Below are 57,671 nucleotides of genomic sequence, written 5' to 3' on the forward strand. Positions count from 1 at the left end.
CCCCCCCCCCCCCCCCCCCCCCCCCCCCCCCCCCCCCCCCCCCCCCCCCCCCCCCCCCCCCCCCCCCCCCCACGGCGCGTCCGTCGACGGGCCGTCACGTTGCCGCACCGCGGGTGCCGTGACCCGTTCCCGGACCCGGTGTGGTGCGGGACGCGGTCCGCGCGGCGTGATGTGTGTACAGTCGGCTCGCCCCTGCGCCGGACAAACGTTCGGGGGCGTGAACCCCGGCGACCCATGAGGTGGAGCGATGACGAGTACGCGCAGCGGATCAGAGGGATCCGGGGTGTCGACCGCGCCCGAAGCGGCGTCGGACGAGGCGAAGCAGCGGATGAGACGCCGCCTCGAAAGACTGATCGGCATCGCCGCCACCGAAGGCAACTCCCTCGTCGTCCTGCGCAACGGGGACGAGATCTTCGCCGCGATGCTCGCCGCCATCGGCGCCGCCGAGCACACCATCGACATGATGACGTTCGTGTACTGGCGCGGGGAGATAGCCGAACGCTTCGCCGAGGCCCTCGCGGACCGAGCCCGTCAAGGTGTCCGGGTGCGCCTGCTGCTGGACGGATTCGGCAGCCGACTCATCGAACAGGACCTGCTGAACCTGATGGAGGAAGCCGGGGCCGAGGTGACCTGGTTCCGCAAGCCGCTCCACCTCTCTCCCCTCAAGCAGAACCACCGCTGCCACCGCAAGGTGCTGGTGGTCGACGAGGACACGGCCTTCACCGGCGGCGTCGGCATCGCCGAGGAATGGTGCGGCAACGCACGCAACGCGGACGAGTGGCGCGACACCCACGTCCAGGTGCGCGGCCCGGCCGTGGACGGCATCGCCGCCGCCTTCGCCCAGAACTGGGCCGAGTGCCACGACACGCTCTTCGACGACCGGGACCGCTTCACCGAGCACACGCCGCGGGGCGGGGCGGTCGTACAGGTGGTCCGCGGCTCGGCCAGCTTCGGCTGGCAGGACATGCAGACGCTGATGCGCGTGGCCATCGAGTCCGCCCAGCACCGCTTCCGACTCGCCACCGCCTACTTCGCCCCCGACGCCTACTTCATCGAGCTCCTGTGCGCCGCGGCCCGCCGGGGGGTCGAGGTGGAGATCCTGCTCCCGGGCCCCCACACGGACAAGCGCGTCTGCCAGCTGGCCGGTCAGCACTTCTACGCCGACCTCCTCGCCGCCGGCGTGAAGATCTTCCAGTACCAGCCGACGATGATGCACGCCAAGGTCATCACCGTCGACCGGATCGCCGCGCTGACCGGCTCCACCAACTTCAACCGCCGTTCGCTCGACCACGACGAAGAGGTCATGCTCGCCGTCCTGGACGAGGACTTCACGGCCACCCTCGACGGTCACTTCGACGAGGACCTACAGGTCAGCGAGCGAATCGACGAGGCTCGCTGGAGCCACCGCACCACCGCCCAGCGGCTGCGCGAACTGGCCGTCACCCCCATCCGCCGGTTCCTGTGACGCGCGGGAACCGTGAGGGTCGCGGACGGCGCGTGGACCGGGGGAGCGGCCTCAGGTCGTGAGGGCCGCGCGTAGCCCCGCCAGCGTGAGGAGGGCGGCCGGGGAGCGCAGGTCCGGTCGGATGGCCAGCCCGAGGCAGGCCCGAGTCTCCGCGTCCGTGATGGCGACCGGGCGCATGCCCTCGGCGGTTCCCGAGGACGGGCTGAGGACGGCGACCCCGGCCCCTCGGCGGGCGAGTCCGAGCAGCGTCTGCGGGGAACTGGCCTCGATGTCCACGCGCGGTTCGATTCCCACCCGCAGGCACGACCGCTCGTACGCCTCCCGGATGCCCGTACCGTGCGGCAGGCAGAGCACCTTCTCCTCCTGCACGTCGGCGAGCCGGACCGGGATCCGGGCGAGCGGGTGCCCCTCGGGCACCACCACGGCGATCGGCTCGTCGACGATGACGTCGACGTCCAGTTCGGGCTCGGCCCGCCCGGCGAACGCGACGAGGGCCAGGTCGAGCGAACGCGCGAGCACCCGGGAGCGCAGGGCGCGCGAATCGCCCTCGTGCAAGCTCAGGACGATGCCGGGGTGGGCGCTCCCGAGTTCGGCCACAGCATCCAGGAAGCCGGGGATCGAGCAGCCGGTGATCATGCCCAGGCGGACCCGTCCCCGAACGGCCTGTGCGAATTCGGCCGCCGTGTGCTCGATGCTGTCGAGCGTCGCCAGCGCCTCCCGCGCGAGCGGCAGCACCGCTTCGCCGGCGGCCGTGAGCCGCACCCTGCGTCCCGAGCGCTCCAGGAGCCGCTGCCCCAGCTCCCGTTCGAGTTTGCCGACTTGGGTGCTGATGCCCGACTGGCTGACGTGCAGCCGTGCCGCCGCGGCTGTGAACGTGCCCTCGTCCACCACCGCCGCGAGGTACCGGAGCTGATGGATTTCCATAACCGGTGATGATACTTGACATCCGAATCATCCATTGGACGGATGGAAGTGCCTCCGGGAGCATGGACGCATGACGACTCCGACGCAGATTTCCGAGACGTACTTCTCCGCCTGGCAGCAGGGTGACTTCGACACCCTGCGCGGGCTCCTGGCCGACGACGTCGATTTCGTCGGCACGCTCGGCCGCGCCTCCGGCGTCGAGGACTGCCTCGCAGGCCTGCGCGGTCTGGGCCGGATCCTGGAGCGGATCGAGGTGCACGCCCGGGTGGCGAACGACACCGACGTCATCACCTGGTTCGACCTGCACACCGTCGGGGCGCCGCCCACCCCGACGGCCAACTGGAGCCACGTGGAGAACGGGAGGATCACCAGGATCCGGGTCACCTTCGACCCGCGGGAGATCCTCGCGACGTCCGAACGGTGACCGACGCCGGGCCCGTTCCAACCGGACGGCCGGCTCACCGCGCGTGGTGAGCGGGCGCCGGACGTACCCGCGCCGCCGCTGAACGGGCCGGGGGTCCTACGGGCCGGGGGTCCTACGATCCGGGGGTCCTACGGTCGGGGCGGAGGGGTCATGGCCCAACGGATGGCCCTCGTCAGGGCGCGGCCGCCGGGGCGGACGCAGAGCCGCTCGGCGCGGGGTGCGTAGGGCAGGCCGAGGGGGAGGCGGGCCCACGGGGGCAGGAGGGAGACCGCGTTCACGGCGAGGAGGGCGTACGGCGGTTTGGCGGGCCAGGGCAGCGGGGGCTCGCGCAGGATGAAGCGCGCCGCCTCCCGGGCCTCCGGGGTGACCCGCAGCTCCGACCGGTACGCCGTCAGCCGCGCGGCAAGCTCCGCCCGATCGCACGGGGGGTCGGGGACTCCGAGCGCGCGGGCGACGCGCGCCGAGTCGGCGAGGTAGCCGTCGCAGCCCGCCGCGTCCAACGGGTGGGCGCCGAAGTACTGGTGGGCTCGGAGGAAGCTGTCCACCTCCGCCACGTGCACCCACCCGAGAAGGTGCGGGTCGCCGGCGTGGTACGGCTCGCCGGAGGAGGTCGTCCCACGGATGCCCTCGTGCACGGCCCGCACCCGGTTCACGGCCTCCTGGGCGTCGTCGGCGGTCCCGTAGGTGGTGACGGCGAGGAAGGTGCTGGTGCGCTGGAGCCGTCCCCAGGGATCGCCGCGGAAGCCCGAGTGGGCGGCTACGGCGGCCATCGCGAGCGGGTGCAGCGATTGGAGGAGCAGTGCGCTCAGGCCGCCGATGAACATCGAGGCGTCGCCGTGGACGGTGCGAATGGGTCGCTCGGGCCCGAACCAGCGGGGGCCGGGGGTGCCGTGGATGCGGGCGCGGTTGGCCGGGCCGGAGGGGCCGGCGACCTTGCCGAACAGCCCCGCGCCGATCCGCTCCCGCAGGTTGCGGGCCGGGGGCGCGGACGCGTTCATGTCCCCATATTGCATCCGCGCCCCTCGCCGGGGCCACGCCGGTGGTCCCCGACCTGACGACCCGCCGCCGAACGGATCGGGCCAGGCGGCGACTACCTCACCGCAACACTCGCGAAAATCTATCCTGGCCGCAGTAGACATTCGCTTTCAGTGCGGCTACTATTTCTCTCGTAGCCGAGATCAAGAGGCCCGGCGGGGACGAACCGCCGGGCAGTGGTACCCGTTCGACAGGTGATCGGTTCAGAGGGAAGGACGGAGGGATTGGGCGCCATCGGGATCGCCCGGGTGAGCAGTGCGGGACCCGGGTACCGCAGGACATCGATAGGCAGGTGATCTCCGGTCTCGCGTTCGCGATCCCCGCACGCCCGGCAGTGTTCAGCCCGGGCCGGCGGAAACAGAGGGTCGGCACAGCTTCAAGGCCGACCGATGGTGTAGCAGTTCCTTCGGGGCCTTGGTGCCGGTACGGCACCAAGGCCCCTCGACGCGCTCCAAGAAGAGGTGCCAATGACAGCAGACGATTCCTACGACCGTCTCGACGACGACGATTACCCCGCCTACACCATGGGCCGGGCCGCCGAGATGCTCGACACCACCCAGGGCTTCCTCCGCGCCATCGGCGAAGCCCGCCTCATCACCCCGCTCCGCTCCACGGGCGGTCATCGGCGCTACTCCCGCTACCAACTGCGCATCGCCGCCCGCGCCCGCGAGCTCGTCGACCAGGGCACGCCCATCGAGGCCGCCTGCCGCATCGTCATCCTCGAAGACCAACTCCAGGAAGCCCAGCGGCTGAACGTCGAATACCGCCGCGCCGCCCGCTGAGCGCGGCGGCGCCGGGACGACCGGCGGTCCCGACGGGCCCACTGTCCGGGCCGCGGTGGGGTGGTCATGGCGCAGGGCGTCGGCGCGCCGGCACCACGCTCGCGTGTTGTCGGTCCCGCTGGTCCTGCTGGTCCTGCCGGTCCCACTGGTTCCGCCGGCCCCGTCGAGAGCGCCAGGCCATGAGCCCGTGGACCGGCACGGCCACGAAAGCGGCTACCGCCACGAGGCGGATCACCTGCCAGGTGATCGTGACGTCCGAGCCCAGCGAGGGAGCCTCCGTTTCCAACCGAACCGAGGTTTCGTAGAAGGCGGTCAACGGGATGAGCAAACGGAATGGGATTCCGGCGATACCGGGCGTTCGCGCGATGTTTCCGAACAGTCCGACCGGGGCCCCGAGAATGAAGGCCGCGGCTCCCCACGCAAGTATTTGGGAAATCGGATTCTCTCCCGAACCGGAATCCCCGGGCACGCCGGCGACGGCAGCCGGGAACACGAATTTGAAAACGTAGTACACGACCACGGCCATCGCCAGCGACGATGAGGCCAGCACGGTCGCCTCGATTCTGGAGCGGCGCGAAAATCCCACCAGGAAGGCGAAGCAGGCCCATGCCCACCCGCTGGAGAAGACGAGGGTGGCGGCCTGGCACACCGGATTGTCGAATTTCGCCGTGAGCGGACCGAGCACCCCCAGGGCCGTTCCGGCGGCGAAAACAATCGTCATGGACCTGGCGCGGGCGCGTGAAAAATGCACGATCGATTCATTCCGATCCTGTGGTGGATGAACGAAGGACATATGTTACTCGCGGCAAGCGGTCCGGGCCGGAGCGGTCCGGTCGGTACGGCCGGCCCGCACCGGTCTTTTGCGTGGTCGAGAGGGACGGATATGTGGAATGGTCCATTCAGTCCGCGAATCGGTCGGTGAGGGGGTCGCCCGGGAGCGCGGCCCGGTGGTATGCGAGGGGTATGGAGGCCGTGGGAATCGATTCAGGGGCCGATGCGATCACGAGCGTGCGCGGCATACGGGTGGGCCATGCGCAACCGGCCGGTGGCGGCGCGCTGTCGGAAACCACCGTGGTGTTGGCGCCGCGCGGCGGTGCTGTGGCCGTCCCGGCCCGACGCGGCGCTCGGGCGTGCGGCCGTGGAAGCGGCGGCCGGCACGGCAGTGGGCGCTCCGGTGACGGAGGGGTCGGTCGGCGCCGGTCGTCGTCAACACGCCGGCGAGCGACTGACGGCGCGGCGGAACCCCGACGCGGGCGTTGCCCGGCCCGCCCGATGCGTGCCCCGGGGCCACCCGCCCCGTCGGTGCTACTCCTCGCGCCTGGCGATCAGTCGGTACGCGTTCGTCAGCCCCAGCCGGCCCGCCAACGGCCCCGCGGCCAGCCGGTCGAGGGTGGTGGCGGCCAGCAGCAGCGGCACTCCGGCGAGGAGCACCGCGGTACGCAGCGACCGGCGCCAGACCCCGGGCGGCGAGGACAGCCACGGCAGGTCCTCGCGCGGGGCGACCGCGTCCAGCGCCACCCACGCGGCTGCCACCAGGTCGACCGGGTCGTGCGGCTCGACGTGTTCCTCGGCCAGGACCGTGAAGCCGGTCTCCGTCAGCCGCCTGCGCAGGTTGGCCACCGGCGCGAGGTGCAGGTGCTGCGGCTGGAGCCAGGGCAGCCACCAGCGGCCCAGCAGCCGGGCGAACCGGCTCTCGGGATCCGGTACGTCGATCACCAGCAGCCCGCCCGGACGCAACACCGTGCGGGCGGCCTCCAGTTCGCGCTGGGGGGTGTCGCAGTGCTCCAGGTAGTGGAACATGCTCACCACGTCGTACGAGCCGGGCAGCCGGGCCGCCAACTCGGGGAACGACCCGCGGCGTCCCAGGCGCACCCGCCCGGCCCGCTCCGCGAGTTCCGCGCCGTCGGAGCGGTCGAGACCGTCGAAGGTCACCGCGGGCAGCTCGCCGCGGGCGCTCTCGCAGAAGTGGCCGTGGCCGGTGCCGACGTCCAACCACTCGGCGGGTCCCGCGAGGTGAGGTCGGACGGACCGGGCCCGGGACCGGTAGGAAGCGGCGCGCCCGCCGAACACCCCGCCGAGCCGCTCCTCGCCGAGGCCGTCGTAGAAGTCGCGGTAGTAGAAGGCGAGCCCCCGGTCGTTCAGCCGCGGGTTCTGGAAGAGGTGCCCGCAGTCGTGGCAGCGGTCGAGGGCGAAGTCGCCCGGCTTGTGCTGGAACAGGTCGGTGGTGCGCAGGTGTCCGCCGAGCCGGGCCGAGCCGCACCAGGGGCACCGGTGGGCGCGCGGCGCGAAGAACACCTCGGTGCCTTCGGCCAGTTCCTTGCGGTAGGCGGCGCGCAGCGCGGCCACCCGGAGGGTACGGGCCTTGCGGGATGCGGAGCTCATGTCTCGTCCTTCCGGCCATCGGCAAGTCGTTCCAGGTGACGGGCGGCGGCCGGGGCGCCGCCGGCGTCTCGGAAGGCGCGCGCGACCCTTCGGGCCGCCGCGCGGGGGCCCGGGTCCCGCAGGACGGTGTCGACGGCCGCTCCGATGGTGTCGGCCCCGGCCCGCGCGAAGCGGATCCGTACGCCCGCCCCGGCATCGGCCACCTGCCCGGCGATCACCGGCTGGTCGTCGCGGATGGGCGCGACCACCAGGGGGACGCCGTGCCACAGGGCCTCGCACACGGTGTTGTGACCCGCGTGGCAGACGACGGCGCCGGCGCGGGCGAGCAACTCCAACTGGGGGACCACGGGCACGGCGATGACGTCCCGGTCCGCGGGACCGGATCCCGAACCCGCCCCCGCCCCCGCCCCGAGCGTGCCCTCCGGGTCGACGACGACGGCCTGCACCCGGTCGGCCCGGGCCCGCAACGCCAGGGCCGCGCGATCCAGGAAGCGGGCCCCCGCGTCGGTGTTGGCGGTTCCCAGGGTGACCAGGACCAACGAGCGCCCCGGGTCGAGCCGCTCCCAGGGGAAGGGGGCGGAGGGGCGGGCCGTCAGGGACGGGCCGACCCAGCGCACCCGGTCGCCGCCCCGCACGGTCGGACCCGCCAGCTCCGGCGTGCTGAAGGCGAGGACGAGGTGCGGGGAGAAGCGCGGGTCGCCGCTCCCCGCCGGATCGCCGATCCGGGCGCGCAGACCGCGCAGCAGGGCGTCGTTCCAGGCGGCGACCCGGGGCATGGCCGCCAGGGCGTCCGTGAACTCGGCGGAGGTCGTCGCCGAGGTGGCCCACGGCAGCCGCAGGTCCTCGGCGACGAGGGCGCCCGCCAAAGCCTGTTGGTCGGCGACGACCACGTCCGGTCGGAAGGCGTCGACCGCCTGCCGCACGCCGGGTGCCATCGCCTCGGCGAGCGGTACGAGGAAACGCTCCCACAGGAACCGCAACGCCTCGGGCCCACGGATCTCCGCGGGCCGGGCGACGGCCGGCTCCCCTTCCGGGCCCCGATCCGCACCGGGCGGCGGGCAGGGATGGACGATCGCGTCCGGTCCCGCGAGACGGCGTACGAGAGCGGGCTCGCCCGCCCACGCCACCCGGTGGCCCCGGGAGACGAGCGCGGCGGCGACCCCCACGGCCGGGTTGATGTGACCGACCAGCGGGGGCACCACGAACAGGAAGCGGCTCACCGGGCGCGCCCCCGGGGGCCCACGGTCGGCCGGGAATGCCTGCCGACCCAGTCCAGGACGAGATCGCGCACCCGGCCGGGCGCCTCGACCAGGACCGAATGCCGGTGGCCGGGCAGCAACTCGGTCGCGCAGTGCGGGAGCAGCGACCGCATGCGTGGTGCCTGGGCGGCCAGGTCGGAGTCCCCGCCGTAGACGGCGAGGACCGGGCAGTGGATCGCGCGGATGTCTTCGTCGCCCAGTACCGCGCTCGCCGGGATGTCCCGGGCGAGGGTGGTGTCGCGCACGAGCCGTCCGGCGGACTTCGCCAGCCGGGCGGTGTGGCCGCCGTGGTGGGTGGCGATCCAGTCGAGGGCCGCGTCCTCGTTCACGTGCATCTCGTGGCGGACCCGCTCCAGCAGCCCGGCGAGCTTGACCGCCCAGGCCGCGGTGGCCGGCTCCGACTCGATGACCACCATGCCGGCGACCCGCTCCGGCCGGCGCAGTGCCAGGCCGAACGCGACCGTACCGCCGTACGAGTTGCCCACCAGGTGCACCGGCGTCCGTACGTCGAGCCGGTCCAGCAGGGCGTCCAGGTCGTCGACGAACGCCCCGAGCGTGTATCCCCGTTGCGGGCGACCGCTGCGGCCGTGGCCCCGGTGGTCGTACATGATCACGTCCAGACCCGCCGCCGCGAAGGCCGGGGCCACGGTGAAGTAGTAGCTGGCCAGGCTGTCGGTGAGCAGGCCGTGGAGCAGTACGACGGTGGCGGCCGCCTCCGCGGCCTCGCCCGTGGCGCCGGGCCGGGCGGGTAGGCGCTGGACGTGCAGCCGGACGTCACCGGTGTCGACGATGGCCATGGCTCAGTCCCGTCCCGCGGCCTTCAGGCACAGGCAGACGTACTCGACGAGCCGGCCCACGCTGAGTTCGATGATCTCCTCCAGCTCCATGGAGGCCACGAACTCGGCGAAGTTGACCAGCCGGCCGTAGCGGTCCTCCAGGAGGCCCGCGAGCGTGACCAGGTCGATGCTCTCCAGTTCGAGGTCGCGGCCGAACCTGGTCTCCATCCCGATCTCGGTGTCGTCGAGACCGTATTCCCCGAGGACCTGTTCGATCATGGCCGTCAGATCGGCGAGGACCGACGTCCCGTCGGCGCGCACGGGGTCGGCGTGCACGGAGTCCGTGCGCACGGAGTCGGCGGGCGCGGCGCCGCCGGGCCGGGTGGTGGTCACGTCTGGTTCCCTTCGTTGCGGATGGTGCCCGCTTCGGGCCGGTCCGGGTCCGGGCCGGTGGTCCAGGCCACGACGTACGCGCGCGGCGGCAGTCCGGGTGGGTTCGCGACCCGCTCGCAACTCACCCGGTACGTGCGGGTGGCCGCGGTCGGTCCGGCGGGTGTGTCCGGCGGGCGCACGGTCACGGTCAGCCGGTCCGCCCGCGCGGCCGTCACCTCGAAGTCGCGGGGCCGGCCGCCCAGGCCGGTGCCCTCCGCCTTGGCGACGGCCTCCTTCGCGGCCCAGAAGCGGGTGAACCACACCGCCGGTGATTCCCCGTCGGTGTCCGGCAGGGCGGCGAGCAGGACCCGTTCGGCCGGCGAGAGCGCGGTGGCGACGGTCGCCCCGGCGGGCTCGGAGATCTCCTCGATGTCGATGCCGGGACCGCCCCGGCCGCCACGATCGCCCGAGCCGTTCGCGTCACTCCGGACGCCGGTGCCGGTGCCGCCGTCCGCTCGCGCCGGGCGGTGCCGGGCGATGGCGACACCGGCCTCGGCGCGGTGCGCGATCGACACCTCCAGCGGCGGCAGCTCCCGGCCGTGGCGCCCGGTGACGTACGGCCGGCCCGACTCCTCGTTGCGGACGAGGAGCTCGGCCGGGTAGACGGGCCCCTCACCGCCCTCCCAGAGCAGGTGCCGCACCGCGTCCTTGGCCGCGATCCGGCCCAGCAGCCACTGCCGACGGCCCCGTGGCGGCCGTTCGGCGTACGCCGAACGCTCCGGGCCGCCCAGCGCGTTGCGCATGATCAGCTCCCGCGAGGCGAGGTCGGGCCAGCGCTCGTACACCAGCGACCAGCCGCCGGGGCGGGCTGCGGAGAGCGTGTTGAGGTCCGGGAACCGCTCGACGGGCCGGGTGGTGGGGTCGTTGTCGAAGCGGCGGTCCTGCCAGCCGGAGAGCCGCGCCCACACCCGGCCGGAGACGGTGAGGACCGCGTCCGCCTCCAACACCGCGTCCGTGAGGGACACGATCCGGATCACGCACTCCACGGGGGTGCCGGGGTCCGGATGCGGGCCGAAGAAGCGCATGTGCCGCATCCGGACCGGGAAGACCACGGTGCGGTCGGTGTGCGTCGCCATGATCCAGTACCCGAGTACCTGTCCCACGTTGTCCAGCAGGGCACCGGGCGCCGGCGGGGTGGTCAACGTGGCGCGCACGTGCCGGTCGCCGATCGCGGACAGCCGGGTCATGCCCCGGTACGCCGGGCCGTGGAACATCCACCGCTCGCGATAGACCTGCTCGGCGGTGTGCGCGGGCACCCGCTCGGAGCCGGGGTCGGGAGGCTCCGGGACGGGGGGCGCCTGGGGGTACCGGTCGGCCAGCTCCACCACGGCGCGGGCGTCCGGGCCGAACGACACCGCGACCCGGTCCGACCCCTGCCGCGTCACGGTGACGGGCACGTCCACGGGTTCGGCGGCCGTGAGCCACCGGTCGAAGCACGCCTCGTGCACCGCGACGGCCACGCGGCCCGGTGCGGAGCGCTCGGCCGCCGCCATCAGGTGCGCCACGATGGTGGTCGCGGGCACCACGGGCCACCGGTCGGCGACGTCGGGCCAGCCGGCGCGCTGCGGGAAGAAGCAGTGGTCGAGCAGGTACGGCATCCGATCCACGCCGACCCGTACGCTCTCGTGCCGAACGGCGGCGGAACCGTCGGGGCCCGGTGGGTCCGGCGGCCCGGCTGCCCCCGCGTGCCGCGGTGAGGGCCGGGTGGAACGGGCGGCTTCCGGTATCGGCGGGGCCGGACGGTGCCGCGTGCCGGCCGGGCGCGCCGTGCCCGCCGCGGCGATCAGCGTCGCGGCCGTCCGCGCGGTCTCGCGGAGCAGGGCCGTCAGTTCGGCCGCCACCGGTGAGGCGGGCGCTGCCGACGCGAGGGCGGCGGCCGGATCGCGGGACAGCGCGGCCACGAGCGCGGGATCCGGCGGCAGGTCCACCAGCGCGCCGCCCAGGTCGAGGCGCACGCCCCGCCGGACCGCTGCCGCGACGGGAGGGGAAGCGGGCGTGGTGGATTCGGTCGGGGCGGCCGCGTACGGGGCCGCCCCGGGGGCGGGCGACGGGCCCGGTTCGGGCGACGGGCCCGGCGCGCGGGCGGGCCCGGCATCGTCCAGTACCCGGGGGTCGGTCCGCGCCCCGGCGGTCCACAGGGCGGTCGCCACCCGACGGAGCTGCGCCAGGCCGCTGCGGTGCGGGGAGTTGGCGGCGACGACCAGGTGGTCGCGTCCGGCCAGGGTGTCACCGACGAGCGAGCCGAGCTGCCCCGGACCCGCCTGGACGAAGGCCCGGAAGCCGGCCCCGTACAGCGCCTCGGTCAGGGCGCGGAAGCGGACCGGTTCGAGGAGGTGGCGGACGAACAGGGCACGGACGGCGGCCTCCTCGGAGGGGAAGGGAGCTGCCGTGGTCCCCGACCAGACGGGGACGTGCGGGGCCCGCAGCCGCATCCGTTCGGCGGCCTCCTTGAAGGGCCCCAGGCAGGGTTCGAACATCGGGGTGTGGAAGCCGGACCGGAACGGCAGGACGCGCACGAGTACGCCCTCGGCGCGCAACCCGGTCGCGAACGCTTCCACGGCCTCCGGCGGCCCGCACACCATCGACTGGTTCGGGGCGTTGTCGTGGGAGAGGACGACGGACGGGTGCCCGCCACCGACCAGGACCCGGGCCACCCGGTCCGCGTGGGCGCCCACGGCGGCGTACGCGAGGTCGGCGGCCCGTACCGCCTCCGGGTCGAGGGCCGCCATGAAGGCGTCCACGGCCGCCTCCTCGTACACCCCGCCGACGGCCATCGCGGTCCATTCGCCGACGCTGTGACCGGCGACCGCGTCGGGGACGACGCCGATGCGGCGCAGGGCCGTGTCGAGCAGCCTCCCGACGGCGACGACAGCGAGCCCGTGCCGGCCGAGCCCGTTGCGAACCGGTCCGTGAGGGGCGGTCCCGGGCTCCGCCGCCCGGCCGTCGTCGTACGGCGCGCAGAGAGCCGGCCGGGGCAGCCCGAAGCGGTCGGCGATGTCGTCGACCCGGGGTGCGAACTCCCCTTCCAGGCCGGGGAAGAGGAACGCCGTCCGGCCCCCCGCCGCGCCGCCGAGGAGCGGACGCGGGCTGAAGAACACGTCGTTGCGTCCCTGCCACGCCTCGCCCTTGGCGACCACGCGACGGGCCAGCGCGAGCCGCTTGGGCGTGGGACCGACGATGCCCAGCCGTACGGGCCCGCCGGAGCCCGCGGTCGTCTCCGGATCGGGGGCGTCGAGCAGGACGCCCAGCGCCCCGACCGTCGCCGCGCCCAGGAGCAGCACGCGTTCGCCCTCCCTGACCACCGCCCGGCGGGCGGTCGGGGCGGCGGCGGGCGCCGCCGCGGGGGAGCGGCGGGCGGAGGCGGTGGGGGCCTGTTCGAGGACGACGTGCGCGTTGATCCCCCCGAAGCCGAACGCGTTCACGGCGGCGCGGCGCGGCCGCCCCGACGCGCTCTCCCAGGGAGCCGCCTCGGCCAGCGGGCGGAAGCGGGTGCCGGCCAGCGCCGGGTGCGGGTCCTCACAGTGCAGGGTGGGCAACAGCGTGCCGTGGTGGACGGCGAGGGCGGCCTTGACCAGGCCCGCGACCCCGGCCGCCGGCATGGCGTGCCCGATCATCGACTTCACCGACCCGATCACCGGCCGGTCCGGCGGGTCCGCGGGCTCGGCCCGCGACGACAGAGCCGGCCCGAACACGTCCCGGAGCGTGGCCAGTTCGGCGGCGTCACCGGCCGGAGTGGCCGTACCGTGCGCCTCCAGCAGCCCGAGGGAGCCCGGCTCGGCGGGATCGAGTCCCGCGGCCCGCCACGCCGCGCGCACCGCCCGGCTCTGCCCGGCCGGGTCGGGGTTGACCAACCCGGAGGCGCGACCGTCGCTGCTGACACCGGTGCCCCGGATCACGGCGTACACGCGGTCACCGTCGCGCTCGGCGTCGGCGAGGCGCTTGAGGACCACCACGCCGGTCCCCTCACCGATGAGGATGCCGTCGGCACCCCGATGGAAGGGCCGGATGCGCTCGCTGGGGGAGAGCGCGCGCAACTGCGAGAAGACGCTCCACAACGTGATGTCGTGGCAGTGGTGCACGCCCCCGGCCAGCATCACGTCGCACCGCCCGGAGGCGAGCGCGGACACCGCCTGGTCCACGGCGAGCAGCGACGAGGCGCACGCGGCGTCGACGGTGTAGGCCGGGCCCCGCAGGTCCAGCCGGTTCGCGACCCGGGACGCGGCCAGGTTGGGCACCAGGCCGATGGCGTCCTCCGGCCGGTCGGGACCGAGCCGGTCGGTGAACGCGGCCCGCACCCGCTCCAGTTGCTCCGCGTCCAGACCGGGCACGAGATCGCCGAGCGTCCGTACGAGCTGGCGCGCCGTCCGGACCCGCTGGTCGAGCCGGACCAGCCCCGGCGTGAGGTAGCCTCCGCGCCCGAGCACGATCCCGACCTTGTCGCGGTCGGGCAGCCGCTCGACGCCGCCGGCGTCCGCGAGGGCGCTCGCCGCGACGTGCAGGGCGATCAGCTGGTCCGGCTCGGTGCCGGGCACCGAGTGCGGCATGATCCCGAACCGGGTGACGTCGACCTCCGCGACGGCGTCGACGAAGCCGCCCCGACGGCAGTACACCCGGTCGGCCGCGGCCGGTTCCGAGGCACTGCCCGGGTGGTAGTAGTCGCGGTCCCAGCGACCCGCGGGCACCTCGCCGATCACGTCGACGCCGGCGGTGAGGTTGTGCCAGTACGTCGCCAGGTCGGGTGCGCCGGGCAGCATCACCGCCATGCCGGTGATGGCGACGGGGGCGTGGGCGGCGCCCCCGTGGACGGGGAGGGTCATCTCACCACTCCGAGGCGGTGTGGACGACCGAGCGGACCGTCTCCTCGCCCCAGGCGAGTTCCCGCAGCAGGGCCAGGGCACCCTCCTCGGGATCGATGAGGGTGATCCCGCGCTGCGCGTAGTGGCGGGCCAGCTCGGGCCCCACCATGCCGGCGTGGTCCTCGGAGGGGGCCCACGGGCCCCAGTGGACGGTCAACGCGCGCCCCCCGGTCCGTGCCGCCCAGGCGGAGCCGATCGCCTCCAGCGCGTCGTTGGCCGCCGCGTAGTCCGCCTGCCCACGGTTTCCGAGTACGGCGGCGATGCTGCCGAACAGCACGGCGAAGGACGGAGGCCGGGGCAACTGCTCCACGGCGGCGAGCAGCGCCGCGGCGCTCTCGGTCTTGGTGCCGTAGACCCGCCCGAACGAGGCGGCGGACTTCTCCTCCATCAGCCGGTCCTCGATGATCCCGGCGGCGTGCACCACCCCGTCGACGCGGCCGTGCTCGGCGTGGATCTCCTTGACCGCCTGGAGCACGGCGGGCGCCTCCCGGCAGTCCACGCTGCGGTAACGGGCCCGGCTGCCCGCGGCGTTCAGCGCGGCCAGCGTCGCGATCACCTCGCGCCGGGCCAGCACCAGGTCGGCGGCGCGGTCGATCTCGGCGGGAGTGCCGTGGCGACCGGTACCCGCGAGCACCGCCCGCAGGGCCGCCCGGTCGACGGCGCCGGAGGTCTGCGGGTCCTCGGGTCCGTCCGGCACCGGAGTGCGCCCGAGGAGTTCGATGCGGCACCGGGAGGCGGTCGCGAGCGCGACCGCGCACCGGGCGGTGATCCCGCGCGCACCGCCGACGAGGACCACGACGCTCTCCCGGTCCAGGCCCAGCGCCGCCACCTCGGCGGCGCCCTCGCCGGCCGGCCCCGCTCCCGTGGCGCCGAGCGCGCCGAGCGGCGCCCCGGTCAGCTCCGTCGTGAACCGTCCGGCGGGGGTGCGCAGGACCACGGGTACCGCGTCGTCCGCGAGGAGCTCGGCCACCAGCGCGTCCGCCGCGCCGGCCGGAGACTCGCCGGCGCCCAGGTCCAGCCCGACGGAGCGCACGCCCACCGCCGGGTACTCCCGGGCGGCGGACCGCGACAGCCCGTCCACTCCCGCGGCCCGGACCCCGTCCACCGCGTGGGCGAGGAACAGCCGTCGGGGTCCGCCGCGCAGGACGTCCCGTACGAGCGGGAATCCCGCCGGCAGGAACGGAGCACCGTCCTCGCCGAGGGCCGTGAGGACGAAGACGCCGTCCACGGGTCCTTCGGCCCCGCTCGGGGCGTGATCGGCACCGACCACGACCGGCTCGGCGCCGAGCCGGGTCAGGCGGGCGGACAGTTCCGCGGCGACCCCCCGGAAGACGCCGGTGCCGTCGCCGACCAGGGTGTACCGCGCTCCGGCGAGTCCGGTCGTTCCGGGACCTCTCTCCGGCTCGGGCAGCGGCACCGGCAACATCCGGAAGCGGCGCGGGGCGGCGAGGCGGGGCTGCTCGTCCGGTGCGTCGTGCGGTGTGGGTGTGGGTGTGGGCGCGGGTTCGGCCGCTGACGCGTCGTCGGGCGTCGGTCCGCCGTCCCTTGCGGTGGCCTCGACCCCGGAGGGGCCGGCGACACGGGTGACCAGCCAGTGCGCGATCGCCGAGGCGGTCCGGGCGCGGGTGAGTTCCTCCAGCTCGGCGTCGTCCAGGGAGAGCGCGGCGGAGCCGTCGAAGGCGCCCAGGCGCCGGGCCAGCTCGCCGGCGATCTCGGCGCGCTTGATGGAGTCGACGCTGAGGTCCGCCTCCAGGTCGAGGTCGGGCTCCACCATGTCCAGGGGGTAGCCGGTGCGCTCGCTGATGAGCTCCAGGACCGTGCGCAGCACCCCCTCCTCGGTGAGGGCTCCCGCGCCCCCCGCGCCCCCCGCGGCCTCCGCCGCGACGGCGGGCGGGGGTACGGCACCGGCCGTGGTCGGAGGCTCGGCGTACGGTGCGGCGTACGGCCCGGCGTACCCCGCCGGGGCGGCCGGGAGCTGCGGCAGCTCCCGCACCTCCGGTGGCGGCGCCGTCCTCCCCACGGGAGATCCCACCTCCGGGGCGGTGCCGAAGTAGGCGAGCAGGACGTCGCGTTGTGCGGCGATCATGTCCCGGCTGGTGCGGAGGAACTCGGCCACGAGGGCGTCGGCCGTACCGGCCGGCGGCTGACCGGGATGCGTTGTCACGGGGATCTCCACGACTCGTCGGGCGGGCGCGAGGGCGCCGGGGAGCGTCTCGCCGGCGGCGGTGCGTACGAGGTGGCCGTCCACCGTCCAACCGGGGCGGCGCGGCGCGGGTGTCCGGTCGATGTCGACGGCGTCCCGACCCCGGAACATCCAGTCCGTGACCACCGGCAACCCGCCGGCCGCGAGCCGCGCGAGCGCGTCCAGCAGGTCCGGGAGACCACTACCGGGCCGGGGCTCGCAGGCGACGACGCGGTGCGGGCGGTCACCCAGGATGTCGGCGACGAGCCGGGTCAGGACCCGGCCGGGCCCCACCTCGACGAAGGTGCGCGCACCGGCCTCGTACATCGCCTCGATCTGCGCCACGAAGCGCACCGGGGAGCCGATCTGGGCGGCGAGTTCGTCGCGCACGGCGTCGGCGCGCGCCTCGTACGGGCGGGCGGTGCGGTTCGCCCAGACCGGGAACTCCGGCGCGCGGAGCGGGTGTTGTTCGAGGGCCTGCCGGAAGACGGGCCCGGCGGCCGCGAGCAGTGGACTGTGGAAGGCGCACGCGACCGGCAGCCGCTTGGCACCGAGACCGGCGTCGCGCAGCGACCGCAGCGCCGCGTCGACCGCGGCGGTCGGACCGGAGAGGACGCTCTGCCGGGGGGCGTTGTGGTTCGCCAGGACGAGCCCCTCCGGTGGCCGAGTGCCGAGGGCCCGTTCGACCTCCTCGGGTGTGGCCGCGGCGGCGACCATGGCGCCGGGGTCGTCACCGGCCGCGCCGAGCACGGCGGCCGCCCGGGCGGCGCTGAGACCGGGCAGGGCGTCGGCGTCGATGACGCCCGCCGCGCACAGGGCGACGAGTTCTCCGTAGCTGTGACCGGCGGCCAGGTCGGGGCGGACCCCGGATCGGGTGAGGACGTCGTACGCGGCGAGTTCGACGATGCCCAGGGCCGGCTGGGCCGCCCGGGTGTCGGTCAGGGCCCGCCGGTCGCGCTCCCGCCCGGCGTCGTCGAACGACGCGGGCGGGTGGAGGGTCGCGGGGACGTGGGCGCCACCGCCTGTGTCCAGCAGTCGGCCGAGCTCCGGGAAGGTGGTGAACAGGTGCGCCGACATGCCCGGGCGTTGGCTGCCCTGCCCGGGGAAGAGGAACGCCGTGAGGCCGGGGCCGCCGTCGGCCGCCCGCTCCGCGAGGTGGACCTCCGGCGCCGGAAGGCCGGTGGCGGCCGCGGGAAGGGGTGTCGTGCCCGGCGGAAGGTCCTCGGGGGCGGTGCGGGCGTCGAGCGCGTGGAGCGTGTGTCCGAGCCGCCGGCACAGGTCGGCGGGGTCGTGCGCGACGAACGAGGCTCGTACGGGGCCCTGGGCGCGGGCGGCACGGTGCGCGGCCGTCGCGGCCAGGTCGCGCAGCCGCCACGGGGCGGCACCCGACTCGGCCCCGACGGCGAGGTCGAGCAGTTCGGCGGCGGCTCGGCGGGCCGCCGCCGCGGTGGTGCCCCGGAAGGTGAACAGCTCCGCCGGCCAGTCGTCCCGGGAGTGGACCGGAGGCGGCCCGTCACCGCCGTGCGCGGCGAGCACGACGTGGAAGTTGGTGCCACCGAAGCCGAAGGCGCTCAGGCCCGCGAGTCGCCGCTCGGAGGCGGCGGGCCACGGCAGCGCCTCCCGGTGGAAGACGAACGGGCTCTCGCCCTCCTTCCACGCGGAAACCGGCCGCTCCAGGTGCAGGGTGGGTGGCCGGACGCCGGTGTGCAGGGCGAGCGCGGTCTTGATCAGCCCGGCCAGTCCCGCGGCGCACTTGGTGTGCCCGATCTGTGACTTCACCGATCCCAGCACGCACGCGCCGCTCGCCGCGCCCGCCTCGGAGAACACCTCGGTGAGCACGCCCAGTTCGGTACGGTCGCCCACCACGGTGCCGGTGCCGTGCGCCTCCACGAGGGTGACCTGTGCGGGGGAGACCCCGGCGTTGCGGTAGGCGCGCTCCAGGGCGGCGCGCTGGCCCTCCGGACGCGGGGCGGTCAGCCCGAGGGAGCGGCCGTCACTGGAACTGCCGACCCCCTTGATCACGCCGTACACGCGGTCACCGTCGCGCTCCGCGTCCGCGAGGCGTTTGAGGACGACGCAGGCGACGCCCTCCCCGAGGACGATGCCGTCCGCGCCGGCGTCGAAGGGCCGCGACCGGCCGGTGGGGGAGAGCGCGTGCACGGAGGTGAACAGGGCGTAGTCGTTGATGCCGTTGTGCAGGTCGGCGCCCCCGCACAGCATCAGGTCGCTGGAGCCCAGCACCAGTTCCTTGCAGGCGGCGTCGACGGCGGCCAGGGAGGAGGCGCAGGCGGCGTCGACGGTGTAGTTGGCGCCGCGCAGGTCGAGGCGGTTGGCCACCCGGCCGGAGATGACGTTGGCCAGCATGCCGGGGAAGGTGTCCTCGGTGAACCGCGGCAACTGGTCGTCCAGTTCGGGCGGGACGTGCCCGTAGTAGGAGGGGAGCACCGCCCGCAGGGTGGTGGCGTTGGACAGGTCGCTGCCCGCCTCGGCACCGAAGACGACCCCCGCCCGCGTCCGGTCGAAGGCCCGGCCGTCCTCTCCGTATCCGGCGTCCTCCAGGGCGCGCCGAGCGGATTCGAGCGCCAGGAGCTGTACGGGCTCGATGTTGCCCAACGAGGCCGGCGGGATGCCGTAGCGCAGCGGGTCGAAGGGGATCCGGGGCAGGAATCCGCCCCACTTCGAGGCGCTGGCCGCCCCGGGCCCGGGGGAGTGGTGCACGGCGGGGTCCCAGCGTTCCGGCGGCACCTCGGTGACGGCGTCCCGGCCGTCGAGGACGAGCCCCCAGAAGGCGGCCAGGTCCGGTGCCTGCGGGAACATGCAGGCCATGCCGACGATCGCCACGTCCAGCGGTGCGGGCGCCGGCTCGGACACCGAGGCGTCGGCGGTGGGGGCCAGGCCGGGTGCGCGGCCACCGCGGAGGTCGGCGGCACGTCGGTCGAGGTGGCCGACGGCCCCGTCGGTGACGGAGGCGTGCAGGGCGGCGACGGTGGTGGTCGAGCTGCGCAACACCGCCACCTCGCCCGCCATGAACATGCCCTCCGCGTACTGGCGGGACTCGTCCACGGGTTCCAGGATCCCGGCGCCGGTGCGTTCGACGCCCTTGCTGGCCATGCGCAACCGGCCGACGTTGAGCCGTTCCAGCCGTTCCCAGATCTCGCGTCCGGGAACGCCCTCGGCGCGCAGCGCGGCCTCAACGCCTTGGAAGCCGTCACTGAACGGGCTGGGAACGCACCGGGTGGCGTGCCCGGGGGCCGTGCGCAGCAGCGCGGTCCGCTCCGCGGCGATGACCTGCCGTTGGAAGAGGGGTCGTACGGCCCCGCACGCGACGGCTTCCTCGGTGAACAGGTAGGCGGTGCCCATCAGGACGCCCACCGCGCAGCCGCGGGAAGTCAGGGGGGCGGCGAGCGCGGCCGCCATGGCCGCCGAGCGTGCGTCGTGGATCCCGCCGGCGAGGAACACCTCGATGCCCGCCGTGCCGTGCGGGCCCCGCTCCCGGTCGGGGCCCGGTTGCCCGCCCGAGCCCTGTGTCCGGTCCTGGTTCTCGTCCAGCCAGTCGCCGATCACGGCGAGTTGGGCCTCCCAGAGCGGGAAGCTGTTGCGCGGCCCGACGTGGCCGCCGCACTCGGCGCCCTCGAAGACGAACCGTCGGGCTCCCTGCTCCAGGAACTGGCGCAGCAGTCCGGGCGAGGGCACGTGCAGGAAGGCCTTGATGCCGTCGTCCTCCAGGGCCCGCGCCTGCGAGGGGCGCCCCCCGGCGATGATCACGTGGGTGGGTCGGTGGGCGCGGACGGCCTCCAACTGCGCGGTACGGGTCTCCTCGGGGGCGAAGCCGAGCACGCCGACCCCCCAGGGCCGGCCGGCCAACGCGGTCCCCGCCTCGGCGAGCAGGGCACGGGCCTGATCGCCGCCGGCGAGCGCCAGGGCCAGGAACGGCAGGGCCCCGTCGTCGGCCACGGCACGGGCGAAGTCCACGCCGTCGCTGACGCGGGTCATGGGGCCCTGTGCGATCGGGAGACGGGTGCCCAGGGCGCGGCTCATGGCCGATCCGGGGCGCAGGACGTCGGCGGCGCGGTCCTCCTCGACGGCGGCCAGTACCGCTTCGGTGACTGCGCGGACGGCGCTCGCGGCGTCGCCGTGGCGGTCCGCGAAACGGGCCGCGAGGAAGGCGTCCTGGCCCACCGGCAGCAGCTGCCCGTCCGGGTCCCGGCCGCCGAGGAGGGCCGCCACCCGCGCCGGGTCGTCGGGAAGCTCGTCCGCCGGCCGGGGCCCGGGAGCGCGGCGGTGCAGGAACCGGTGGCCGGCCAGGACGGTGGTCTCGGAGCCGTCCATCCCCCGCAGGACGGTCGCGACGGATTCGGGAACCGCCGACTCGGCCAGGAGCGCGAGCTGGGTGTCGAGGACGACGCCCGCGGCCCCGCCCACCACGGCCGCGGCGGCCGTGCCCGGCGCCATGCCGCCGCAGGCCCACACCGGTGGACCGTCGGGGCCGACCATGTCGAGCAGTTGCTGGAGCAGGACGAAGGTGCCGAGTTCGCCGATCCGCCCACCGCATTCGCCGCCGCGGGCTATGAGGCCGTGGACGCCCGCGTCCAGGGCGGCCCGGGCCCCGTCCGCCCCGGTCACCTCGGCGAGGACGCGCACGCCGCGCGGCAGTGCGCCGGGAGACCACGTGGCGCTGACGCCGAGGACCACGGTGTGGGGCGGGGCGCCGTCGCGGACGAGGTCGTCGAGGGGTAATCGGCACCGCGGACCGACGCGGACCCCGTGGCGGCCCGGAAGCCACCTGCGCAGGTCGTCCCATTCCTTCCTGGCCGCGCGGTCCCCGCCCCCGAGGTCCAGCACGCCGAGTCCCCCACCGCGCGTCACGGCGGCCGCCAGCCGCGCGTCGGGCTCACCGAAAGGAGTCAATCCAATGACCAGGTCCAGGACGTGCTCTGCCGACGTCATAATTCTCCGAAATGTGCGATGCATTACCCGGGGGGAAATTTCGGTCAAACGAAAGTGCCGAAGGAAGGCATGGGGTCGCGCGCGCCCGGAACGGGAATTCGGGCAGTTCGGTGGACGTAGCGAAAGTAGCGGCAAGTTACTGAGGGGTCAACGCTGCGGCCCTGATCCGCAGGGGGTCCCAGGGTGTCGGGGCACTCCCGAAGGGCGACGCATTCCTGATATCGACGGTCCGTACTCCATGCATCGATGTGAATGAAAGGCGAGAATTCAACGGACATCCGCATGCGTCGGGACGTCGAAAGTACTGGTCAGTAGGGTTTTGGTGCGGCAGGTGCGGATCCCGTCACCCCGCACACGTGTCCGATTTCGCTCCATGGTCGGCCGGGCCTCCCGACGCGCCGCCCGGTACCGCCTCACACCGCTCCGGCGCCCGTGGCGTCGGCAAGGGGGTGGCGGGGCAGGAGGGACCCATGACTCCTTCTCCCGCCCCCGCCTCCCCCGACGACGACGACCCGACCCGCTACGTCGGGCTCGAAGCGGCGGAGGCCGAACACCGGGCCCGCCTACGGGGCTGGTCGACCCTGCGCCGACTTCCGCCGGGCGCGCTGATCACCCTGGAGTACCTGGAAGGGCGCCTGAACCTCGAGGTGGAGGAGGGCAGGGTGCGACGCGCGTGGAAGGGCTGACCCGTCGGCCGGGTTCGAGCCGGGGTCCGGTCGGGTTCAGGCGATGTTCAGATCGGCGTGCACCATGTCGTGGTCCGAGTACCGGCTGGGTTGTACGTGCTGCGCCCGTGGGGTGATGTCCCGCAGGAAGACGTAGTCGAACTTCAGGCGCCAGTCGGTGGTCGGCTCGCAGGCCCCGCCGTCGGGCGAGGGCCGGCACTGCGGGTCCGCATCCGCGGCCAGTGCCCACAGCGCGCCGAGTTCGGGGGCGTCCGGCACGGCGTTGAAGTCGCCGAGGACGATCGCCCGGTCGTGCCGGGCGACTTCCGCGGCGAGGACGCCGATCTGGTCCGCCCGGACCGCCTCTTGCCGTCGCTGGGCGAGGTGGGTGTTGAAGACGCGGACGGACCGGCCGCCCACGGTGGTGGTGACCGCCATGTACCCACGGTCCTCGGATCCGCCGTCGGGATATTCCACTTGCTTGCTGTCCGTCATGGGTGCCGCTGAGAGGATCGCCTGGCCGAAGCCCCCCGGGCTCCACGGAAGCCCCCCGCAGCGGTTCCGGTTCCGCAGGACCATCCCGTACTCGACGTGGTAGTCGAGCCCGTAGAAGGTCTTCAGGTGGTCACGGATCTTCTCGACGTCGCGCACGCACGCCTCTTGCAGACCGATGACCTGGGGAGCGTACGTGGCGATCTCCGCCGCCCGGCCGAGGTTGTGCCCGACCCGACCGCAGGGGTTGCAGATGTTCCAGGTGGCGACCCGGTCGGGGACGACCTCCTTCACGGCGTGGGCCGGCAACGGCCTGGCGATGAGGGCACTGCTCGGTGCGCTGGGGCCGATGAGCACCACGCAGAGCGCGGTCACGGCCCCCGCGAGCCACCACCGCAGGCCTGTTCCCCTCACCGTCGCCTCCTCGGTACGGATGCGCACGGCATCACGGAGCATCTCCGTGCACGAGGGTATGGGACGGGTGGCGGACGCCGCGTCCCCGGCCCCGCGGCGACGAGCGCGCGCGAGCGTCCGCCGGCGCGTCCGCACGGAACTGAGCCGCCGTCACGACAACCGGTCGGCCCGCTCCCGCGTCTTTCCCGCAGAGCCGTCTCCGGCCGACCGGGTACGGAGCGAGGTCCGTCCTGGAGGAACATCATCGACACCATCACCCCCGACCGGCCCGACCGGGTCGCGGGGCCACGCCGGAGGACCGGAATCGGCAGGGTGCTGCTCGGCGCCGCGGCGGGCATCCTGCTGACCGTCGGTCTCCTGACGGTCCTCTGGTGGCCCCGGACCGAGGTGACGTACAGCAGCGCCGCCCCCTCGAACGTGAAGTACGCCGACGAGGCACCGCACCACCTGGGGCTGGTACATGAGCACACCCTGTCCGGCCGGCACTCCTACAAAATGATAGTCGGCAGATATACCGGGGCGTCCTACGGACACTGGTTGGACATCGACCCCGTCCTGGGCGCGAAGGGCATCGAATCGACCACATGGACGGAGTCCGGAGTGCGCGTCCGCTTCCCGACCGGCCACGAGATCTTCGTCCCGGCCCGATTCTTCCTTTTCGGCAGGTAGCCCCGGGTCCGCCCGCCCACTCCGGTTTTCCGGCGGGCGTCCGGCATCATCCGACATCCGGGCAACCACCCACTTCCAAGGAGCATTCATGACGCGTTCGCTCGACGGCCTCACCTTCGCCCCCGTCGCCGACCAGGCTCCCGGCCAGGTCGGGCTGCAGACCCTGTTCGAGTACCACGAGGTGGACGGACGCATATGGGCCGAGTACGCCGGTGGGGACGTGGTGCGGGGCCACCTGGTCGGCACCAGGGCCGGTGACACCATCGACTTCCGCTACGTCCAACTCCGCCCCGACGGTACGACCGCCTCCGGGCACTGCGTCTCCCTCATCACGGAGCTTCCCGACGGCCGCCTGCGCATGGAGGAGACGTGGACCTGGGAGTCCCGGCCGGGAAGCGGCACCAGCACGGTCGAACAGCCTCGACCGGGAGACCGTCGGGGCCCGGGCCGGGACGGCTCCTGACCGACAGCCTCACGCGCTGCCCGCCGAGGCCACGGCCGATATCCTGAGGTCCTCGCTCGGGGCTCCCCTCACGAAGGGCAGCGCGATGAACGGGCAGACCAACCGGCGTCGGTGTCTCGTGCTCCTCGCGGCTCCGCTCCTCGCTTCCTCCGTCGCCCTCACACCCGCCCTGGCGGCCCACGGCAGCACGGCGACGGAACCGGGAGCCGCACCCGCGGCCCCCTCCTGCCAACTGCTGCCGGGCGGGAACCGGGGGCCGGCCGGTGGCGCGTCCTACAAGCTCCACCTCGGAGGGTTCCCCGCGAACCAGGCGGTGCGCATCGAGGGACCGAAGACGTCCCTGCAGGTCAAGGTCAACGCCAAGGGCGTACTTGACCGGCCGGGCCTGAGCCACGGCGCGTACGGCGTCAGCTACAAGGTCGCCGGGTCCCAGCAGACCAAGCGCGTCACGTGCGCCACGGCCCCGGCCCAGAAGCCGGGCGGCGGCAAACAGGACGTACGGGTCACCAAGGTCGAGGTGGTCATCCTGACGCCCGCCGGTACCGTCATCGACTGCGCCAAGCCGACCACGGCCGAGTTCGACGGCAAGATCACGGCCACCGGGACGGGAAAGGTCCGCTACTACTGGACGTTCGCCTCCAGTTCCACCCCGGTCTCCCCGGGCTCCGTCGACTTCGCGCCCCCCATCACCGGCCACGCCCTGCTGCACGTCGTGGAGGTCCCGCCGCAGCCGAACGCCTCGACTGTGAGCACCTTCGTCACCCTGCACCTGCCGGACCAGAAGCAGAGCGCGCGCAGCGGGCAGGTGACCTTCACCTGCGAGAAGAAGTGACCCGCCGGACGGGTGCTACTGGCCGGCGATCTGGAGCACGGCGATGCCCACCAGGACGGTGGCGGCAGCCGTGACGCGTCGGTGACCGAGGCGTTCGCGGAAGACGAACGCGCCGATCAGGGCCCCGAAGACGATGCTGGTTTCCCGTAGGGCGGCAATGGTGGACAGGTCGCCGCGGGACTGCGCCCACACGACGAGCCCGTACGCCAGGAGGGAGAGCAGCCCGCCGGTCAGGCCGCGACCGCACAGCGGCCGTAGCGCGGTGAACAGCGCGGGCCCCCGGCGGGCCAGGGCGATCAGCGGGAGGACGAGGCCCTGGCAGAGGAAGAGCCAGGCGATGTAGCCGAAGACGCTGCCGGAGACCCGGACGCCGGTGCCGTCCACGAGGGTGTAGGAGGCGATCATCACCCCCGTCCCGAGGGCGGCCGCGAGCGCGGGGAGCTGGGCGCGGCCGGGGAGACCGTCGGCCAGGGCGAGCCCGGCCAGGCCGCAGGAGATCACCGCGATGCCGATGGCCTGTCCGACGGGCAGCGAGTGACCGAGCAGGGTCGTGGAGACCAGGGCCACCACGACGGGCGAGGTCCCCCGGGCGGTCGGATACATCTGACCGAAATCGCCGAGTTGGTACGCCCGTAGGAGCAGTAGCTGGTAGGTGGCCTGGAGGGCGGCGGAGGCCGCGATGTACGGCCAGGCGGCCGGGGCGGGCGGCGGGGCGAAACAGACGAGGACGGCGCCGCATCCGGCGGAGGCGAGGCTGATCAAGGTGAAGCCGGCCAGCTTGTCGCGCAGGCCGTGGGTGAGGCCGTTCCAGGTGGCGTGCAACACCGCCGAGGCGAGGACGACGAGGGGCACGGCGGCCGAGCCCGTCAAGAGGGGCAGGTTCCCGGGCACGTGTGCTCCCCACGGTGGTCCTACGGAGGTGGTGCGGACTCAGAAGGTCATGGAAGGTCATGGAAGTACTGGAAGGTCATGGAAGTAGTGGAACAGAATTCCTCACTACACTAGCCACATGGAAATTCATTCCGCCCCGGGGGGCGGGCTCGCCGCCCACATCAGGTCCCGCCTGCCCGAGCTGCGCGAGACCGAGGCCCGGGTGGCGAGGGTCGTCCTGGACAAGGGCGCGGAGCTGGTGCACCTAAGCGTCAGCGACGTCGCCGCCCTGGCAGGCACCGCACCGTCCTCGGTCGTACGGGCGTGCCAGCGGCTGGGGTTCCGCGGCTACCAGGAGCTGAAGATCAACGCCGCCCGGCAGGCACCCGCCCCGGAACCCTCCCGGGACCGGGACCCGGCCGCCCGCGCCCTGGCCGACACGGTCCGCGCCGCCCAGGAGGCGCTGAACGGGCTCGTGGCCACGGTGACCCCGGAGCGGCTCCGCACGGCGGCCGGACTGGTCGACGCGGCCGCCCGGGTGCTCGTGGTCGGCGCGGGACTGTCCGGCGCCGTCGCGCTGGACGCCGCCTACCGGCTGCGCGCGCTGGGCTGCGCGGTCGACGCACCGGCCGACCCGCTGACCGCACAGCTGGCCGCGTCGCAACTGACGGCCCCCGCGGTCTGCCTGGCCATCAGCCACACGGGCGCCACGCGCAGTACGGTGGACGCCGCCCGGCGCGCGCGGCGGGCCGGGGCCGGGGTGGTGGCCGTCACCAGCTACGCCCGCTCACCCCTGAGCGAGACCAGCGACTGCACGCTCGTCGCGGGCGGCCAGGACCTGGTGTTCGGTCTGGAGACCGTCGCCGGCCGACTGGCGCACCTCGCCGCGATCGACGCCCTCACGCTGACCCTGCTGGGGCTGCGCGGGGCACCGGCCGAGGAGGCACTGCGCCTGTCCGCGGACGTCACGGTCGACCACTCGTACTGACGGCCGCCCGTCGGCGCCGCGGCGCCGCACCATCCGTCACCGGGGCCGGTCGGCCGTGGGCGCCGGCCGGCACCGTACTCTCCTACGTCGCCCTTGCTGCCGATCGACCCCGACCGGGAGGGCGGTACGGTACGGCAGCCGCACCGACGGGCCCTGACGGATGGTCAGGACGCGGTGGCCCACGGGCACCCCTACTGGTTCGGGCGGGGCGGTCCGCACCGACTGCGGTACGGAGCTCTCCGTACCGGACGGGCAGGCGTGGCGCGGCATCGTGGGCGGCGAGTGGCCGGGGCGATCCATCCGCAACGGGCGGCCAAAAGGAAAGGCAAGGAGGGATACGCACTCCTTGCCACTCTCAAGTTATAGCGCGTAGGGGGGCTTGCGGCAAGGCCCCGGGGGTGAAGCAGAATCACCGACCTAAGCCAATGATCATGGGACAGGGGGTTCGCCATGCGTGTGGTCGTGTCGACGTACGGGTCGCGCGGGAGCGTCGAACCGATGGTGGGGCTCGCGGTGCGGCTGCGGGAGCTCGGCGCCGAGGTCCGGGTGTGCGCGCCGCCCGACGAAGAGTTCCGCAAGAGGCTGGACGCCGTCGGGGTGGAGATGGTCCCCGCCGGCCCGGCCGTCCGCCCGGTGGTGACCACGGTGGAGCCGGGTTCGGCGGTGGGCCTGGCGCGGCGCGCGTCCGAGTTGATGGCCCTCCAGTTCGACACCGTCGCCGCGGTGGCCAAGGGGTGCGACGCGTTGGTCGTGACCGGGCCGCTGCCGGTCACGGCCGCCGCGCGGTCGGTCGCCGAGCAGTTGGGCGTTCGCTACGTGCACGCGAGCCACCAGCCGGTCAGCCTGCCGTCGCCGCACCGCAGGCCGCCCGTACGGCGGGGCAGGCCGGAGCCGTCGGCGGAGATCGCCAACCGGACCCTGTGGGACGAGGACGCCCTCATCGCGCACACGATGTTCGGCGAGATGCTCAACACCCACCGTGCGTCGGCGGGCCTGCCGCCGGTCGACAACATCCGCGACTACGCCTTCTCCGATCAGCCGTGGCTCGCCACTGACCCGGTGCTCGCCCCGTGGCAGCCGACGGACCTCGACGTCTTCCAGACCGGAGCGTGGGCCGTCCCGGACGAACGGCCCCTGGACGCGGACCTGTTGGAGTTCCTCGACGCCGGTGACGCACCGGTGTACGTCGGCTTCGGCAGCATGCCCGCGGCCGCTGCCGGCGAGGCCGCCCGTACGGCCGTCGAGGCGGTCCGGGCTCAGGGCCGCCGCGTGGTCCTCTCCCGCGGCTGGGCCGAGTTGGCCCTGACGGACGACCGCGACGACTGCTTCCTCGTCGGCGAGGCCAACCACCGGGCACTGTTCCGCCGGGTGTCCGCGGTCGTCCACCACGGCAGCGCGGGGACCACGACGACCGCGGCCCTGGCCGGGGCGCCCCAGGTCGTCGTACCCACGGGCGGGGACCAGCCGTACTGGGCCGGCCGGGTGGTGGACCTGGGCATCGGCGCGGAACACGCCGGCTCGGCCCCCACCGCCGACTCCCTCGCCGTCGCGCTCGAAAGCGCCCTGGCCCCCGGGATCCGCGAACGGGCCACCGCGGTGGCCGCCACGGTCCGCACCGACGGAACCACGGTGGCGGCCCGCCGGCTGCTCGACGAGGTCGGCCGACACGAGCCTTCGGCGTCCACACGGGGATCGGCTTCCCCGTCCGCGTGAGGAACGGCGTTTCCGCCCCCGCCCGCACGCCGCGGGGCGACCCGTCCCGGACGCCCCACCACACCAAGCGCATTCACGTACAGAACCTCCCGCACACCGGGGTCGCGAACGACCGACCCGAGATCGGAGCCGCATCCGTGCACCCGCTGACCACCAGCGTGTTCGACCTTCCCGACCACCTTTCCGCCAAGGCCGACCCGAAGCTGGTCGCCGGGGACGAGCAGCACTTCTCCGCCCTCTCCCAGACCCTCGACCGCACGATCGCCGAGGTGTCCGAGCGGCTCGACGCCGCACGCAGGGCGCCCGGCGGCATGGGCCGGCAGGCGATGGACCGGGACGCGGAGATCCACCGGCTCAGCGCTCGCCTGCGCGTGCTGCGCCGCTTCGGCCTGGACCTGTGTCTCGGCCGCATGGTCGGCGCCGACGACACCGAGCCCCTGTACATCGGACGGTTCGGCCTCACCGACAGCACGGGCCGCCGGCTGCTGGTCGACTGGCGCTCCCCGGCGGCGGAGCCGTTCTTCGCCGCCACCCACGCCAACCCGATGGGCCTGAGCAGCCGCCGCCGGTACCGGTGGACCCGCGGCCGGATCGGCGACTACTGGGACGAGGTGTTCACCAGCGAAGGCCTGGAAGGGCACGCCGCGCTCGATGACCAGTCCGCCTTCATCGCCGGGCTCGGCGGCAACCGGTCGTCCCGGATGCGGGACGTGCTCGGCACCATCCAGGCGGACCAGGACGCCATCATCCGGGCCGGCTCCCGGGGCGCCCTCGTCGTCGACGGCGGCCCCGGTACGGGCAAGACCGTCGTCGCCCTGCACCGAACCGCCCACCTCCTCCACTCCGACCCCCGGCTCGGTCACCGCCGCGGCGGCGTGCTGTTCGTCGGCCCGCACCGCCCCTACCTGGCCTACGTCTCCGATGTCCTGCCCAGCCTCGGCGAGGAGGGGGTACAGACCTGCACCATCCAGGACCTCGTGGCCGAGGGAGCCGGGGCGGCGGTCGAGAGCGACCCGGAGGTGGCCCGGCTGAAGTCTTCCGCGGACCTGGTGAGGGCCGTCGAGGCGGCCGTCAGGATCTACGAGGAACCGCCCGCCACGGGCATGACGGTCACGACCCCCTGGTCCGACATCCGACTGACCGCCGATGACTGGGCCACGGCCTTCGAGGTGGTGGAGCCGGGTACCCCGCACAACGAGGCGCGCGAGCAGATCCGGGCGGAACTGGCCACGATCCTGTTGGACAAGCACCAGTGGGACGACGACGGCGACGAGGAGGACGTCCCGGAGGAACTGTTCCGCCGGTCCCTGCGCCGGAACCGGGAGCTGGCGGCGGCCCTCGACCGTGCCTGGCCGACGCTGGAACCGGCCGAACTCGTCGCGGACCTGTGGTCGGTGCCCGCCTACCTGCGCAAGTGCGCTCCCTGGCTGAGCCGCGAAGAGGCGCACTTGCTCCAGCGCGCGGACGCCCAGCGCTGGACGGTGTCCGACCTGCCGCTCCTGGACGCGGCGCGACAGCGCCTCGGCGACCCGCGCGCGTCCCTGCGCGAGCGCCGCCACGAGGCCTCCGTCGCCGCCGAGCGCGAGCGCATGGCCGGGGTCATCGAAAGCGTGCTCGCCGCCGACGCCGACGGCGAGGGCGCGGTGACGATGCTGCACGGCAGGGACCTCCAGGACAGCCTGATCGACGAGAGCGCGCTGCCCGACACCGACCGGGACCGGCTCGCCGGGCCGTTCGCGCACATCGTCGTGGACGAGGCCCAGGAACTGACGGACGCCGAATGGCAGATGCTGCTGCTGCGCTGCCCGTCCCGGAGCTTCACCATCGTCGGCGACCGGGCGCAGGCCGGACACGGGTTCACGGAGTCCTGGCGGGAACGGTTGGAGCGGATCGGGATCGACCGGATCACCATGGCCTCCCTGAGCGTCAACTACCGGACCCCGGAAGAGGTCATGGCGGAGGCCGCGCCGGTCATCCGCGCCGTGCTCCCGGACGCCAACGTGCCGACCTCCGTACGCAGCAGCGGTATTCCGGTCGTGCGCGGATCCGTGACGGAGAGGGACGCGATCCTCGACACCTGGCTCGCCGCGCACGCCGAAGGGGTGGCCTGCGTCATCGGCGATCCCGCGTTCCGTGCGACGTCCCGCGTCCGGTCGTTGACCCCGAGGCTGTCGAAGGGTCTTGAGTTCGACCTGGTCGTCCTCGTCGACCCGCAGGACTTCGGCACGGGGGTCGCGGGAGCGGTGGACCGCTACGTCGCGATGACCCGGGCGACCCAGCGGCTCGTTATCCTCACCACTCCCGAACGGCGGTAGCGGGGCGGCGGCGCGGACCGGGAGCCCCTCCACAGGGCCTTGTTAGAGGGTGTCACGAAACCTCTTGTATCTCACCGCAGTCGGTTATAGCCTCTAACGACAGTTTGAATCCTTGCCGCACGGTACGCCCGCCACCGAACGCCGAAGGGGAACTCCATGCCCGGCACCCGCCGTAGCCACGGCACCCGCGCCGCCCTGTTCACCGTCCCGCTCGTCACCGGCCTCCTCGCCATCACCGCTTTACCCGCGGGGGCGGCCGGCCCCCACGGTCCCCGCCCCGCCGTGTCGCCGACCTGCGGCGGGGCGGGCGTCGACCCCGACGCCCGCGTCCGGCACCGGGCCGAGATCCTCATCGACGCGCCGCTGCGCACGGTCTGGAAACTGCAGACCGACGTGGAGCGCTGGCCGGCCTGGCAGGCTCCCGTGACGACGGCCGAACGCCTCGACCACGGCCCCCTCCGCCGGGGTTCGGCCTTCCGATGGACGGTTCCGGTGCCCCCCAACCCGACTCCGGCCACCCGCCTGGACATCACCTCGACCGTCGAACAGCTCAGGCCGTACTCGTGTATCCGCTGGACGGGGCCCGCGATCGGCGAGGGGCTGCACATCGACGGCGTCCACGTCTGGAGCTTCACCCGGACCCCCGGCGGCGTCAGGGTGGTCACCGAGGAGACCCATGTCGGCCCGCAGGTCGACGCGGACGTACCCACCGCGACCGCCATCCTCCGCCAGGGCCTCGAAGCCTGGCTGAACGACCTGAAGTCCACCGCGGAGTCCCGCACCCACCACCGGCCGGAATGACCCGAACCCCTGGCGTCCCCGACCTGCGGCGTGACCGGCCGACGGGGTGCGGCCCGCGTGGGACGGGCCGCACCCCGGGCCGCACCCCCTCGGTCAGAGGGTGCGGGTCAGCCGGTCGGTGAGCAGCCGGGTGAAGCGGGCGGGGTCGGGCAGGTCGCCCCCTTCGGCGAGCAGCGCGCTGCCGTACACGAGCTCGGCGATCTCCTTCAGGGCGACGTCGTCGGCGTTCGCCCCGTGTGCCGTACGCAGCGCCGTGATCAGCGGATGCGTGGGGTTGAGCTCCAGGATCCGCTTGACCGGGGGCATCTCCTGCCCCATCGCCCGGTACATCTTCTCCAGGGTCGGGGTCATGTCCTGGGCGTCGCCGACGACGCACGCGGCCGAGGTCGTCAGTCGCGACGACAGGCGGACCTCCTTGACCTCGTCGGACAGCGCGGTCGTCAGCCAGGTCAGCAGCGCGGCGAACTCCTCGTCACGCCTGGCCCCCGACTCGGCGTCCTCGTCCTCGCCGGTGGGCCCGCCGAGGTCGACCTGGCCCTTGGCGATCGACTGCAGACGGTGGCCGTCGAAGGCGGGCACCCGGTCGGTCCACACCTCGTCGACGGGGTCGGTGAGGATCAGGACCTCGTACCCCTTGGCGGCGAACGCCTCCATGTGCGGCGAGTTCTCCACAGTGGCGCGGTTCTCGCCGGTCAGGTAGTAGATGGTGTCCTGCCCGTCCCGCATGCGCTCGACGTACTCGCGCAGGGTGGTGGTCCTCCCCTTGTCGTGGGTGGAGTCCGCGGACACCAGTTCCAGCAGGGCCTCGGTGTTGTCGGTGTCCTCCAGCAGACCTTCCTTCAGCACCCGGCCGTACTGGGACCACAGGTCCGCGTAGCGGCCGCTGTCGTCGTTCCGCACGCTCTTGAGGGCGCCGAGGACCTTCTTCACCAGTCGCCGGCGCACGCTGCGGATCTGCCGGTCGTGCTGGAGGATCTCGCGGGAGATGTTCAGCGACAGGTCATGGGCGTCCACCACCCCCTTGACGAAGCGCAGGTAGTTCGGCATCAGCGCTTCGCAGTCGTCCATGATGAACACGCGCTTGACGTACAGCTGCACCCCGCGCTTGCTCTCGCGGGAGTACAGGTCGAACGGCGCCCGCGAGGGCACGAACAGCAGGGCCTCGTACTCGAAGTTGCCCTCGGCCTTCATGTGGATGGTCTGGGCGGGATCCTGCCAGTCATGGCTGATCTGCTTGTAGAACTCGTTGTACTCGGCCTCGGTCACCTCGCCGCGCGGTCGGGCCCAGATCGCCTTCATCGAGTTGAGCGTCTCGACGTCGCGCGTGGTGGCGTCCTCGCCATCGGTGCGCTCGACCGACATTCGGATCGGCCACCGGATGAAGTCGGAGTACTGCTTGACGATCTGACGGATCTTCCACTCGGCCAGGTAGTCGGCCAGTCCGTCCTCACCGTCGGCGGGCTTGAGGTGCAAGGTCACCGAGGTGCCCACGGGCAGGCCGTCGACGGCCTCGATCTCGTAGGTGCCCTCGCCGTCCGACTCCCACCGGGTTCCCTCTTCGCCGCCCGCCCGTCGGGTGCGCAGGGTGACCTTGTCCGCGACCATGAAGGCCGAGTAGAAGCCGACGCCGAACTGCCCGATCAGGTTTTGCGCCGCGGCGGGGTCGTCGGCATCCTTGATCTTCTCCAGCAGGCCGGCGGTGCCGGACTTGGCGATCGTCCCGATCAGCTCCACGAGGTCGTCGCGGCTCATGCCGATGCCGTTGTCCCGGACGGTCAGCGTGCGGGCGTCGAGGTCGGTCTCCAGCGTGATGTGAAGGTCCGAGGTATCGACCCCGAGATCCGCGTCCGTCAGTGACTCCAGCCTCAGCTTGTCCAGGGCGTCCGAGGCGTTCGAGATCAGCTCGCGCAGGAAGATGTCCTTGTTCGAGTAGATCGAGTGAATCACCAACCGGAGCAACTGACGCGTCTCGGCCTGGAATTCGAGCGTCTCGACACTGCTACCCACTCTGGGTGCTCCCTTCGTTACGGTTGAGACGCATGATAGACGCGGAGTCGTCCGTCCCGGGCGCCACGGGCAGCCGCAGGACCAGGCGCGCGCCGTGCGCGGCGTCATCGGCCGTCAGCGTCCCCCCGTGATGGGCCGCCAGGTCCCGGGCGATGGCGAGGCCCAGGCCCGCCCCGCCGTGATCGCGGCTGCGCGAGTCGTCGAGGCGGGTGAAACGCTCGAAGACCCGATCCCGGTCGGCCGCCGGGATGCCCGGACCGTCGTCGATGACCTCCAGCACGGCCGTGCGCGGGCCCGGGCCCTTCGTGGTGCGCAGCGTGACCTCCACGCACCCCTCCGCGTAACGCTGGGCGTTGTCCAGCAGGTTGGTGACGACCCGGCTCAGCCACAGGGCGCTGCCGGTGATCCCCACTCCCTCCTCAAGGCGCGTGCGTACGGGAACCCGGTCGCCCAGCCTGGCGCCGACCGCCTCCTCCACCAGGGCGGACAGGTCGAGCTCGACAGCGGCCACGGGCTGCGCGGCGTCGATGCGGGCGAGCAGCAGCAGGTCGGAGGCGAGGTGTTGGAGCCTTTCGACGTCCTCCAGGGCCCCACCGATGAGCTCGGGCCACAACTCCGGGTCCCGGACCGCCAGCGCCACCTCCAACTGCGTACGCAGCACGGTGATGGGGGAGCGCAGCTCGTGCGAGGCGTCGGCGATGAACTGCCGCTGACGGGCACCGGAGGCCTCCAGCCGGTCCAGGGTGGCGTTCATGGTCTCCGCGAGACGGGCGACCTCGTCGTGGGTGGCGGGTACCGGCACCCGGCGGTGCAGATCGCGGTCGGAGATCTCGGCGACCTCGGCGCGGATCGACTCCACGGGCCGCAGCGCGCGGCCGGTGACCCGCCACGTCACGAGGGCGACGGTGGCCAGCAGCAGGGGCATGCCGATCACCAGTGCGGCGGTGGTGGTGTCGTCGGCGGCGTCCGCGTCGCGCAGGGAGGCCCCGGCGTACACCACGGCGGGGCCGCTCGGCGTGTCGGTGACGACCTGGACGACCCGCTGACGGTGGTCCCCGCCCAGCGGCCGGACCCGCCAGGTCTGGAACCGGATCCCGGGTACGTCGCGACCCGCCGGCGGGAACGCGGGCACGCCGAGGAGGTTCGGGGTGGCGAACAGGACGCGGCCGTCGGCGCTCACGACCTGGACGAACTCGACACCGCGGCCCGTCGGGCGGACGCGGTCGAGCCGTCCGGCGGCGGCGAGCTGCGCCACGCTGTCGGCCTGCCGCCGCGCGTCGTTCTCCGCGTTGCGCAGCAGGTTGGCCTCCAGCAGGCCGAGCAGGGCGAACGAGGCCAGTGCCAGGGCCGCGGCCACGACGACGCTCGCGCCCACCGTCGCCCGGGCCCGCACGGTGGTGGGCCGGAGCCGTCGCAGAACCGGCCACCGCTCCACCGCCGCGGCGGCGGCCGCGCGAACGGCGGTGACCGGGCGGCCGTTCAGGAGGCGGCGCCGGAGGGACGGCCCGCGCACCGGCGAGCGGCGGTGGAGGAGGCCACGGACCCGCAGACCGCGCGGGCCCGGGACGGCCGGGCCCCGGGTGGGGGTGTCGTGGACGGGGGGACGTTCAGCCACCGTCGGCCGCCAGTCGGTATCCGGCCCCGCGCACGGTCTCCAGGGCGGCGCGCCCGAACGGCGCGTCGATCTTCCGGCGCACGGCGCTGACGTGCACCTCGACGACGTTGGGGTCACCCTCGAAGGCGCTGTCCCACACCTGTTCCAGAATGTCCCGCTTGGTCACCACCTCGCCCGAGCGGCGGGCCAGGCACTCCAGTACCGCGAACTCCCGCGCGGTCAGGCGTATGTCGGCGCCGTCACGGGCGCACGACCGCCGGGCGGGGTCGATCACCAGGTCGCCGCACCTCAGCACCTGCGGGCCGCGCCGGCCCGCGCGCCGCGCGAGCGCGCGGAGCCGGGCGACGAGTACCAGGTAGGAGAACGGCTTGGAAAGGAAGTCGTCGGCGCCGGTGTCCAGCGCCTCCGCCTCGTCGTACTCACCGTCCTTCGCGGTGAGCATCAGGATCCCCGACTCGTTGCCGGCGGCCCGCAGCCTCGCGCAGACGCGGTAGCCGTTCAGGCCGGGCAGCATGATGTCCAGCACGATCAGGTCGTAGTCGTGCTCGGAGGCCATCCACAGGCCCTGGAGCCCGTCGTGGGCAACGTCCACCGAAAACCCCTCGGACTGAAGTCCCCGTTGCAGGGCCACGGCCAGTCGCCGTTCGTCCTCCACCACCAGTACGCGCATGCCGAACAGGGTCTCAGGCCCGGCACGCGGGTGGCTGAAGAGGTCTTCAGGTGGCTTCAGCGGGGCTTCAGCATCGGCTCGGCATGCTCGGGAACCCCGCCGGGTGACGCGCCCGGTTGTCCTGAGGAGCAACGGTATGTCTGACTCGTCGATCCCGCCGTCCGCACGGCCCGAGCCGTCCGCGCAGCCCGACCCGGCCGGGAAGTCCGGGCCGGCCGCGCCGCCGGAGGACGGCGCGCCGGCCACCGGCCCCCGGCGGCGTGCGCCCCTGGGCCGGCTGGTGCCCCGGAGCAACGGCGCCCGATGGGCCGCGCTCGGCGTCGCGGTGGTGGTCGTCGGTGGGGGAGTGGCGGCCCTGGCGGTGGCCGAGCACCACCACGACCGGGCGGAACGGCCGCGCTTCGCCCGGATCGCGCCGGGCGTCGACGGCCCGGGGGAGCGTCGCGCCGAAGCCGCGCCCGGTCACGGCGGGCCGGGGGAACGCCGCGCCGCCGAAGCCCCGCCCGGTCGCGACGGCCAGGCGGGACCGAAGGAGCACAGAGCGCTCGGTGGCCCGGAGGGCCAGGGCGCACGAGGTGGCTCCGGCCGGACCGCCCCCGCGCCGCTGCCCTCCCTGCCCATCGGCGACGCGGCCGGCAAGGCCGCGGCGGCGGTGACCGGCGGCAAGGTGGAGAGCCTGCGCGTGGTCGCGCAGGACGGCGGCGGCAGCGCCTGGCTCGCCGTGGTCCTCGGCCCGGACGGAGTCCGACACGCCGTCACGGTGTCCGGCACGGACGGAACGGTCACCGGCAACACCCCTGTGGCCCGATAGGGCGTGGGTCGAGGACCCCGGTCACGGCCGGCGCGGACGGCTGCGACCGGGGTCGTCGGCAGCCCGCGACGGCCGGCCGCACGCGCGCTGGATAGGGTCGGCGGCACCCGACGGAGGAGGACCGCAGTGACGAGCATCGTCATCGCACAGACGACCGTGAACGACGAGGACAAGGCGTACGAGATCGCGCGGGGCGCGGTGGAGGCCCGCTTGGCGGCCGGCGCGCACGTGGACGCGCGGATGACGGCCTTCTACTGGTGGAAGGGCGCGGTGCAGCACGCGCGGGAATACCGGGTCTCGTACCAGACGACCGTGGAGAAGGTCGCGGAGCTGGAAGCGTGGGTGCGCGCGCGCCACCCGTACGAGGTGCCGCAGTGGATCGTGCTGTCCCCGGCGCAGGCCTCGGAGGACTACCTGGCCTGGGCGGTGGAGGAGACCGCTCCGCGGTAGCGGCGATCGGGTGGGCCCACCGGCCGCAGGCGCGGACCCGGCCGGGCAGGGCGGCGGGGCGGGCGATGCGCGGATGCGGAGAGCAACTCCATTCGACGCGGCGCAAGTTGGAGGGATCCGAACCCTTGCCGGTTGGGGTTCCTTCGCCAATGATGCTGCGGGCGTCCGGATTTCGGCACGGGCCGGACCCCGCACGCACACCCGCACCCGGCCGGCCAGGAGGCGTACCTTGCGGACGTACCGTCGTACGCGGAGATCGTTCGTGGTCGCCGGAGCGGCCCTCGCCCTCGTCATCGGGGTTTCCCAGCCGGCTTTCGCCGCGCCGCCGCCGGCCCTGCCCGTCAACGCCGACGCGATCGAGCTGACCTTCCAGCCGGCCTACGACTACGACACCGACGGCTGCTACCCGACACCCGCCATCAGCGCGACCGGAGTGCTCAACGGCGGACTCAACCCCACGGGCGCCCTCAACGGGAGCTGCCGGGACGCCTCGGACCTCGACAACACCAACGGCTACTCCCGATCGACCTGCAACAACGGTTGGTGCGCCGTGGTGTACGCGCTGTACTTCGAGAAGGACCAGGCGATACCCGGCATCAGCCTCGGCGGGCACCGTCACGACTGGGAACACGTGGTGGTGTGGATCCAGGGCAACGAGGCCAAGTACGTCGCGACTTCGGCCCACGGCGACTTCGTCGTCCACGCGCGGGAGCGGATCCGCTGGGACGGAACCCACCCCAAGATCGTCTACCACAAGGACGGCCTCGGCACCCACTGCTTCCGCGCGGCGAACACCAATGACGAACCGGCCGAGAACCACAGGAGGACCTGGCAGTTCCCGGCGCTCGTCGGGTGGAACGGCTATCCGCCCGGAGTGCGCGACACGTTGGGCCGGGCCGACTTCGGCAGCGCGCACTTCGGTCTGAAGGACGGCTCCTTCGCCTCCCACCTGGCCGAGGCCAAGCCGGCCGGCATCCCCTTCGATCCTTACCTCTAGATCCAACTCGCCGCCGACGCCCGCCACCGGCCGCCCCTGGTGTTCGTCCTCACGGCGGGCCGGGCGGGCGACGCGCCTGCGGTGCGTCAATCGCCCGAACGCCGGGCGAGAGTGCCGTCACCGCTGCCGTCACCGCTGCCGTCACCGCTCCGAAGGCGCCCGGCAGTAGCGGTGTACGAGTTCGGCGTGCTCGGGGAAGAGCCGCAGCATGTCACCGGTCCGGCCGAGGGTCATGTCGGCGTAGTCGAATCCGGGGGCGACGGCTTCGCTGATCAGGGCGTGGTCCCCGGCGGTGAGGTGGGACGCCTTCCAGACGCCCCCGGGCACCGCGAGGGTGAGGGACTGCCCCCGGCCCGGGTCCTGGCCGAGGACGGCGGTGGTGTGCCGGCCGTCCGGGTGGATCAGGTGGTAGGTGACCGGTTCGCCGTGGTGGTGGAAGTGCAGGATGTCGGACTCGTTGAGGTGCCAGTGCCCGACGGGTGACCAGTGGGTGAGCAGGTAGTGGATCGAGGTGAGGGTGTACCGCTCACCGCGGGGGGTCGGGGTCCGCGGGCGGTGGTCGGCCTGGAACGTGCGCCGGAAGTACCCTCCCTCCACGTGCTCCTCCAGGCCGAGGACGTTGATCCAGTCATGTGCGTCGGGCACGCGGCCTCCTTCGGTCGGTGGGCCTCCTCGACCGCGCCCGGCGGTGTGGGCCGAGGCCCGTCGAACGAACCCTACGGGGCGGGGCGACGGGAGCCCCGGCCCGTGACCGCCCCGGTGGTCGCGTGTGCGTTACCCCGGGCCCGACCGTCTCAGCCGGCGTCCCCCGTCGTGACGCGAGCGCAATGCCGTACCACCGCCGCCAGGCTGCCCCGCGAACGCAGTAGGGAGCGCTGGACGCGCGCCCCGTTGCCGCGTTCCAGGAGCTCGGCGATGCCCGCCCGAACGAGTTCGTCGTCGCCGAGGTCGACCAGTGCGTCGCGCACGTGCTGGTGGAGGGCCTCGACCACGGCCTCCGGCGCGGCCTCGCGCATGGTCTCCGGGTGGAGCAGGGGCCCGTCGAGTCCGGACCGGCCGGCCCGCCAGGAGGCCAGCCGCAGCAGGCCGGTGCTGATCCTCGCGGGAGGGTCCCCGGCCCGCCAGGCCCGGGCGGCGGTCTCCACCAGTGCCCGGGACAGCGCGGCCAGGAGGACCGGGGTCCCGGCATGCAGGGCGACGTCCGCGACCCTGATCTCCACGGTCGGGTACGAGGCCGACAGCCGGGCGTCGAAGTAGATCATCGCGGTGTCGCGGAGGACACCCGTCCCGACCATGGCGCCCACCTCCTCGTGATAGCGGTCCGCCGAGCCGAACACGTCCACCGGACCCGCGGACGGCAGTCGGTTCCACACCCGGCTGCGGTAGCTCGCGTAGAGGCTGTCCTCGCCCTGCCAGAACGGCGAGTTCGCGCTCATCGCGGTGAGGACGGGCAGCCACGGCCGGATGCGGTCCAGGACGGCGACCCCCTCCTCGTCCGACTCCACCGACACGTGCACGTGGCAGCCGCAGGTCAGTTGCTCCTGCGCCGTCAACCCGAACTGGCGCTCCACCCATTCGTACCGGGGGCCGGTACTGATGGACGGACGTACGGCCAGCGGCGACGTGCCGACCGCCACGACGACCGCACCGGCCGTGGCGGCGTGCCGCGCCGCCTCGGCGCGCCGGCGGACGATCTCCTCCTGGAGCTCGCGCATCTCCGTCACCGGTTTGGTGGCGAACTCGACCTGCTCCTTCTGGAGCTCCGCCTCGAAGGCGTGGCCCTCCGCGCCGTCCCCGTGCGTACCGCCCTTCCCACCGGCGGGCGCGCACGCGCGGTCCGCGGCCGCCAGCACCGCCCCCGAGAGGGCCATGGCCTCACCGCTGTCGGCGTCGACCAGAAGCAGTTCCTCTTCCACACCTACGCTGCGCATACGACCGCCTGTCTCGTCATGGACCGAACCGATCTCCGCCTGCCCCGCTCACGGCCCCGTATACCCGGGAGGCGCCCTTCGGTTCGTCGGGCCGTCCACGGTCGGTCACGAGTGCGTCGGCGGCTCCACCGCCGCCCCGCCCACCGCTGCCGGGTCCGCCCATTACTACCGGCGAGTAGTTCGGACGTTCGCGACATTGCTCCGGATGATTTCACCAAGAATTTACTGCCCTCGCGGGGCGGTATTGGTGTGTGACGAGCGCCACAGGTTATTCCCTGGACGGGCCGCGTCGGCACTGTCTCTAATAGGTCTTCGTGTCCGGCCGACGATCTTGGCCGGGCATCTACGGGGGAAATTCCCGAATCTTGTCGTTGGCAATGGTGCTGAACGAGAGGTCGGAGCGGTGTCAGTGATCCTGACGGTCGAGAAATGGTCCGGACAATTCAATCCGAGTGACGCGGTACGGCAATGCTGAACCAGTTGCTCCCGAAGCGCGGCCCTGCCCGCACACTCACCGGCATCACGCTGGTGCACACCTTGGGCCAAGGCCTGTGGATGGCCTTGAACGCCATCTACGCCACGTCCGTCCTGAAGCTCTCACCAGGCCAGTTCGGCATCGGGGTCGGCGTCGCCGCGGGCATCGCGCTGGCATTGAGCACCCCCAGTGGCCACCTGGCCGACCGGATCGGCCCCCGGGCGGTGCAGATCTGGTCCTTCCTCGCCCTCGGACCGCTCACCGCGGGGCTCCTGCTCGTCGACGGTTTCGGCCAGTACCTGCTGGTGCTGTCCCTGCAGGCCGTCGCGTACAGCGCCAGCCGCAGCGCCCGGATGGCCATGGTCGCCGGACTGGTCCCGCCCGAGGACCGGGTCTCCGTCCGCGCCTACCTACGGGCCACCAGCAACGTCAGCGTCTCCGCCGGAGCGGCGCTCGCGGGTCTGGCGCTCGTGGTCGACACGCCCGCCGCCTACCGGGCCGCCGTCGTACTCAACGCCGGCACGTACCTGGTCACCGGCTTGCTCACGCTGCTGCTCCCGGCCGTGCCGCCGCAGCCGGCGAGGCCCGGGCCCGCCCTGGTGGTCCTGCGCGACCGGCCCTTCCTCACCTTCGTCGTGCTGGACGGCCTGCTCTCCATGCACAACCTGCTGCTGGACGTGGTCCTCCCGCTCTGGGTGCTCCACCACACCGGTGCGCCCCGCTGGATGATCGCCGTCATCCTCATCACCAACACCGTCGCCGTCGTCCTGCTCCAGGTCAGGGCCGCGCGCGGAACCGACGAACCGGCCGCCGCGGCACGCGCGGCCCGGGCCGGCTCGCTCTGCCTCGGCGTCGCCTGTGCGATCTTCGCCCTCACCGAGGGCGCCTCCGCGGCCGTCGCCTGCGCCCTCCTGGTCGCCGGTGCGCTGGCCCACGTACTCGGTGAGATCCGGCAGTCGGCCGGCAGCTGGGGCATGTCCTTCGGCCTCGCGCCCGAGCACGCCCAAGGGCAGTACCAGGGCACGGCCGCGATGGGCGCCGACCTCGGCAAGATGATCGCGCCCGCCCTGCTCACCTGGCTGGCCATCGAGCACGGCGCCGTCGGGTGGCTGGTCATGGCCGTCGGGTTCGCCGCGGTCGGCGCCCTGATGCCGCCGGTGGCGCGCTGGGCCGACCGGAGCAGACATTCCGTGCGCACGCGCGAACCCTCCACCCCGTAATTCCTCCCACTTCTCCGGCCATTCGCCTTCCTTTCGTCCGGCCACCTCGAAATTCAGCCATCCGCCATTTCGCCATTCTGTCATTCCGTGTTGCGTGCGCCTGCCCGGGCCCCGGGTTCCGTCGGCGTGCGCGCATTCCAGAAGGCCTGCGCGCCCCACCGGAACGCTTTCCCGCGCACCGCACCGTCCGGGAAATCCGGTTCGCCCTGCCCGCAGACCTGAAAAGCGCCATCGAACGAGGGGAATCACGTCCGTGGGCGAAATGCCTGCCGTCACATACGCCGCGCCCGAGGAGACGACGAACGCCGCTCCGGCCCTCCAGCTACCCGTTCGGGACACCGGCGGCGGCGAATCGGAGTCACCGGTCACGCACTCCTGGACCGACCGCGCCTTCCAGCCGTTGAGCGAGTTCGTCGGGGCGAGGGGACTTGAGGCCGCCGACCTGTTCAACGCTGCCTTCACCGTGCTGCTGCACCGCTACAGCGGCCAGAACGACCTCGTCCTCGCCCGCGCCGGCGGACCGGCGGACCCCGACCGGGTCCACCCCGTCGCCGTCCGTTCCCGGATCGGCGACGACGTCACCTTCGTCACCCTGACGGCCGCGCTCTCCGCCCGCTACCGCGCCGCGGCCCGCGACCCCGAGCACGCCGACGTACCCGCCGACCTCGGCACCGGACTGCGCGCGGGCTTCGTCAGCCGCGACACCCGGGCCAGGGCCGCCGCGGCGGGCCCGCGCCCCGACGGCCTCGACCTCCTCCTGGAGGTCGAACACGCCCCCGACGGCATCCGCTTCGCCCTGACCTACGACGGAGCCCTGTTCACCGAGGCGTTCGTCTCCCGCATGGCCGCCAACTACCGGACCCTCCTGCTCGACGCCTGCCGTCGCCCCACGGCTCCCGTGGGCGACCTGGCCGTGCTTTCCGAGGAGGAGACCCGGCACCTGCTCACGGACCTCGGCGGCACCGCCCGCACCCACCTCCACGACACCACGCTCCACGCGCACGTCGAGGCCCAGGCGGCCCGCACCCCGCAGGCCCCGGCCGTGGAGTGGCGGGGCACCACCCTGACCTACCGGGAGCTCGACGAGCAGGCCAACCGGATCGCCCGCGCCCTCCTGGCCCACGGCATCGCCCCCGGCTCGCGCGTCGGCGTCTGCGTCACCCGCACCCACCGCACCGTCTGCCTCCTCCTCGCCGTCCACAAGGCCGGCTGTGCCTACGTCCCCCTGGACCCGGCCTACCCCGCGGACCGGCTCAGCGGCATCGCCGCGACCGCCGACATGGCCGCCGTGGTCCTGGAGGACGCACCCGGCGCCGCGGCCTGGCTCGACGCGGTGCCCGCGACCGCTCTGCCCTGGCACGAACTGTGGGAGAAGGCCGGCGCCGAACGCCCCGACCCGCCGGAGATCGACGTCGACCCGGCCGCCACCACCCACCTGATCTACACCTCCGGCTCGACAGGCCTGCCCAAGGGCGTCGTCATCAGCCACCGCAACGTGGCCGCGCTGCTCGCCTGGGTACGCGACACCTACCGGCCCGCGGAACTGGCCCGGGTGCTCTTCGCCACCTCCCTCAACTTCGACCTCTCGGTGTTCGAGCTGTGGGCCCCGCTCACCACCGGCGGCAGTGTCGTCGTCGTCGACAACGTCCTCGCCCTCACCGAGGACGAAAGCCTGCGCCCGAGCCTGGTCAACACCGTGCCCAGCGCCCTGAACGTACTGCTCCAGCGGTCGGCCGTACCCGCCTGCACCACGGTCCTCAACGTGGCCGGTGAACCCCTCGCGAAGGAACTCGTCAACGCCGCCTTCGCGTCCACCGGCGTCGAACGGCTCTACAACCTTTACGGGCCGTCCGAGGACACCACGTACTCCACCTGGAAGTGCTTCACCGGCCCCGTCACCGACAGCCCGACCATCGGCGTACCCGTCCACAACACGGTGGCCCACCTGCTCGACGCACGCGGACACCTGGTGCCCCGGGGCGTCGTCGGCGAACTCCACCTCGGCGGTGACGGCCTCGCCGGCGGCTACATCAACGACCCCGAGCGCACCGCCGCCGTGTTCGTCCCCGCCCCGCCGCACCTGCCGTCCGGCACCCTCTACCGCACCGGCGACCTGGCCTGCTGGACCGAGGACGGCGAACTGCGGTTCATGGGCCGCAAGGACAATCAGGTCAAGGTCCGCGGCTTCCGCGTCGAACTCGGCGAGATCGAGTCCGTGCTCCGCGAGGTCGTCGGCCTCAAGGACGTCGCGGCCCTCGCCGTCCGCGCGGACGACGACACCCGGCTGGTCTGCTGGGTCGGCCTCGAAGGCGCCGACGTTCCCGTCGACGCGATGGCCGACCACCTGCGCCGCAAGCTCCCGCACTACATGCAGCCCGCCAGGATCCTGGTCGAGGAGCGGCTCCCGCAACTGCCCAACGGCAAGGTCGACCGCAAGGCCCTCGCCGCCCGCGACGTCGACTGGAGCGCCTCCGACGGCGACGACCGCGCCTTCACCACCGACGACCCCGACGAGGCCCCAGTCGCCGCCGTCTGGACCGACCTGCTCGGCGTCGCCCGACTCGGCCCCGACCGCGACTTCTTCTCCGTCGGCGGACACTCGCTGCTGGCCAACCTGCTCGCCGCCCGGCTCGGCGACGCCGCCGGCCGCACCGTCGGCGTCGCCGAGATCTACGAGCACCGCACCCTGACGGCCCAGGCCCGGCTGCTGCGCCGCAAGCGCGAACAGGCACCCGCCGCCACCGCCGAGGCGGGAGCCGACGGCAGGTCGGCCGCCGTCGCCGAGGCCCTCCACACGTCCGGCCGCGGCCACGGCGTCCCCGGAGCGGCCGCCGCCGTGTACATCGACGGCACCCTCCGGTTCGTCCACCACGGCGTCGACGACATCGAGACCGGCGCCCCCCGCGGCGAGGCCTCCCGCCAGCGCGTCACCTGCATCACCAAGCCGATGCTGGCCTTCACCGCGCTGCGCCTCGTCGACCGCGGCCTGGTCGGCCTCGACGAGTCCCTCACCACCTTGCTGCCGCACGCGTTCCGGCGCGGCGGCGGCCGCACCGTCGACGTGACACTGCGTCAACTCCTTTCGCACACGAGCGGCATCGACGACTCCTACGAGGTCTGGCACGACACCGACCTCCCCGACCTCGACCGCTACCTCGACACCTTCGCCGGGTACGGACAGCTCTTCGAACCGGGCGAGGTCTTCGCGTACTCCGCCTGCGGCACCTCCATCGTCGCCGCGCTCATCGAGAGGCTCCTCGGCATCCCCTGGCGCCGCGCCGTCAACGAGCTCATGTTGACCCCACTCGGCATCAAGGAGATCCCCGAGACCTTCACCGAGGGCGGCCACTACGGGGACACCGTCTCCGCCGGCTACCTGTGGAGCGAGGGCGAACAGCGCTACGTCCGCCACGACCCGCCGCCCCAGACCATCGCCGACGACGCGGCCGGGTCCTTCTCCGTCTGCCTCACCCTGGACGACCTCGCGAAGATCGCCCTCCTCGCCCTCCACGACGGCGTCGCCCCCGGCGGGGAGCGCCTGCTCTCCGCCGACCTCGCCGAACAGATGCGCACCCCGCAGATCGACGTCCCCGGACACCACTTCATGCACGCCTGGGGCCTGGGCTGGCTGATGTTCGGACCGACCGCCTTCGGCTTCAACTCCAACGGCAGCGGCCACCACAACTTCATCCAGATCTTCCCCGAGCAGCGCACCTTCCTGATCCTCCTGGCCAACGCCTACCCCGCCTTCGGCCTGTACGAGGACCTCCTGCGCGCCCTGACCGGCGAGGGCCTCATCCGCACCGGCCGTCCCTTCGACATGGACCTCGACGCCTGCGCCGGCCAGTACGACTCCGACGGCTACCGGCTGAACGTCGTGCGGGGCCGCGAGCACCTCGGCTACGAGTACTCCGAGCGCGGCCGCGACGGGAAGTGGCATCGCCTCGACGAGGGCGACCTCGTCCTCTCCGGCGCCGGCGGCTTCAGCTCCATGTCGAGGAAGAACGTCCTCGCCGGCTCCATCTCCTTCATCCCCGCACCAGGAACCCGCCTCCCGGCATACGTGCGGATCGGCCAGCGGTTCGCCAGGAAGGTCCGATGACAACGCCCCGCGAAACCCGCAAACACGTCCTGTTCGTCACCTGGAAGACCGGCAACGCACCCGCGTTCGAGGCGGCCAAACGGCTCGGCCACGAGGTCACCCTCATCCGCTCGCTGCGCATGGAGAAGTCCCAGAACATCGACTTCGACGCCTCGCCCTACGGCGCGTTCGTCGACTCCGTGCACGTCCTCGACGACGCCACCGAGTACGAGGCCCTGCGCGCCTGCGTCCTCGACGTCCACCGCCGTCGGCCCGTCGACGGGTTCGTCGCCACCGTCGACGCGCTCGTCGTGCCGGTCGCCGAGATCGCCGAGGAGATCGGCGTCCCCTTCACCGCCGCACGCGGCGCCCGGACGGCCAAACTGAAGCACCACTGCCGCGAGGCCCTCGCCGCCGCGGGCGTCGACACCACCCGGCACACCGTCGTCACCGACTTCGACGGTGCCGCCGCCTTCGCCGCCGCCACCGGGTACCCCGTCGTCGTCAAACCCGCCCGCGGCTCCGCGAGCGAGGGCGCCCACGTCGTCCCCGACGAGAGGGCACTGCGCGAGGTCCTGGACCGGGCCACCACCGACGACGCCACCTACGAGGCGGGCATCCTCGTCGAGGAGTACCTGACCGGCCGCTTCGTCTCCGCCGAGATCGGACTCTCGCACGGCCGCTTCCTGCGACTGGCCGTCAGCGAACGCTCCACCTGGCACCGCCACGAGGCCCTGGAGACCGGCACGACCATCCCCGCCGCCATCGGCACCGACGACCACGCGGCCGTCATGGACTTCGCCGAGGCCGTCGTCGGCGCCCTGGACCTGCGCCTCGGAATCTTCCACGTCGAGATCATGCTGGGCGCCGACGGTCGCCCCCGGCTCATCGAACTCAACCCGCGCGTCATGGGCTCCTGCCTCCCGAACCTCTACCGGCTCGCCGGCGGCGGGGACATCTTCGAACTGCTGGTCCGCGTCCACCTCGACGAGGAGGTGGAGCCCCGCACCCCCACCTTCACCCGGTACGCGACCGTCCGCTGGTTCGGCGCCGCGGACCCGGCCCCCCGCCCCGACCGCGTGCCACCCCTGGACTGGGCCGCCGCCGAGTACGGGGACTCCCTGCACGCGCTGACCGTCCGCTTCCCGGACGGCGACGTGCTGCCCGCCTGCCGGGGCAACCTCGGCAACTTCGGCGAGGTACAGGTGGTCCACGCCGACCACACGACATCGATCAAGATCGCTGAGCGGATCGTCGGACGGACGGCTGACCTGCTCGGCATCGAGGTGACGGGATGACGATGACGACGCCCACCACGGCCCCTGCCGCGGCCCCCGCGCAGACCACGCCCACCCGGCCCTTCTTCGCCGAGACCCGGGCGCAGCTCGCCGGCCTGGGACTGCCCGACGCCGACCCGGCCGCCACCGAGAGCTCGGGGAAGACCTTCGCCGACGGCTGCCACTTCCGCGTCGAGGTGCCCACCGTCAACTCCGTGCAGGCCGCCGAGACGCTCCTGTCGCAGAGCCGCCGCCGGGGCTTCACCATCAACCGCATCACCGAGACCCGCGGCATGTACCGCCACACCGCCCGGGAGATCGGCGAGTACGTCGCCCTGGGCAGGGAGTACGGGGCCGAGATCCTGATGTCGGTCGGCCCCCGCGCCAGCTACGACACCGGGGGCAGCGTCCAGACCCCCGAGGGCGTCAGGATCGGCTACCGGCTGCGCGGCCAGGAGCAGATGGTCCGGGCCGTCGAGGACGTCAAACGCGGTCTCGAACTCGGCGTGCGCGGCTTCGTCGTCTACGACGAAGGCCTGCTGTGGGTGCTGAACCGGTTGCGCACCGCCGGAGAACTCCCCGCGGACATCCACCTCAAGGTCTCCGCCCACTGCGGCCACGGCAACGCGGCCTCCGCGCAGATGCTGGAAATGCTCGGCGCCGACAGCTTCAACCCCGTCCGCGACCTGACCCTGCCCATGATCGCGGCGCTGCGCCAGGCGGTGACCATCCCGCTCGACTGCCACGTGGACAACCCCCGGATGTCCGGTGGTTTCGTCCGCACCTACGAGGCCCCCGAGTTCGTCCGCGTCGCCGCCCCGATCTACCTCAAGACCGGCAACAGCGCACTGGAGGGGCACGGCGTCAGCCCCAGCCTCAACCAGCTCGACGACATCCTCCGCCAGGTCGAGATCGTCACCGAGTTCCTCGGCCGCCACCACCCCGAGGCCCGCCAGAGCCCGTCCGGCCACCACCTGACACCCGTCGGCCCCTGAGCCCGGCCGGTCAGCACACAGACAGAGGTCAACAGCATGTGCCGCATCTACGGCCACTTCGGTGGGGAGCCCGTCGACCGCGACGTCCTGCGCGCCGTCGCACGGGCGATGCACCACGGCGGTCCCGACGACCGGACCGTCCACACCGCCGACACCTGGGCGCTGGGCAACAACCGCCTCGCCGTCCAGGGCATCGAGCACGGACGACAGCCCTTCGTCCTGGGCGACATGACGTGCGTGTTCAACGGAGAGATCTACAACCACCGCGAACTGCGCGCCGAACTCGTCGCCGCCGGCCACACCTTCGAGGGCGACTGCGACGGAGACGTCCTGCTGCCCCTGTACGAACGCCACGGGGACGCCTTCGTCTCCCGCCTCGAAGGCATGTTCGCGATCGCCGTCGTCGACCGCCGCGCCGAGCCCTGCCTGAAGCTCTTCAACGACCACGCCGGCATGAAGTCCCTGTTCTACTACCTCTCCGCCGACGGCCGACGGCTCTGCTTCGCCTCGGAACTCCAGGCCCTGTCCCGGTTCCCCGACTTCCCCGACGCCCTCGACCCCCTCGCCATCGACCGCTACCTCGGCGGCAGGGCCGTCTGGGGCCCGGACACCGTCCACACCAAGGTCCGCACCATGGTCCCGGGCACGACACTGCGCTTCGCCGACGGACGCCTCACCCTCGGTCGGACCCCGCTGTCGCCCGCCGACCCCGAGTGGCCGGACGCGGGACCCGACCTCGGCGCGGCCGCCGAGCTCCTCGACGTGACGCTGCGTCACGAACTCACCCGCATGCTCGACGCGGACGTGCCCGTCTGCGTCATCACCAGCGGCGGACTCGACTCCAGCTACACATCGGCGATCGCCGCCGGCATCGTCCCCGACCTGGCCTCCTTCAACGTCGCCTACCGGGGCGACTGGCCGGCCGACGAACGCCACTTCGCCGAGGAGGCGGCCCGCCACAGCGGCACCCGCCACCACCAGGTCCTGCTCGACCCCGCGGACTTCCCCGCCCTCGTCGACCGCTTCGTCCGCCACCTGGACCAGCCGAACAACGCCCCGCACAGCCTCAGCACCTTCGCCCTTTTCGAAGCCATCCACGAGGCCGGGTTCAAGGTCGCCCTCACCGGCGACGGCGCCGACGAACTCTTCGGCGGCTACGCCCGCTTCGTCAAGGCCGCGCGGGACGACTCCGCGACCTGGCACCGCGGCTACCAGGACACCATGGCCGCCATCGGCACCAGCACCCTCCAGCGCCTCTACACCCCCGCCTACCGGGCCCACCTCGCGGCGAACGGCGGTCTCTTCGGCGACCGCACCGGCGACGAACTCGACCGCCGGGTCCGCTCGGGAGAGCTCGACAAGCTGGAAACGCTCCTGCGCTACGACCAGTTCGAACGCTTCCCGTACTACATCCTGCGCCGCGTCGACCACCTGAGCATGGCCCACTCCGTGGAAGCCAGGATCCCCTTCCTCCAACCGTCCGTGATGCGCCTCGCCCACGCCCTGCCCACCGCGCTCAAGGTCGTCGGCGACACCGTCAAGGCTCCGGTCTCCGAAGCCGCCCGCCGCTGGGTGCCCAGGAGCGTCATCGATCGGCCCAAGCAGCCCTTCACCCTTCCCATCGCGGCGATGATCAAGCCCGGCGAGGCGCTGCACGAGCTGATCGGCGACACCCTCCTCGCCCCCGGCGCCCGCTACCGCGACCACGTCCGTCAGGACGTCGTCCACGACCTGTTCCGCATGCAGTCCGAGAACCCGGGCGCGCACACCGCGGAAGTCCTCTGGTCCTTGCTGATGCTCGAAACCTGGCTGTCCGCCAGGAACCTCACCCCGTAGGAGACAGACATGTCACAGTCCACCCCGCCCATCCGCTCGCTGCTCGCCGGCGTCACCAAGGACGACATCCGCCGCGACCCGTTCCCCCACATCGTGATCAGCGACGCGCTGCCCCAGCCCCTGTACGACGCGCTGGCCGCCTCCATGCCCGACGTCGAGTACATCGGCACGCGGATCGGCAAGGAGATCACGTCGAACGAGCGCTACAACTACATGTCCGAACACATCCTCCAGGACGAGGCGACGGCCCAGGTGTGGAAGGACTTCGTGACCTACCACGCGTCGCCCGAGTTCTACGCCCAGTTCCTCGACCTGTTCCAGGACGACCTGCTCGCCAACCTGCCCGACGCCGAGAAGCAGTGCGGCCCCCTGCGCGACCTGCGCGTCGGCCGCCGCAACCGGGACGGCTTCGACACGCACGACATCCTCATGGACTGCACCGCCGTCATCAATTCGGCCGTGACCGGCCGGCCCTCCGCCTACCGCGGCCCCCACGTGGACAAGCCCTACAAGCTGTTCGGCGGACTCTTCTACATGCGCCTCGCCGAGGACGACGCCATCGGCGGCGACCTCGTCCTCTACAAGTACCGTGAGGGCGCCCACAAGTTCACCACCAGCGCCTCCGAGTACGGCGACAACCGGTTCGACATCGATCCGCAGTACGTCGAGGAGGTCGCCACCGTCCCGTACCGGAGCAACACGCTCGTGATGTACCCCATCAACCCGCTGGCCCTGCACGGTGTGTCGGTGCGCAGCCTCACACCGCACCAGCGGCGCTTCGTCGCCCTCGTCGGTGATCTCCAGAACCCGCTCTTCGACCTTGCGCTCTGAGGTGCCCCCCTTGCTTCCCTTCGACCAGCGAACCGGTCACATCTGGCTCGACGGCCGCCTCGTGGACTGGGCCGACGCCAAGCTCCACGTCCTCACGCACGGCCTGCACTACGCCAGCAGCGTCTTCGAGGGCGTACGCGTCTACGGCGGCGCCCCCTTCATGCTCCGCGAACACCTCGCCCGGCTGCGGACCTCGGCACGGATCCTCGACTTCGACCTCGAACACGACGAGGAGACCCTCCACCGGGCGACCCTCGACGTCGTCGCCAAGGCCGGCATCACCGAGGGCTACGTCCGCGTCAACGCCTGGCGCGGCTCCGAGGTCATCCAGACCGCCGCGCTGCGAACGTCCGTGCACACCTCCGTGGCCGCGTGGGAGATCCCGGCCGGCTACTACGCGGCGGCAGACGCCCTCCGCACGGGCATCTCCCTCGTCACCGCCGAGTACCGCAGGCCCTCCCCGCGCTACGCCCCGGTCAAGAGCAAGGCCGCCGGCAACTACATGATCGGCACGGTCAGCAAGAACCACGCCCTGCGGGCGGGCTTCGACGACGCGCTGCTCCTCGACGACGAGGACAACATCGTCGAGGCCACCGGCGCCCACGTCTTCTTCACCCGGGGCGGTACCCTCCACACCCCGACCACGCGGTGCACCATCGACGGCATCACCCGGGCCTGCGTCCTGGCGATCGCCGACCACGAGGGCATCCCGTACGAGATCGGCGACCTGGACGCCGGCTTCCCCGCCGAGGCCGACGGGGCCTTCATCTGCGGCACCGCCTGCGAGATCCTCCCGGTCGCCCGCATCGACGACCACCACTACGACCTGACCGGAAACGACGTGATCGGACGGCTCATCACCGGCTACCACGACCTGATCGCAGGCCGGAGCCCGGTGGAAGTGCCGAACGCATGGGGGCGGTAACCGCCCTGGAGAAGCTGCTGCCGGTGGTCCTGGCCTTCGGCTGCGGCGTCCTCCTCGCACGACGCAAGGTCGTACCGGCCGAGAGCTCCAAGGTCTTCGCCGACTACGCCTTCCTCTTCGCGGTGCCCTGCTACCTGTTCGGCAACATCTACGCGAGCGACCTGGCGGCCCTCTTCGACTGGCGGGCGATCGGCGGCTACGCGGCCACGGCCGCCTGCGCGGTGGTCGTGGTGGGCACCGCGGCCCGGTTGTTCGGCGTACTGGACCCCCGGGGCGTCGCCCTGCGCATCATGGCGGGCGTCCAGGTGAACACCGCGTACTTCGCCGTACCGGTGTTCATCATGCTCTTCGGGAACGCCGCGCCGATCTTCCCCGTGCTGTTGTTCCAGGTCTGCGTGCTGTCGCTCGTCGTCATCTCGATCATGGAGCTGGGGCGGCCTGAGCGCACCGGCGGGCCCGGCGCGCGCCTGGCCCGCGCCGTCGGCGCCTCGCTGGTGACGCCCGTCGTCCTCGCGTGCAACGCGGGGATCGTGCTGAACCTGCTGTCGGTGCGACTGCCGGAGGCGGTCCTGGACAGCTTCGCGTTCGTGGGCGACAGCGCCTCCCCGGTGGCCCTCTTCGCGCTCGGCCTGCACCTGGGCGGAGCCGGCCTCACCCTGCGGGGCACCACCCTGGAGGAGGTGTGGCTCGTCGGCTTCAAGTGCCTGGTCTTCCCGTTCATGGCGTGGGCGGTGTGCCGCTACGTCTTCGGCGTCGAGGGCGACTGGCTCGCCTACCTGGTGCTGATCGCCGCCATGCCGGCCCCGCAGAACCTGTTCATCTTCGCGCAGCGCTACGACGTCGACGTGGCCCTGTCCGCGGAACTGGTCGTCAAGAGTTCCCTGGCGTCGCTGCTCGTGCTGCCCCTGTGGGTGCAGTGGACCGTCCACTTCGGCTGAGGCCGCGACGGTCGCCCCCGCACCGCCATCCCGAACCCCTTACCCCTCACACCCATCCGAGAGGTGGATCCCAACCGTGACCCAGACAGCTCCGACCACCCGGATCACCGTCCGACAGATCGCCGGACACATAGGCGCCGAGATCTCCGGCGTGGACCTGCGGGAGGACCTCGACGACGCCACCGTCGCCGAGATCCGCCGGGCCGTGCTCACGCACCGCGTCGTCTTCTTCCGCGGTCAGCGGCTCGACCACGCCCGCCACGTGGCCTTCGGCCGCCGCTTCGGCGCCCTCACCCGCCGGCCGGGCAAGAAGCACGGCGTCTCGCCCGAGGGCTTCCCCGAGATCCTCACGGTGGACGCCAAGGCGGACGTCGAGCGCTACGGGAAGAACTTCGAGGAGCACTACCGGCGCAAGTGGGTCTCGCCGATCGCCGGCTGGCACAGCGACCTCACCCAGGCGGTCAACCCGCCGGACCTGTCCATCCTGCGCGCCGAGACCACCCCGCCCTTCGGCGGCGACACCCAGTGGACCAACACCGTCGCCGCCTACGAGGCCCTCTCGCCGCAACTGCGCGACCTCGTGGACTCCCTCAGGGCCGAGCACGCCTTCTTCACCGGCGTCCACCTGCGCCACTCCGACGCCCGCGACCGGGAGATCCTCGACATCTACTGCCAGGACCCCCAGGTCGCCGTCCACCCCGTGGTCCGCGTGCACCCCGAGACGGGGGAGAGGGCGCTGTTCGTCAGCCCCGGCTCCACCACCCGGATCGTCGGCTTCAGCGAGATCGAGAGCCGGCACCTGCTGGACCTGCTGTTCCAGCACATGACCGGCGCCGAGTACACCGTCCGCTTCCGGTGGGAGCCCGGCAGCATCGCCTTCTGGGACAACCGGAGCACCTGCCACTTCGCCCCCACCGACTTCGGCCACCTCGACGTCGACCGCGTCATGCACCGTGTCACCGTCCTCGGCGAGCCCGCGACCGGACCCGACGGGTTCACCTCGGAACTCGTGGCGGGCGACCGGCTGGAGGCCTGGTAGCCGTCCGCGGCGGGGGTGTCTCAGGGAAGCCCCAGCCGTACGGCGAGCGCGGCGACGTCGTCGTCGAGGCGCCCCCTGCTGTAGCGCAGGAGGTCCCGGTGCAGGGCCGAGAGGAGTTCGCCGGGCGGCGTCGTGGGCTGCCGGCCCATCCAGGCCGCCAACGGGAAGAACTCGCCGTCGCGGGCCCGGGCCTCGGCGATCCCGTCGGTGTAGAGGAGCAACAGGTCGCCGGAGGCGAATTCGAAGGTGTCCACGTTGTAGTGGTCGCCGATCAGCTCCGCGAGGCTGAGCAGCGGCGAGGGGGTCATCGACTCCAGGACACGGAGCCTCTTGTCGCCCAGCAGCAGTGGCGGGGGGTGGCCGCAGTTGAGGATGACGATGCGCTGTCCCTCGTGCGGGATCTCGGCGAGGAGGGCGGTGGCGAAGCGCTCCATCGGCTCGTCGGAGGGGAAGGCGGCGTTGTAGCGGGCGCTGCTGGCGTCCATCCTGCGTGCGATGTCGACCAGGTCGGCCTCGCCGTAGGCCGCCTCCCGGAAGGCGTTGACGATCGCGGCGGCCGCCCCCACCGCCGGTAGACCCTTGCCGCGCACGTCACCGATGAGCAGCCGGATGCCGAACGGCGTGTCGACCACCTCGTAGAAGTCCCCGCCGATGCGCGCCTCGGCCGCGGCCGCCAGGTACAGCGCCTCGATCTCGACGTTCCCGAAGCGGCGCGGCATGGGGCTGAGGACCACCTGCTGCGCCGCGTCGGCGACGAGCCGTACCTGAAGGAGGGTGCGCTCCCGCTTGAGCCGCAGATGGCTCCCGTACGCGGCGGCCACGGTGACCGCGATGATCCCGGCGGCCGTCCACCACGTCCCCAGGTCGGGGAAGACGAAGCCGAGGCCGATCATCAGGCAGAGGCACACCGTCCCGAGCAGGACGGTCGGCAGGACGGGCCACATGGCGGCCGCGAGGGCCGGCGCCGCCGGTAGGAGGCGACTGAAGGCCATCTCCGGCGGAGTGGCATAGGCCAGGCTCGCGATCACGACGGTCAAAATGATCGGCGACAGTCGTACGAGCGCCCCCCGGCCGTAACGCCGACGGAGCCGCGGCCGTCCAGACTCGATCACACACCCACCATAAGTGCGGGGTGGTGCCGCGTCCTCCGGTGGAGCCGGCGGGGCGCGGGCCGGAGACGGGGCCCGGCGCCATACGGCCGCGTCCCCGGCGTTCCGGGAACGTGCGTTCGATAATGTCGCCGTCGCGCCTCAGGCGGCCCGGCGGCCCGCCTCCAGGGCGTCCTTGACCTGCCGCGCCACGCGGGCCGCGTCCTCGGGGTTGTTCACGACGTCCGTACGGCTCATGTCCACGACGAGGACGTCGCTGGCCGAGTAGTGCTCGTGCACCCACTCGTCGTAGCCGGCCCACAGCGTCCGGTAGTACTCGACCAGGCCCGCGTCCTGCTCGAAATCACGGCCCCGCAGCCCGATGCGGTGCAGCACCGTCTCGAAGTCCGCCTTGAGGTAGACCATGAGGTCGGGTGCCTTGCGGTAGGGCAGGCCGTCGATCTCGCGCATCATCTCGTCGAGCAGTCCCTCGTACACCTGCATTTCGAGGGAGCTGATCCGACCAAGATCGTGATTGACCTTGGCGAAGTACCAGTCCTCGTAGATGGACCGGTCGAGGACGTTGTCGTCCTGCTTGTACGCCTCCTTGATCGAGGCGAACCGCGTCCGCAGGAAGTGGAGCTGGAGCAGGAAGGGGTACCGCTTCGCCTGGATCTCCTCGGGGCTCGCCGTGTAGAAGAGCGGGAGGATCGGGTTGTCTTCCACGCTCTCGTAGAAGACGTGGCTGCCGAGCTCCTTGGCGAGCAGCTCGGCCACGCTCGTCTTGCCGATCCCGATCATGCCTCCGACGCAGATCACTGGCATACCTCACTTCTCCCGGGGGGTCATCTGTTCGCCGGCGGGCGTGCGGACCGGGCACACCACACCACCAGGACGTATGCCTGCGGTCACTCGATTCCCCCAAGAGCCTCGTGACCTGCGTCGGGGGTCCGTCGTCCGGATCGACGAGTCGCCGTCCCGCGGCCGCCATGAATCATAAATGACGACTCGGCCAACACCGTCCGGAACCGACCCCGGACGCTCGCGGGAGGCCCGGCCGGTGCCGGGGCGGCGACACGGTTGGTGTCCGGGGGCGAGGGAACCGGGTAACGTCTTTGTCATGTTCTTCCAGAGGCCGATTTACGAGTGAGGGCGTGATGGGCCCCTGCTGACGTCCCTCGACGTCGCCGCCCGTCCCCCACCGATGAATCCGTAGATCACTTCACTTCGTTACCGGGAGAATCCGTGACCGTCAGCAAGAACATCAACAACCCCGTGGGTCAGGGCGGCGGCCAGCGCAAGCGGCTGTCCCGCGCCGAGCGGCAGAACAACGGCCCGCACCGCAACCTCGACCGCCGGGGCGCGGCCGACCAGAAGGCCGAGCTGGTGCGCAAGATGCGGGAGAAGGCGGCCGAGGGCGCCGGGCCGGCGGGCGACGACACCCCGCAGGGCTGACGCACCGCCGCCGCGGGGCGGCACCGCACGGGGCAGGGCCCGTACCGCGACGCGCGGTACGGGCCCTGCTGCCGTACCCGTACCCGTACCCGTACCCGGGCCCGTACCGGCCACGGTCCGCACGGGATCGTCCCGCCCGCCGGTCATTGCGGGACAAGCTTTAAGGCCGCCCCGGCCGTCGCCGGCCGGACGCGGCCCGGTACCCCGGAAAACCCTGTTCCTTGATCAAGAATTCCATTCGAACGCGGGTGTTGTGAGGGGTGTCTCCGTTCGATACGATCGCAACCCTCGGCGGCCGTACGTACCACAAATAAGTGGGGGGTATTGTGGGTTCGTTCGTGTCAGCAATACCCTCGGACCGGGAATCCTGATGGGAGAGGCCGAGGAGAAATTAGAACCCTCCGGCCCTTTATTACCCGAGGTTCAACACCGGTCCATTTCCCCGTTGCGCAGCCGGGATTTCCTGCTCTTCTGGACGGCGGGCGCCGTCGATGGCCTCGGCACCTGCGCGTCCTCCCTCTTCCTCCCGCTGATCCTGCTGGGCGCCGGACATTCGGCCGGGCTCGCCGGCCTCGTCGCGTCGGTGGCACTCGTCAGCGGACTGGTGGTCTCGCCGGTCGCGGGCGTGTTCGCCGACCGGTGGCCCCGCAAGCCCATGATGTACGCGGCGGCCCTGGTCGCCGCCTGCGCCATGGGATCGGTGTTCGTGACCGTCGCCCTCGGCCACGTCGTCCTCGTCCACGTACTCGTCGCCGCCGCGGTCGAGCAGGCCGCCAGTGCCACCTACGGGGCCGCGGCCTCCGGGACGATCCGGCGGCTGGTGCCGCCCGAGGGATACACCCGGGCCATCGGATACCTACAGGCCCGCGACCAGGCGGTGCAGATCGTCGGGCCGACGCTGGGCGGCGTCCTGTACCAACTGTCACGATGGGTGCCGCTCCTCGCGGACGCGGTCTCGTTCCTGCTGGTGGCGGTGCTGAGCAAGGCGATCCGCACCGACCTGACGCCCGACCGGGAGGGCCCGGTCGCGCCGTTCACCCGTGAGCTCGCCGAAGGGCTGCGCTTCGTGTGCGCCGAGCCCTTCCTGCGCTTCGTGGTGGTGTGGACCGCCGGGATCAACGCGCTCCTCGGCGCGCTGTACTTCCACGCGGTGTTCGCCTCCCACGCCCAGGGCGCCGGCCCCGCCGCGATCGGGCTCATTCTTACTTTGGCGGGCGTCGGTGGGCTGCTGGGCGCACTCGCCGCCCCGTGGCTGGTGCGGCGCGTCCCGGCCGCGCGGATCGTGACGGGCGCCTCGTGGGTCATGGTGCCGACGGCGGCCGGGCTCGCGTTCGCGTCGCGGAC

43 protein-coding genes and 1 pseudogene (1 of these 44 running past the window's edge) are annotated in these 57,671 nt (G+C 72.8%); 26 read left to right on the forward strand and 18 right to left on the reverse strand.

Annotated elements, in window-relative coordinates; all coding sequences use genetic code 11:
* The first annotated feature begins 328 nt into the window (after window positions 1-328).
* Window positions 329-1,465, forward strand: a complete 1,137-nt coding sequence (locus tag NOD94_RS06070; RefSeq protein WP_281204745.1) for a phospholipase D-like domain-containing protein — start codon at window positions 329-331, stop codon at window positions 1,463-1,465.
* Window positions 1,466-1,516: 51 nt separating this feature from the next.
* Here the strand turns inward: NOD94_RS06070 and NOD94_RS06075 are convergent, their stop codons facing one another.
* On the reverse strand, window positions 1,517-2,389 hold the full coding sequence (locus tag NOD94_RS06075) for a LysR family transcriptional regulator (protein ID WP_281204671.1): 873 nt from the start codon (window positions 2,387-2,389) through the stop codon (window positions 1,517-1,519).
* A 70-nt stretch (window positions 2,390-2,459) separates the two neighbouring features.
* On the opposite strand from NOD94_RS06075, the gene NOD94_RS06080 reads away from it, so the two are divergent.
* Complete coding sequence (locus tag NOD94_RS06080; RefSeq protein ID WP_281204672.1) at window positions 2,460-2,813, forward strand: nuclear transport factor 2 family protein; 354 nt, start codon at window positions 2,460-2,462, stop codon at window positions 2,811-2,813.
* Between the two features lie 128 nt (window positions 2,814-2,941).
* Here the strand turns inward: NOD94_RS06080 and NOD94_RS06085 are convergent, their stop codons facing one another.
* The gene (locus tag NOD94_RS06085) at window positions 2,942-3,811 is read right to left on the reverse strand and encodes an oxygenase MpaB family protein (protein WP_281204673.1); all 870 of its coding nucleotides are present in this window, start codon (window positions 3,809-3,811) and stop codon (window positions 2,942-2,944) included.
* A gap of 504 nt (window positions 3,812-4,315) precedes the next feature.
* Here NOD94_RS06085 and NOD94_RS06090 point away from each other — a divergent pair.
* A complete protein-coding gene (locus NOD94_RS06090) occupies window positions 4,316-4,630 on the forward strand; it encodes a MerR family transcriptional regulator (RefSeq protein ID WP_281204674.1) in 315 nt (104 codons plus the stop codon).
* Between the two features lie 64 nt (window positions 4,631-4,694).
* Here the strand turns inward: NOD94_RS06090 and NOD94_RS06095 are convergent, their stop codons facing one another.
* Window positions 4,695-5,351 (reverse strand): hypothetical protein, encoded by a 657-nt coding sequence (locus NOD94_RS06095; RefSeq protein ID WP_281204675.1) that lies wholly within the window; start codon window positions 5,349-5,351, stop codon window positions 4,695-4,697.
* 242 nt (window positions 5,352-5,593) lie between these two features.
* Between NOD94_RS06095 and NOD94_RS06100 the strand changes: the two are divergent.
* Window positions 5,594-5,734 (forward strand): annotated as a pseudogene (locus tag NOD94_RS06100) (peptidase S58 family protein); the annotation flags it as partial.
* Between the two features lie 201 nt (window positions 5,735-5,935).
* Here the strand turns inward: NOD94_RS06100 and NOD94_RS06105 are convergent.
* The 6 genes from NOD94_RS06105 to NOD94_RS06130 all read right to left on the reverse strand — a co-directional run bounded on the left by NOD94_RS06105 (window position 5,936) and on the right by NOD94_RS06130 (window position 21,464).
* On the reverse strand, window positions 5,936-7,012 hold the full coding sequence (locus tag NOD94_RS06105) for a class I SAM-dependent methyltransferase (RefSeq protein WP_281204676.1): 1,077 nt from the start codon (window positions 7,010-7,012) through the stop codon (window positions 5,936-5,938).
* Entirely contained in the window at window positions 7,009-8,232 is a 1,224-nt protein-coding gene (locus tag NOD94_RS06110; RefSeq protein ID WP_281204677.1) for a glycosyltransferase, read from the reverse strand. The genes NOD94_RS06105 and NOD94_RS06110 overlap by 4 nt, the downstream gene beginning before the upstream one ends.
* The gene (locus tag NOD94_RS06115; protein WP_281204678.1) at window positions 8,229-9,068 is read right to left on the reverse strand and encodes an alpha/beta hydrolase; all 840 of its coding nucleotides are present in this window, start codon (window positions 9,066-9,068) and stop codon (window positions 8,229-8,231) included. Before NOD94_RS06115 ends, NOD94_RS06110 begins: the two co-directional genes overlap by 4 nt.
* Before the next feature lie 3 nt (window positions 9,069-9,071).
* Window positions 9,072-9,326: an acyl carrier protein gene (locus tag NOD94_RS06120; RefSeq protein WP_281204746.1), complete on the reverse strand. Its 255-nt coding sequence runs from the start codon at window positions 9,324-9,326 to the stop codon at window positions 9,072-9,074.
* Between the two features lie 110 nt (window positions 9,327-9,436).
* A complete protein-coding gene (locus tag NOD94_RS06125; protein ID WP_281204679.1) occupies window positions 9,437-14,296 on the reverse strand; it encodes a type I polyketide synthase in 4,860 nt (1,619 codons plus the stop codon).
* Window position 14,297: 1 nt separating this feature from the next.
* Window positions 14,298-21,464: a type I polyketide synthase gene (locus NOD94_RS06130; protein WP_281204680.1), complete on the reverse strand. Its 7,167-nt coding sequence runs from the start codon at window positions 21,462-21,464 to the stop codon at window positions 14,298-14,300.
* A gap of 470 nt (window positions 21,465-21,934) precedes the next feature.
* On the opposite strand from NOD94_RS06130, the gene NOD94_RS06135 reads away from it, so the two are divergent.
* Window positions 21,935-22,150, forward strand: coding sequence for an I78 family peptidase inhibitor (locus NOD94_RS06135; RefSeq protein WP_281204681.1), 216 nt, complete (start codon window positions 21,935-21,937; stop codon window positions 22,148-22,150).
* A 36-nt stretch (window positions 22,151-22,186) separates the two neighbouring features.
* Here NOD94_RS06135 and NOD94_RS06140 read toward each other — a convergent pair whose 3' ends face one another.
* Entirely contained in the window at window positions 22,187-23,062 is an 876-nt protein-coding gene (locus tag NOD94_RS06140; protein ID WP_281204682.1) for an endonuclease/exonuclease/phosphatase family protein, read from the reverse strand.
* 285 nt (window positions 23,063-23,347) lie between these two features.
* Here NOD94_RS06140 and NOD94_RS06145 point away from each other — a divergent pair, with 285 nt between their 5' ends.
* The 3 genes from NOD94_RS06145 to NOD94_RS06155 all read left to right on the forward strand — a co-directional run bounded on the left by NOD94_RS06145 (window position 23,348) and on the right by NOD94_RS06155 (window position 24,999).
* Window positions 23,348-23,704, forward strand: coding sequence for a hypothetical protein (locus NOD94_RS06145; RefSeq protein ID WP_281204683.1), 357 nt, complete (start codon window positions 23,348-23,350; stop codon window positions 23,702-23,704).
* A gap of 88 nt (window positions 23,705-23,792) precedes the next feature.
* Window positions 23,793-24,167 carry a hypothetical protein gene (locus tag NOD94_RS06150; RefSeq protein WP_281204684.1) on the forward strand — a complete coding sequence of 125 codons (375 nt, stop codon included), beginning with the start codon at window positions 23,793-23,795 and terminating at the stop codon, window positions 24,165-24,167.
* A gap of 85 nt (window positions 24,168-24,252) precedes the next feature.
* Entirely contained in the window at window positions 24,253-24,999 is a 747-nt protein-coding gene (locus NOD94_RS06155; RefSeq protein WP_281204685.1) for a hypothetical protein, read from the forward strand.
* 15 nt (window positions 25,000-25,014) lie between these two features.
* Here the strand turns inward: NOD94_RS06155 and NOD94_RS06160 are convergent, their stop codons facing one another.
* The gene (locus tag NOD94_RS06160) at window positions 25,015-25,890 is read right to left on the reverse strand and encodes a DMT family transporter (protein ID WP_281204686.1); all 876 of its coding nucleotides are present in this window, start codon (window positions 25,888-25,890) and stop codon (window positions 25,015-25,017) included.
* A gap of 118 nt (window positions 25,891-26,008) precedes the next feature.
* Between NOD94_RS06160 and NOD94_RS06165 the strand changes: the two genes are divergently transcribed.
* The 4 genes from NOD94_RS06165 (at window position 26,009) to NOD94_RS06180 (ending at window position 31,686) form a co-directional block, all read left to right on the forward strand.
* Entirely contained in the window at window positions 26,009-26,857 is an 849-nt protein-coding gene (locus NOD94_RS06165; protein WP_281204687.1) for a MurR/RpiR family transcriptional regulator, read from the forward strand.
* Between the two features lie 450 nt (window positions 26,858-27,307).
* The gene (locus tag NOD94_RS06170; RefSeq protein WP_281204688.1) at window positions 27,308-28,570 is read left to right on the forward strand and encodes a glycosyltransferase; all 1,263 of its coding nucleotides are present in this window, start codon (window positions 27,308-27,310) and stop codon (window positions 28,568-28,570) included.
* 137 nt (window positions 28,571-28,707) lie between these two features.
* The gene (helR, locus tag NOD94_RS06175; RefSeq protein WP_281204747.1) at window positions 28,708-30,885 is read left to right on the forward strand and encodes an RNA polymerase recycling motor ATPase HelR; all 2,178 of its coding nucleotides are present in this window, start codon (window positions 28,708-28,710) and stop codon (window positions 30,883-30,885) included.
* A 156-nt stretch (window positions 30,886-31,041) separates the two neighbouring features.
* A complete protein-coding gene (locus tag NOD94_RS06180; protein ID WP_281204689.1) occupies window positions 31,042-31,686 on the forward strand; it encodes an SRPBCC family protein in 645 nt (214 codons plus the stop codon).
* Window positions 31,687-31,779: 93 nt separating this feature from the next.
* On the opposite strand, the gene htpG is transcribed toward NOD94_RS06180, so the two are convergent.
* Genes htpG through NOD94_RS06195 form a run of 3 tightly spaced genes read right to left on the reverse strand, consistent with a single transcriptional unit; the run spans window position 31,780 to window position 35,978 of the window.
* On the reverse strand, window positions 31,780-33,693 hold the full coding sequence (gene htpG / locus NOD94_RS06185; protein WP_281204690.1) for a molecular chaperone HtpG: 1,914 nt from the start codon (window positions 33,691-33,693) through the stop codon (window positions 31,780-31,782).
* Window positions 33,686-35,308, reverse strand: coding sequence for an ATP-binding protein (locus NOD94_RS06190; RefSeq protein ID WP_348652318.1), 1,623 nt, complete (start codon window positions 35,306-35,308; stop codon window positions 33,686-33,688). Before NOD94_RS06190 ends, htpG begins: the two co-directional genes overlap by 8 nt.
* Window positions 35,301-35,978, reverse strand: a complete 678-nt coding sequence (locus NOD94_RS06195; RefSeq protein WP_281204691.1) for a response regulator transcription factor — start codon at window positions 35,976-35,978, stop codon at window positions 35,301-35,303. Before NOD94_RS06195 ends, NOD94_RS06190 begins: the two co-directional genes overlap by 8 nt.
* 136 nt (window positions 35,979-36,114) lie before the next feature.
* On the opposite strand from NOD94_RS06195, the gene NOD94_RS06200 reads away from it, so the two are divergent.
* From NOD94_RS06200 to NOD94_RS06210, 3 genes are all read left to right on the forward strand, one after another.
* Window positions 36,115-36,789 (forward strand): hypothetical protein, encoded by a 675-nt coding sequence (locus NOD94_RS06200; protein WP_281204692.1) that lies wholly within the window; start codon window positions 36,115-36,117, stop codon window positions 36,787-36,789.
* Between the two features lie 126 nt (window positions 36,790-36,915).
* On the forward strand, window positions 36,916-37,239 hold the full coding sequence (gene cutA / locus NOD94_RS06205) for a divalent-cation tolerance protein CutA (RefSeq protein WP_281204693.1): 324 nt from the start codon (window positions 36,916-36,918) through the stop codon (window positions 37,237-37,239).
* A 262-nt stretch (window positions 37,240-37,501) separates the two neighbouring features.
* Window positions 37,502-38,236 (forward strand): NPP1 family protein, encoded by a 735-nt coding sequence (locus NOD94_RS06210; RefSeq protein WP_281204694.1) that lies wholly within the window; start codon window positions 37,502-37,504, stop codon window positions 38,234-38,236.
* Between the two features lie 141 nt (window positions 38,237-38,377).
* Here the strand turns inward: NOD94_RS06210 and NOD94_RS06215 are convergent, their stop codons facing one another.
* Window positions 38,378-38,881 carry a cupin domain-containing protein gene (locus NOD94_RS06215; protein WP_281204695.1) on the reverse strand — a complete coding sequence of 168 codons (504 nt, stop codon included), beginning with the start codon at window positions 38,879-38,881 and terminating at the stop codon, window positions 38,378-38,380.
* A 149-nt stretch (window positions 38,882-39,030) separates the two neighbouring features.
* Entirely contained in the window at window positions 39,031-40,167 is a 1,137-nt protein-coding gene (locus NOD94_RS06220) for a glutamate--cysteine ligase (protein ID WP_281204696.1), read from the reverse strand.
* Between the two features lie 468 nt (window positions 40,168-40,635).
* Here NOD94_RS06220 and NOD94_RS06225 point away from each other — a divergent pair, with 468 nt between their 5' ends.
* From NOD94_RS06225 to NOD94_RS06265, 9 genes are all read left to right on the forward strand, one after another.
* Window positions 40,636-41,862: an MFS transporter gene (locus NOD94_RS06225; protein ID WP_281204697.1), complete on the forward strand. Its 1,227-nt coding sequence runs from the start codon at window positions 40,636-40,638 to the stop codon at window positions 41,860-41,862.
* 262 nt (window positions 41,863-42,124) lie between these two features.
* Window positions 42,125-45,964, forward strand: a complete 3,840-nt coding sequence (locus NOD94_RS06230; protein ID WP_281204698.1) for an amino acid adenylation domain-containing protein — start codon at window positions 42,125-42,127, stop codon at window positions 45,962-45,964.
* Window positions 45,961-47,241: an ATP-grasp domain-containing protein gene (locus tag NOD94_RS06235; RefSeq protein ID WP_281204699.1), complete on the forward strand. Its 1,281-nt coding sequence runs from the start codon at window positions 45,961-45,963 to the stop codon at window positions 47,239-47,241. The genes NOD94_RS06230 and NOD94_RS06235 overlap by 4 nt, the downstream gene beginning before the upstream one ends.
* The gene (locus NOD94_RS06240) at window positions 47,238-48,215 is read left to right on the forward strand and encodes a peptidase (RefSeq protein WP_281204700.1); all 978 of its coding nucleotides are present in this window, start codon (window positions 47,238-47,240) and stop codon (window positions 48,213-48,215) included. Before NOD94_RS06235 ends, NOD94_RS06240 begins: the two co-directional genes overlap by 4 nt.
* Window positions 48,216-48,251: 36 nt before the next feature.
* A complete protein-coding gene (gene asnB / locus NOD94_RS06245) occupies window positions 48,252-50,051 on the forward strand; it encodes an asparagine synthase (glutamine-hydrolyzing) (RefSeq protein ID WP_281204701.1) in 1,800 nt (599 codons plus the stop codon).
* Between the two features lie 9 nt (window positions 50,052-50,060).
* On the forward strand, window positions 50,061-50,882 hold the full coding sequence (locus tag NOD94_RS06250) for a hypothetical protein (protein ID WP_281204702.1): 822 nt from the start codon (window positions 50,061-50,063) through the stop codon (window positions 50,880-50,882).
* Window positions 50,883-50,892: 10 nt separating this feature from the next.
* Window positions 50,893-51,807 (forward strand): aminotransferase class IV, encoded by a 915-nt coding sequence (locus tag NOD94_RS06255; RefSeq protein WP_281204703.1) that lies wholly within the window; start codon window positions 50,893-50,895, stop codon window positions 51,805-51,807.
* Window positions 51,795-52,745, forward strand: a complete 951-nt coding sequence (locus NOD94_RS06260; RefSeq protein ID WP_281204704.1) for an AEC family transporter — start codon at window positions 51,795-51,797, stop codon at window positions 52,743-52,745. The genes NOD94_RS06255 and NOD94_RS06260 overlap by 13 nt, the downstream gene beginning before the upstream one ends.
* 76 nt (window positions 52,746-52,821) lie before the next feature.
* Window positions 52,822-53,784 carry a TauD/TfdA family dioxygenase gene (locus tag NOD94_RS06265; protein ID WP_281204705.1) on the forward strand — a complete coding sequence of 321 codons (963 nt, stop codon included), beginning with the start codon at window positions 52,822-52,824 and terminating at the stop codon, window positions 53,782-53,784.
* 20 nt (window positions 53,785-53,804) lie between these two features.
* On the opposite strand, the gene NOD94_RS06270 is transcribed toward NOD94_RS06265, so the two are convergent.
* Window positions 53,805-54,896 carry a PP2C family protein-serine/threonine phosphatase gene (locus NOD94_RS06270; RefSeq protein ID WP_281204706.1) on the reverse strand — a complete coding sequence of 364 codons (1,092 nt, stop codon included), beginning with the start codon at window positions 54,894-54,896 and terminating at the stop codon, window positions 53,805-53,807.
* Window positions 54,897-55,034: 138 nt separating this feature from the next.
* Window positions 55,035-55,697, reverse strand: a complete 663-nt coding sequence (locus tag NOD94_RS06275; protein WP_281204707.1) for a deoxynucleoside kinase — start codon at window positions 55,695-55,697, stop codon at window positions 55,035-55,037.
* A 420-nt stretch (window positions 55,698-56,117) separates the two neighbouring features.
* Here NOD94_RS06275 and NOD94_RS06280 point away from each other — a divergent pair, with 420 nt between their 5' ends.
* Window positions 56,118-56,327, forward strand: a complete 210-nt coding sequence (locus NOD94_RS06280) for a DUF6243 family protein (protein WP_281204708.1) — start codon at window positions 56,118-56,120, stop codon at window positions 56,325-56,327.
* 370 nt (window positions 56,328-56,697) lie between these two features.
* Window positions 56,698-57,671, forward strand: partial view of an MFS transporter gene (locus tag NOD94_RS06285; protein WP_281204709.1) — the 5' portion only. It continues 289 nt past the right edge of the window; the window shows 974 of its 1,263 coding nt (coding positions 1-974); it begins with the start codon at window positions 56,698-56,700; its stop codon lies off the right edge, out of view.

Source organism: Streptomyces sp. Isolate_45 (assembly GCF_024721315.2).
In the GTDB taxonomy this organism is placed as follows: Bacteria; Actinomycetota; Actinomycetes; order Streptomycetales; family Streptomycetaceae; genus Streptomyces.

What these genes read in the sequence shown, in the direction of transcription:
- NOD94_RS06070 (WP_281204745.1), top strand. Translation starts at nt 329, where the DNA reads ATGAGACGCCGCCTCGAAAGACTGATCGGCATCGCCGCCACCGAAGGC.
- NOD94_RS06075 (WP_281204671.1), bottom strand. Translation starts at nt 2,389, where the DNA reads ATGGAAATCCATCAGCTCCGGTACCTCGCGGCGGTGGTGGACGAGGGC.
- NOD94_RS06080 (WP_281204672.1), top strand. Translation starts at nt 2,460, where the DNA reads ATGACGACTCCGACGCAGATTTCCGAGACGTACTTCTCCGCCTGGCAG.
- NOD94_RS06085 (WP_281204673.1), bottom strand. Translation starts at nt 3,811, where the DNA reads ATGAACGCGTCCGCGCCCCCGGCCCGCAACCTGCGGGAGCGGATCGGC.
- NOD94_RS06090 (WP_281204674.1), top strand. Translation starts at nt 4,316, where the DNA reads ATGACAGCAGACGATTCCTACGACCGTCTCGACGACGACGATTACCCC.
- NOD94_RS06095 (WP_281204675.1), bottom strand. Translation starts at nt 5,351, where the DNA reads ATGACGATTGTTTTCGCCGCCGGAACGGCCCTGGGGGTGCTCGGTCCG.
- NOD94_RS06105 (WP_281204676.1), bottom strand. Translation starts at nt 7,012, where the DNA reads ATGAGCTCCGCATCCCGCAAGGCCCGTACCCTCCGGGTGGCCGCGCTG.
- NOD94_RS06115 (WP_281204678.1), bottom strand. Translation starts at nt 9,068, where the DNA reads ATGGCCATCGTCGACACCGGTGACGTCCGGCTGCACGTCCAGCGCCTA.
- NOD94_RS06120 (WP_281204746.1), bottom strand. Translation starts at nt 9,326, where the DNA reads ATGATCGAACAGGTCCTCGGGGAATACGGTCTCGACGACACCGAGATC.
- NOD94_RS06125 (WP_281204679.1), bottom strand. Translation starts at nt 14,296, where the DNA reads ATGACCCTCCCCGTCCACGGGGGCGCCGCCCACGCCCCCGTCGCCATC.
- NOD94_RS06130 (WP_281204680.1), bottom strand. Translation starts at nt 21,464, where the DNA reads ATGACGTCGGCAGAGCACGTCCTGGACCTGGTCATTGGATTGACTCCT.
- NOD94_RS06135 (WP_281204681.1), top strand. Translation starts at nt 21,935, where the DNA reads ATGACTCCTTCTCCCGCCCCCGCCTCCCCCGACGACGACGACCCGACC.
- NOD94_RS06150 (WP_281204684.1), top strand. Translation starts at nt 23,793, where the DNA reads ATGACGCGTTCGCTCGACGGCCTCACCTTCGCCCCCGTCGCCGACCAG.
- NOD94_RS06155 (WP_281204685.1), top strand. Translation starts at nt 24,253, where the DNA reads ATGAACGGGCAGACCAACCGGCGTCGGTGTCTCGTGCTCCTCGCGGCT.
- NOD94_RS06165 (WP_281204687.1), top strand. Translation starts at nt 26,009, where the DNA reads ATGGAAATTCATTCCGCCCCGGGGGGCGGGCTCGCCGCCCACATCAGG.
- NOD94_RS06170 (WP_281204688.1), top strand. Translation starts at nt 27,308, where the DNA reads ATGCGTGTGGTCGTGTCGACGTACGGGTCGCGCGGGAGCGTCGAACCG.
- NOD94_RS06180 (WP_281204689.1), top strand. Translation starts at nt 31,042, where the DNA reads ATGCCCGGCACCCGCCGTAGCCACGGCACCCGCGCCGCCCTGTTCACC.
- NOD94_RS06195 (WP_281204691.1), bottom strand. Translation starts at nt 35,978, where the DNA reads ATGCGCGTACTGGTGGTGGAGGACGAACGGCGACTGGCCGTGGCCCTG.
- NOD94_RS06200 (WP_281204692.1), top strand. Translation starts at nt 36,115, where the DNA reads ATGTCTGACTCGTCGATCCCGCCGTCCGCACGGCCCGAGCCGTCCGCG.
- NOD94_RS06220 (WP_281204696.1), bottom strand. Translation starts at nt 40,167, where the DNA reads ATGCGCAGCGTAGGTGTGGAAGAGGAACTGCTTCTGGTCGACGCCGAC.
- NOD94_RS06225 (WP_281204697.1), top strand. Translation starts at nt 40,636, where the DNA reads ATGCTGAACCAGTTGCTCCCGAAGCGCGGCCCTGCCCGCACACTCACC.
- NOD94_RS06230 (WP_281204698.1), top strand. Translation starts at nt 42,125, where the DNA reads ATGCCTGCCGTCACATACGCCGCGCCCGAGGAGACGACGAACGCCGCT.
- NOD94_RS06235 (WP_281204699.1), top strand. Translation starts at nt 45,961, where the DNA reads ATGACAACGCCCCGCGAAACCCGCAAACACGTCCTGTTCGTCACCTGG.
- NOD94_RS06240 (WP_281204700.1), top strand. Translation starts at nt 47,238, where the DNA reads ATGACGATGACGACGCCCACCACGGCCCCTGCCGCGGCCCCCGCGCAG.
- asnB (WP_281204701.1), top strand. Translation starts at nt 48,252, where the DNA reads ATGTGCCGCATCTACGGCCACTTCGGTGGGGAGCCCGTCGACCGCGAC.
- NOD94_RS06250 (WP_281204702.1), top strand. Translation starts at nt 50,061, where the DNA reads ATGTCACAGTCCACCCCGCCCATCCGCTCGCTGCTCGCCGGCGTCACC.
- NOD94_RS06260 (WP_281204704.1), top strand. Translation starts at nt 51,795, where the DNA reads ATGGGGGCGGTAACCGCCCTGGAGAAGCTGCTGCCGGTGGTCCTGGCC.
- NOD94_RS06275 (WP_281204707.1), bottom strand. Translation starts at nt 55,697, where the DNA reads ATGCCAGTGATCTGCGTCGGAGGCATGATCGGGATCGGCAAGACGAGC.